Genomic DNA, 57,671 nt, shown 5'->3' with positions numbered 1-57,671 from the left:
TATGCAAGTGGCTTGGTTATTTGCCTCTAGGATTGGAATTAGTAGGGCAATATTTGGCACAAGATGAAGATTTATCTTTAGCAGAAATGTTGCGACGATTAAAGCAGAAACGTCTAAGACATCCAGCCTTGAAAAATCCAGAACCAACAATGACGGCTCAACTAGGAGTTGCCGATGCTTTTGAGTTGAGTTGGGAACGCCTAAATGATGCTGAGCAGAGGTTAGGCTGTCTTCTGAGTTTGTTTGCTCCAGCGCCCATTCCTTGGAAACCCAATGAATTACAGCTTGCAATGAGTGAAGAAGATGCAAAAGCCATAAAAGAAGCATTAGAATCTCAGGGAATTACTCAGGAAATACTGGAAGAATTGGAAAACTCCCTAGAAGCGACAGAAGAAGCTAAAAATAAGCTTGTTAGATTGAATTTACTTCAGCCTTGCGGTGAGGGAATTTATCGGTTTCATCAACTTATTAGAGAGTTTTTTGGGCAAAAACTGGAAACACTACCAGAGGTAGAATATCTGAAAATTGGGTTTGTAACATTTATAAGCACGCTGGTACAACAGATGCCAAGTTCGCCGAATTACGACGAAATTAAGCAAATTTCACCTCTGATTCCTCATATAGAAGAAGTTGCCCAACAGATGATCGGCTATCTAAGTAATGAAGAGTTTGGCGATCCTTTCAATATCTTAGTCTCTTTTTATAGCAATCAGGGATTGTACGCATTAGCTGAGGATTGGTGTGAGACTTTTATAGAAAACGTAAAAATTCGTTTTTCTGGCAATCATCTTTTTGTGGCTGTTTTCCAGAAACGATTAGCAACTATTCTCAGATTACAAGGACGCTATGGTGAAGCAGAAACACTCTATAAAAAAGTATTAGAGGTTTTTCTAACTCGTTATGATAGGCAGCATTCAGTAATAATATCTGTTCAACACGAACTTGCGGTAATTTACCGTCTTCAATATCGGCTTAACGAAGCAGAGAGCCTATTAAAGAAGTGCTTACAGGATCTGTCACAAATCGACGATAATTCTTCTTTAAATAGTTTTGATGAAAACAGTATATATAAAAAAGAAGATATTTTTAGCAAGACTGAAAATTTGGTTTACAAGGCTCTATCATTTATAGAGAATTCCGGCCCTCAAGAACCTGATGTATTAATTACTGTTTTAAATGCTCTGGGAAATTTGTATAAAGATCAGGGTCGCTATAGAGAAGCTGAGGTTTTACTTGAGAAGACTGTAGAGCGTGCTGAAACTTTATTAGATAATTACCCTGCAATAATTGCTGTGTATAAAGGCGACTTGGGATTGCTGTACCAGCTTCAGGGTAAATATAAAGAAGCTGAATCTCTATTACTAGAATCTTTAGATAGCCTTAAAAGCTATTGGGGAGAAAATTGCCGCCATATAGCCCCTGTCCTCCAAAGTCTAGGAAATCTCTACAGCTTAAAAGGAGAGGAAATCAAAGCTAAAACATACTTAAAACAAGCTTTAGAAATTACGAAAAAATTTTTCGGTGAAAATAATCTTTATTATGCCGATAATCTCAACGAATTAGGACTACTTTACACGGAGCTAGGTTGTGATAAAGATGCGGAGCCTCTATTGATACAGTCCTTATATGTAAGGGAAAAGTTAATAGGTAAAAATAATTTAGATTATGCTAATACTTTAAATAACTTAGGTCTACTATACTGGTATCGTAACCAATATAAACAAGCAGAAGCTAGGTTTATAGAGTCTTTACAGATAAGAAGAGAAATTCTCGGAGGACATCATCCAGATGTTGCCTCATCTTTCCATAATTTAGCAGACTTGTACTGCCTACAAGGGAAATTTGACGAAGCAGAGGAGTTGTGGAAGAAAGCTTTCAAAATTGCTTTGAAGACTTTAGGACAGGAACACGAAGATACTAATATGTATCAAGAAAAACTGCAATGTATGCCGTCAATTCGCACACTTACTGCTGAACTTAGGCAAAGGATAATGAAGCCCTGTCCGCCGGCAAGATTTGCATTAGCAGATATAGAATCAAAACTTAAAAAATCATCAAGAAAGAACCGTAAAGCTCAAAAATTTAGAAACGAGAGGCAACCTCGTGCTTCAATCATTGAGGGTATTAGTAGTAAGGAAATCTTTCAAACTCCTGAGTTGTTTTACAATTTAGTTCCAGTAGCTCAAAAAATATTATCACAATTGAGTGAGGATATTAAACAGCAAGCTGTTAAGGGTTATCAGCAATTGGGGAAAGGAATTGTCTTAATTGAAGTACAAAAATCGTATGACAAACTGAATAGGACCTATGTAACACAAAATAATTGTATAAAGGCGTCCCAAAATGCTCCAAGTGAAATGTGGAATTCAATTCTGATGTTGTTGGAAATGTATAATCAAAAAGATTACTTTATTGTGCTGATTGTAGATCCATTAGAAAATCCTGGCTCGAACACTTGTCATCACTATATGATGCCCCTATAAACTAAAGTTTCAGTTTTTCAACTGAAAATGATTAAGATTGAAGGTTGAGATGTACATCTGCGTTATCTGGTTCGGTGGTAAGAGTGCGATCGCACTCACTCCTCCAAATCCAACTCGATCGAAACATTTGTTCATTTTTCTCTGAATTAAGAGAATCGTCCGCTAAAACAGAGTAGGAGAATTTCCGCTACGATCGAGAGTAGATAGGCTAGCACCAGATAAAATAAAGTAAAAATTCCATCCGCACTACCCGTTGAGATGGCTGCGAGCTCTCGGTTCAAAAGTGGAGATTTTGCTACCTTGGCATTTGCGGGGGGAAATGGCTACAGAAATTCAAAATACTTGGAATTTATACAAATAGAAAGACAGAAATCGACGACAGCCGATCGATCTATTGTGGAAAACTTGCCGATTTCTGTGGAAAACCCCCCTTTTCCTGTGGAAAACAGCAATTAAATTAAGTGCGATCGCTCTAACCCGATTGATAGGATTTAAAAAATTGGAGGAATTGCGGTAAGTAAAAATACTTTCCCGATTCTTCAATTAATCCGTATATCCGTGTCAAAATCACTGGTTGTGCCTTCATTTTTCAGAATCGTAGCTAATTTGGTCGGACTCGTAAGCCGGGGGCTCAACATGAATTAAGATGCGTACAGGGCTGAAACGTTCTTCCAAACGGGCTTCTACTTCTTCTGTAATCCGGTGAGCTGTTTCTACATCGACAGCATCCACAATCATGTGCATATCAATAAATACTTGACGCCCTACCACACCACGGGAGGCGATCGAGTGACAGTTAACAACCCCCGGTACATCGATCGCGATCGCGTGAATAACTTCCGGTGCGATCGCCATTTCATCCACCAACCAAGGCAGATTTTCTGTTAAAACCTTCCAACCGCTGCTAAATACCAAAACAGCCACAGGAAAAGACAAAAACACGTCCAGGAATTGCAGTTGAGGTATGTTTAAAACCTGGCCTTGCCAAACACCGATCAACCCGCCGATGACCATAATTGTCACCCAAACATCGCTCATCGTGTGCTGAGCGTCAGCCACTAAAATCGCGCTACCGAGACGTTTGCCAACTCTGCGCTCGTAAAAAGTGACAAAAATATTAATCCCCAGTACAATGAGCAAAATCCACAGTTCATTTGGGGATATTTTGACAACTTTACCCCCGTTAATCAGCCTTTCGACAGCGCCGCTGAGAATTTCAAAACAGGCAATTCCCAGAAAAGCAGCAATTCCCAGAGCTCCGAGAGCATCAAATTTTTGGTGTCCGTAGGGATGATCGCGATCGGGCTGCGGATTAGCATAATGATTAGTTACCAATCCTAAAATATTATTAGCGCTGTCCGTGACACTGTGCAAAGCATCTGCCAGCAAACTCAGGGAACCAGTCAGCCATCCCACGCCTGCTTTAATTGCCATCACCAGCAAATTTAGCAATAAGGTAATTATTAAAACCTTGCGGACTTCGGAACGGTTATCGGCAACCATAAACTCTCCTCGATCGGCCGTCAAGTTTTCTGGTTTCTAGTTTAAAGCTTATCAAGTCATAACAGGTTAAAACTCTTGCTGAATCTAGCTTGCGACTAGATTTATATTCATTAATTTAGCCTAGCTTCTTGAGACAATTTTTAATTAATAGCAGTTTTGCCGCCCAATTTAGCTGGCAGGTACTTCTTTTAGGTTATTGTATATTTTATCATTAACAATAGTATGTTAAATTTCATTGCCCATGTCTCTTTCTCCGCTGACACTGAATTTAGTCGAAGGTTCTGTCTCCTTTAGCTTTTCCCCGCAAGCCGCGCGGGATTTGCAAAGCGAAATTGCAGCTTTGATGGAAAGCTTGAAAGCTGTAGCAGCCAAAACCGCTGGTGCTAAAGCTTCTCCCCAAAAACCGATGGAATATCGGTATGCAGGAGATGTATTTTTAGAAGTTTTCTGCAACCCGAATATCTGGCCAACTCCTTTTGCTGCGAAAGTGCTGATTACGGTTCGGGACGATCGCGTGCGCGTCACCACCGAAGCCGAACTCAGCCGCCTGCGCGACGATCTCGCTCAGTATATCGAACAAGTCGGTTGAGATTCTCAACCTCGATCGTTTGTAGTTAATAGGTTGAATCTGAGTTCAGATACCATTCTCAAGAACAGGCTTTCCAGCCTGTTCCACAAACATTGAATTTTCTTGTGGGGTGGGTTTCTAGGCCGCCCGTGAAAGGATTACTGACAAAGGATACCTATCTGCCGACGAAGCCGACCATTCCCACATTGAACCTGCATAATTCTTAGCATTAAATCCCACATTTGTCAAGACACAAGTCAACCATGCAGAGCGAATTCCCCCTGAGCAATAACTCACAATTTGAGTTGACTGCGAAACTCCTTTTTGCTGCAAAATAGCGACAATTTCCCCACGACTCAGCAGTTTTCCCTGTTTGTCCATTAACTGTTTGTAATAGAGGTGAACCGCACCGGGAATGTGGCCGCCCCGCTTTTCTCCGTAAGGCGTTTTACCTGCATATTCTCGCGGCTCTCTGGCGTCAATAATGACTAAATTCTCATCTCCTAAAATAGCTTTCAAATCATCCCGCTGAATTTCCCAACTCGATCGGCGAGATATTACAAAATCTCCTGTTTTCGGTGGAGTGTTTGCAGCTTTTACTCGATTAATTCCAGCTTTGATTAAAGCCCGATATCCTCCATCGACAAAAACTGCTTTTTCGTGTCCCAAAGTCCGCAACATCCAAACAATTCGCCCGTCTTCGCCCCACCCTTTAACTGGATCGGCAACAACTATGACAGGTTTGTTTTGACAAATGCCAATTGCTTGCAGTTTTTGAGTTAAAACTGTGTTATTTTCGAGAATTTTTCCCCTGTGGGGAAAGTCGGAACGCGAAAATTCCTGCCAAGTTACGGGAATAGCTGGTGGGAGACGGCAAAACCACTTTAAAATGGGTGCGCGAGCATCTAGTAAAGTAGCTTCTTGTTCCAGCAATTGCTTAGCTAAATCTGCATTTAGTATCCAGTTATTTGCTAAATTACCCAGTAAATTCGACATAATTTATTGAGCAACTTTTGCTGTATTAGCACCGCAGGCTAAAACCCCTTTGGTATTAGTTGGATTAGCTGGTTTAGTCTTGCCAGGAGCCGCATTTATACACAAGATTGTTTGGGTCTTGTTTCCCACCAAAAAGACTCCCCCCACAAAACTTTTGAGATTAGCTTGCTTCGATACTCCGTAGTTAAATACAGCACCTTTTTTCACCATGCCGATCGAGTAGCTGTAATTGGCTGAGTTAGGTTTAACTTGGAGACCGAGATAAACCAAGAGATTGGAAACAGAACTTGTAAAGCCTGCTTTTTCTGCATAGTAAACTTGCTGAGCTTTATTCATCGAACCCACAAAGTTTTTCGCTTGTGATTCCTTAGCTTTAAGCGTTTGTGAAACTTGAGCTTCCGAGACAGGACTGAAAACAACTGGCAGAGTTAGAGCTGCGATCGCAACTTTGAGCTGCCAGTTGCGGCTGCTAGAAATCATGCTTAATTTCACAGATAACAGGTGGAATGAGCGGTTGATCAACATACAATTAAACTAATTGTTTTGCCTGAAACTGTTGCAACGCCCCAGGAGCAACCGTGCCGTGTTCTGTGATTATTCCCGATATTAATTCCGCCGGAGTAACGTCAAAAGCGGGATTGTAAAATTCGACTCCCACAGGACAAATTCGCGTAGTTCCAACTTGATACATTTCAACTGGATCGCGTTCTTCAATGGGGATTTTGCTGCCGTCTGAAAGTTCAAAATCAATTGTTGACAGAGGCGCGGCAACAAAGAAGGGGACGTTGTGAGCTTTGGCAACAATTGCTAAACTGTAAGTGCCAATTTTATTGGCAGCATCGCCATTAGCAGCGATTCTGTCCGCACCGACAACTACTGCGTGAATCATGCCGAGTTTCATGCAGTGAGCGGCCATATTGTCTGCTATTAATGTGACAGGAATTCCTTCTTGCACGCATTCCCAAGTGGTGAGTTTTGCACCTTGGAGACGGGGCCGAGTTTCGTCTGCAAAAACTCTTCCGAGTCTTCCTTCACGCCAAGCAGAACGAAATACACCTAAAGCAGTACCGTAGCCTGCTGTTGCTAATGCACCGGCATTGCAGTGAGTTAGTAAGTTCAATTTTTCGGGTGTAGCTGGCAGAACTTCTAAACCTTTGTCGCCGATATCTTTACAAGTTTGCAAGTCTTCTGCTTGAATGGTTTTAGCCATTTCTAACAAAGTTTTTTGCACTTGTTCGACAGAACCGCTAGTTCTCTCGGCAGTTTTGAGCATTCGCGATATTGCCCAAAACAAATTAACCGCCGTGGGACGAGTCGATCGCAATAACTCGCCAACTTGTTCTAATTTAGCGAGAAATTCGGTACGATCGCCCGTTTCGATTTCTCGCGCCCCCAAATACATCCCGTAGGCTGCTGCTACCCCGATCGCCGGAGCACCTCGGACTATCATAGTTTTAATCGCCTCAGCCATATCTTCGTAGCGACTAATTTCGACTACCCCGTATTCTTTCGGCAGCCGGTTTTGGTCAATTAGCAGAACTCGGTCTTCCATCCAGGTGACGGGGGAAACAGGGGAGCTTTGAGCGGTCATCTATTTCAATTATGTGAGGGACAAGTTTCTATGATGCCATGAAGGCGACTATTCCCGCCACTTCGATCGACAAAACCCGCCTAATTAAGCGGGTTTTGTAGTTTTCCTAAATAGTTTCACTCTTTGGCCATGATTAAACAATCACTCTCAACTTTAGACAGCATATCGGGAAAAGCTGATGTGTAGTTGCCATCTTTGTCTACAATCCTGCGGAGTATATATCCGCTCTCAGCAGGTCTGCCGAAAAACGAGTTTGTGCGATGCCAGATATCTCCATTCGGAGTGTTCGGATCTCGATCGATCAAAAAATCTACAAGCCACTGTGGCACACACCATCCAAACACTATCGGCGTGATGTGCCCGTGCTGCAAAGTTGCATCAGAGAATCGGAACCAGTAAGTGATCCGAGAAAATTTGACTAAATAAAGTAACATCCGTCCCGCCATTGATGAATGAAATGTCCAGATAACAGGGTCAAAAACGCGCAGCAATAACGTTTTTTCGTCAGCATTCCAGTCTGAACTGTACATGGTCAGACAATGGTCTGGTAAAACATTCCCGTCCATAAAAAAGATACCTTGCAGGACTTCAGGTAACTCCGCTGGATGTTCTACTTTCATCCAATTCGCGATGTCTTTTAGTTGCTTTTGTTCGATTAACATGGTATTATTTATCCTCAAAATAGTTGTGTTTTGCTCTCCTATTAGATACCCCCTGGATTTCTTAGTCGATCAATCGATCGATAGTTTGTGTGGCGTGCGATTTCAACTCACATCTTGCATCATTGCCAATAAGTTATTCAAGGGCGGGGGGGACACCCCACAATAAACTTAATGTCTTGTGGAACAGGCAAGATGCCTGTTCTTGAGAATTGTGTAATATCTCAGTTTCAACCGCTTTCTGATGCGAGCTTTTGGATTGATTACCGCCCCAAGTTAGGCTCAGAGCCTCGCCGCACTTTGCCTACCGTACTCACAACATCCACCAGCATCTTGAGTGCGATGTCTTTACCGGGGCAAATCCGTCCCGCACTCCGATCGCCCACGGAATGAAATCCCATATGAAAAGGGCACAGATTCTCCCGCTTAGCGTTGAATTCGTATACCGTAGAGCCCCAGAAACCCTCGTCTAGCAGCCCCAAACTGAGCGGTATCAGTACCTTGGTTCCGGCAGGGAAGGTGCGCTCTTTGCCCGCTACCGTTGCGGTGAAGGGCTCTGTCGCGACTCGGTGCGTGGCGCTAACGGGGGCCCAGAGGCGGGCGCATTCCAGCAGGAAGAGCTCGATCGACTGGCGATCGTCCAAATCGAGCTGATCCCAAAAATCAGTCGGATTAATTTGGGCCGTCTGCTGTCCTTTATAGGCGGGGAGAGGCTGGTATCCCATTGCCGTGTGGCCTAGGTGCAGGGGGCCTTGCAGTCCCGCTATGCCCATAATCGATGTCATCAGCTTTGCCAATTCCCGCTTAGTCATGCCATTGTTTTCCGAGCTCTCCTCGAAGTCGGCTAAAGCTGGGGAATTTTCATAGATAGTCGCTGCACGCTCGATTAGAGCGGACAAATCCCCGTGTCCAAAGAGGTTCAGGCTTTGCAGCAGGTTCCCGATGACTGCGAAGTAGTGCAGCGGGCTTTGGCGGGTGTAATGCAATTCGGTGAGGAGTTCGATCGACTCTGAATCGTCTGGATTAATCCCAAAGATGACGTAGTGCAGGTATCGGACTAAAAATCCCATCCAACCGCGCTTGACATCGGTAAAAAACGCTCCTCCCGCACCGTGCGACATCTCGGCATAATCTGCGGCTAGCCGATCGAGCAACCGTCGGGCGATTTCGTCTCCCTGGCGATCCGTTGTGGCACTGTTGAAGAGATACTTCTGCATACAGCTTCGGAATGCTGCGTGGTTGCTGCTAGCATCAGTGGCGCGATCGGACAAAGACAGCAGGAAAAGGTTTCTGCCGCCGACATCTTGGTTGGGCGCGCGATCGGGATCGAGTACAGAAGTACCAAGCCGCCATCCGCGCGCCTGGGGCGATGTGAGTGCTTTTTCCAGCGTGTCAAACTCTCCCATCACGACTTGCCCCGCGCAGCAAAAGTTGGCTCCAAAAGCCAGCCGTTTTATTTGCAAATACGTGGGTTCGTTGGCAATCAAACCCTCAATCAGGGCGATCGGCGGTAGCATCGTTTTGCTGAGACTTTCTTCCGGGTTTTGCAAAGCCCAAACCTGAAACTCATTCAGGGCCGGGTTCATCAGCGATGAGAAAATAGTATCTAAATTTAGGTTCATCATAATTCCTCCAAGAATCTCTCGCCATAACCCGCTTTGCATTTAGCAGCAAGAGGGTATTGAGCGGCAATTGAGCGGGTATTGAATCCCACTTAAATGCCAAAATCAGTAACTATAACTATAGCCATCTTTATTTGTGAACAAAGTGGCAATATAGATATAGTTTTACTGAATATGTATGCGCCCAAGTCTAGCCTTGTCCCGGAGATTGAGTGGAATTTTTAACGATTGCTGGTAAGTAGATATACTTTCTGCATCTAAAGTATTAGCCCCAATCTTTGAGAGCCGCATATAAACCGTAGTTATGTGCGACTACTTGCTATTAAATTTAGCCAAAATCGGCGAGATTAATTAGAGTGGAGGATACCCCATTTAAAGAGGTAAAAATTTCTCCGTTGGCTGACAAACGGAAGAAAGTTGCACTGTTTTCTTGAGTAATTGACAGTTAGGAGAAAGTAAGATTGTTGCCTAGAGAAAGCAAATCTTTAGTGTCTTCTTTTTTGCGATCGCGCCCCGTCGCACTTTGAAGATTCCGCAAATAAGCGAACAAACCAGGGCTTTTTGTCCCATCCCGCAGCGTCACCTCATCATTGTTAATGAATTTCAGCAAGTCATCGCCGCTCATCCCTTCATCATCAGCAGCCCAATCACGCCAACGGTAAGGCGATTCAATAAGTTGCTTGTACTTATCAAGTGTTCCCTCTAAAAAAGCTTCTTCTTCTCTGACTTTCTCGGCATCATCTAATAGTTTAAGAAAAAGAATCCAAGTAAATTGGGGCAAACGGTCTAACTCCCCATTCATTCCCTTATCTTTCCGCATGATATCTCGTGCAGACTTAATCACGCTGCCGAGGCGCTGGGCAGTGGTGACGGTTTTATCGTTTTTGGACGTAGTACGTTTTTGCATTAGTTTTTATATTTATTTATATACAGAATTTGTTTCAGCTAAAGTCACACTTTTTTTTTCATCAAGCAATAAATCAACTATTTCTTCTAGAGTTGATTCATCAACTCCCCGAGAACCTATTAATCCTTTTTTTATTAAATCAATAAATAATTCATTATGAAATCCATGTGGTATGTCTTTTGTTCTTATATGTCCTTTTTGTTGTAGGCAATACTCTAAATACTCTGCTGGCACATAAATCCCACTAACTAACTGATTATCATACCTTAGTTGGGTAGGCTGGCATAGTTTAAAATAAAAAGGGAGTGGGTCTAGTCGATAATCTTTTACACTGTTTAAATGGGTAGGGTTTTTAAACCTATCCTTCAAAGCATTCATTCGCTCTATATCTTTTTGATATTGTGGATTTCGTCTATAGATATAGCCTTGTCTATCTTGTTCCCATACCTTGTATTGAACCATCATAAATAAATTAAAAGTGTGATTATAGAACAAAAAATCGACTCCTAAAACCGTTTCATATTCATCTCTATTTACGTTCGTAATTGTTAATCGGTGTTCTCCTTGAACAAAAGTTCGAGTATTAGGCTTTTTTTTCTTTTTGTCTTCAAACCAATTACGAAATTTTAATTCCATTGAGCATAAATCATGGACAATTAAATTGTCTTCCTTCTGTCGCTTGTCTTCCTTCTGTCGTTTGTCTTCCTTCTGTGGTTTGTCTTCCTTCTGTCGTTTATCTTTTACGAGTGCAAAGTAATTTTCTGGTCTTTCAATTATTTTTATATTAGTTTTTCACTCTACATCTGTATTTATTCCAGCCAAGCTTAACGAAAGCTGAAGTGTATCTTTCTGGTGAGACATAATCCTGTATTCTTCTCGCTCAATACTCTTTTCGTTGGTTTCTAATATCATTTTTTCAATGTCTTTGCGTAAATTATGATTGGCTTCTTTAACTAATCCTATTAGTTGTGACCAAATGCTAGCTTCTATTTCATATTTATTGTAACTCTCTTGATATCCACCTAAAGGCAAACCAAGCAAGGATAAAGAAGGGTCACAGCCTTGAGCCACAAGCTTTGATTGTAGGGAGTGAATAGGAAAATCTTCGAGTTTCAAAAAATTGTAAAAGCTCAATTGAGATTTTATGACCGAATCTTTTTTGTTTCTCTTGCCTTGAGAAACTAAGACCGCATAGTTAATATTTTTTTCATCAATCGAGAGAAAATAAAACTTAACTGTACTAACTGTAGGCGCAATCCTAAAAGGTACAGTTTCGGTATACTTCCCATCATTTTCTATGATTTCTTGCACTAGGCTTTTATTATCTTCTAGGATAGAAAATATGCAGTTATTGATTATCGATTCCATATTATTATTAAGCTAAATACAACAAACTCTGCAACTTCTCGACTGCCTGCTTCAATTTATCTCTCCCCCCAAATTTAGCGGCAATTTCCCGCACGTTGCCATACTTCTCAACCGCTTTCACCTTCAGAGCTGCTGGCATTATCAACTGCTGCGGCCTACCTTGAGCATAAATCCCAAATCCCAAATCTAAAATCTAAAATCTAAAATCAAATGACGCCCGCTCAAGTTTCCCACCAGTACAAAAGCACTTTACAGGAAACCCGCAGGCGTCAAAATCAAGCAAACTTAAATCTTAGAAAAGACCCAGTGTGAAAGATTTGTCGATCGGGAAAATAGCACCAATACCCAACCACAGAGTGAACACAGTTCCCAAGAGGAAAACAGTAGTAGCAACAGGGCGGCGGAACGGATTTTGAAACTTGTTAACGCTTTCGATGAACGGAATCAAAATCAAGCCAACGGGAACACCAGCCATGCAAGCAATACCCAACAATTTGTTAGGCAAAACGCGCAGCAGTTGGAACACAGGCCACAAATACCATTCCGGCAGAATTTCCAGCGGAGTAGCAAAAGGATTAGCCGGTTCTCCAACCAAAGCCGGGTCTAGTACAGCCAAACCCACGCACAGAGAAATCGTTCCCATGATGACTATAGGGAAAACGTAGAGCAAGTCATTAGGCCAAGCTGGTTCGCCGTAATAGTTGTGACCCATGCCCTTAGCGAGCTTAGCGCGGAGCGCGGGATCGCTCAAATCTGGTTTTTTGATAATAGACATAGTGAGAGTGTTCTCCTTTTAGTTTTACCCGGGCCTGCCATTCCGCTGTATTCGTTAGTCTCAATCAGCGGGGCGATCGCAGGAAGTATTGACCGTAAATAAATATCATGAGCGATGAATTCTGAATTTTCAACTCACAATTCAGCGGGGGGGCAAAAAAAATACCGCCCCCAAAACTCAAAACTTACAACGGGCCAGAGATACCTTGCTTGCGAATCATCAAGAAGTGAGCCAGCATGAATACTACAATCAGCCAAGGCAACACAAATGTGTGCAAGCTGTAGTAGCGAGTCAAAGTGCCTTGACCAACGCTGACACCGCCACGCAGCAGTTCAACCATCAAAGAACCGACAAACGGGATGGCTTCGGGGACGCCCGAAACGATTTTAACTGCCCAGTAACCGATTTGATCCCAAGGCAGCGAATAGCCGGTCACGCCGAAAGAAACAGTGATGACTGCCAAGATTACTCCTGTCACCCAGGTTAATTCGCGGGGCTTTTTGAAGCCGCCGGTCAGGTAAACCCGGAAGGTGTGCAAAATCATCATCAGTACCATCATGCTGGCAGACCAGCGGTGGATGGAGCGGATCAGCCAGCCGAAGTTGACTTCATTCATCAGGTATTGCACTGAAGAAAAAGCTTCTGCTACCGTGGGACGGTAATAGAAAGTCATGGCGAAGCCGGTGGCAAACTGGATCAGAAAGCAAACTAAAGTAATTCCGCCCAAGCAGTAGAAAATATTGACGTGCGGGGGTACATACTTTGTAGTGATGTCGTCGGCGAGCGCCTGAATTTCCAGGCGTTCCTCAAACCACTGGTAGGTTTTTGAGTCGGTGATTTGTTTAGAAAACATGGAGCCAGAATTCCTAAAAGAATATTGCTGTGGTTGAGGTTCAGGGCAGCAGCCACAAGGTTTTTTGTCGCCCCGCGCCGAGCAGCTTGCTTTTACTAGCAAATGCCTGAGGCTATTTTTTAAATTTGGAGCTGACGAAAGGAACTCTATTGTGCGATCGCCTGCAAGCCCTGGGAAACTAAGCGGTGGCTTGTCCCTACTCGCTGGCGTTGCCCGATCGAATTCCAGACTGTGATAAAAAATGTAACATAATTGCCGTGCAATTTTCACGCACGCGATCGCTTTTTGGACACTTAAAAGGCTTTTTTCGGAATCTCAACATCCGCCCAAGCTACTATGGGGGGAGGACTGGGCTACAGAAAGCAGTCCGAGCCGGAAACAGGTTTGCCGGGAGAGGCCAAATTTCATCTCGATCGTAAAACTTTACTTTTTGGGCCCAAACGCCCTCATTGTCGATCGAGTAACCCGAACCGGTTCGATCGTACAATCGAATCTTGTTTTGTAGTCAGGACTGCAGTCTTTACTAACAAAATCTGCTGGCTGCAACCTGCCTACTTCGGTAAAAAAAGCCGGTAATTGCCCCCATCCGTAAAAGTCCTATCACAATTGAAAAGAAGGCAAACTTTCCACAAAAACTGGCAGCAGTGGCGAGAAAGGAGAGGGAAGCGGCGGTATCGGGAAGGGAATTTCAGGAAGAGACGGGAAGGATGGAAAGTCTCGCGATGGCGGTTTGACATTCTCACGCCCGCTAAAGCCACGGTGATTCTAAACATCACTGTTTAGACTTCCTCTTTCTACGACCCGACTTATTTGAAGGAGTTTCCTCACTCAAACAGAGGTCGATGTCTCCAGAGGCGTTTGAGGTTCCCGTGTGCCCCACGGTACGCAAGCCTAGTTCTAATATGTTGCGAGCGGCGTTCCAATCTCGATCTAAGACAAATCCACAATGTGGACAAATATGTGTTCTTTGACTTAACGATTTCTTCGCGACTTTCCCGCAATTAGAACAATTTTGACTTGTATAGTGTGGCGGCACTGCAACAGTCGCCACCCCAAATACTTTGCCAAAATATTCCACCCAATTCCTAAAAGCTGTCCAAGCTGCATCTGATATGGACTTAGACAACTTTCTGTTTTTAACCATGTTACGCACCGACAAGTCTTCGTAGGCTACCAAGTCGTTGGACTGGATTACGCACCTTGCTAATTTCACAGCAAAGTCTTTACGTCGCCTACTTACCTTGAGGTGTTTTCTACTTAAACGATTCCGAGCCTTAACTCTATTTTTAGAGCCTTTCTGAGTTTTAGAGAGTCTCCGATTAAGCTTTTTAAGTGACCTTTGGGACTTTCTCAGATGGCGTGGATTCTTTACGGTATTTCCGTCAGAGTCTGTATAGAAGTGCGTTAGCCCTACGTCTAAACCAATGGTTCGTCCAGTAGGTTCGCGCTTCTCATTTCGTTCAGCATCAATACAGAATTGCACGTAGTATCCATCAGCTCGGCGAACTACGCGCACCCGCTTGATTTGATTTAACTGATAGAAGTGTAGGTCACGAGTTCCCCATAATTTAAAACTTCCTGCTTTAAATCCATCGGTGAAGGTTATATTTCGCCTGTCTTCAGAAAGTTTCCATCCACAAGTTTTGTATTCAACAGAACCATGTGTTTCATGCTTTTTAAATCGCGGGAAACCTTTTTTACCGGGTCTTGCTTTCTTGCAGTTGTCGAAAAACCGCGCAATCGCTGACCAAGCTCTTTCGGCAGAAGCTTGCCTTGCCATTGAGTTGAGCTTGGCTGCCCAAGGAAACTCCTTCGCTAAGACTACGCAATAAGCGCTTAAGTCGTAGCGACCTACATCTTTTGTGTCCATCCAGTACCTGATGCAGCTATTCCGAATAAAACGAGCAGTACGAATGGCTTCGTCTAGCCGTTCGTACTGCTCGTTTTTTCCTTCTAGCTTGGCTTCAAATACTAACATTTACGTCGTTGTGATGGATATAAAGACTAATTCACAGTTTTGGCTAAATTAAAGCCGTCCTATAAGGACGGGGCTTTAGACCCAGTTTTGCGGTAAACCCAGTCGAAACGATCGCGCAATCTGATAGACTCACATCCGTAACATTTTTAACGTCGGCGATTAAATCCGATCCGACAAATATCCGAGTTCCCCGTGTGATACCGTCATCATAAGATTCAAATCGGTAAGAGAAGAAGTTAGAACCATTACGATCTTGTACGAAACCAACGACTTGGATTTTGTCGCCTTCGACCCGGTTAAAATCCTCAATAACGGCATGGCCACCTTCACCGCCATAGAAGAGGTAAGGGCGGGCATTTGACGAACCGAGAACAAATATGTCAGCTTCACTTTGCCCGATTAAATAATCGATTTGTTCTCCTGTTGATGAAAAGCTGTAACCCGATATGATGTCCTTACCCGGCCCGCCAATCAGGGTGTCGCTGCCTTCATTTCCCTCAAGCAAATCGTCTCCTGCATTGCCGTTAATGTAGTCATTATCTAAGTCACCTCTTAAAGTGTCGTTGCCACCTTCTCCCAACAGGCGATCGTTACCTTTGCCACCCATTAACAAGTCGTTGTTGAAGCCACCAAACAAGAGATCGTCTCCATCTTCTCCGATCGCCGTATCATTGCCTTGACCGCCGTAAAGACAGTCATTGCCAGCCCCTCCCAAGATACTGTCGTTATTGTTTTCTCCTCTGATTAAATCCGCGCCTTCGCCACCCTCAAGAATATCATTCCCGGCACCTCCTTCAAGTTTGTCATCGCCTTCGCCACCGCTGAGACTGTCGTTACCAAAGTAGCCCAAAAGGCGATCGCTACCGACTCCACCTGCGAGACTATCATTTCCTTCTCCGCCATCTAAAGTGTCATTACCAGCCAAACCATATAGAGTATCATTGCCTCCAAGCCCGCACAGGGAATCATCGCCAATTTCACCGGCTAGCAAATTATCGAGATTGTCACCGCATATAACTACCATAAATTTGTCCTCCTGAAAACTATTTCACAACAGTCACTCAATTTTAGATTTGGGATTTTAGATTTTGGATTGTTCCCGTCCACTCAATTTTGGGTTTTGAATTTTAGATTTTGTAAGGACTTTAGTCCTGATATCAAATCTGTTAGCATCGAAATTATTCCTATCTCTCTTCTCGACATCGGCGTGAATCAGCGTCAATCCCTTGTCCGGGGCGGTTCAGAAATTCTCTTTTTTTTACCGCAGATGAGGGCAGATAAACACAGATAAACGCAGATAAATGCAGATGAATTAGCTCAATTGCCGTTGCACCATCCGTGATTGTTGAACGAATTTCAGGGACACAGGATTTGCCTGTGTCCCTAATTTTTTAAATGAAAGTGGCGATGCTAATTTGGTTGGCGGTCACGCCATTGATAGCAGCTAAAATTTCACCTGTTGCTGTCAAGGTGATTAAAGTTGCACTGTTGCTAGGGACAATAGAAAGTTGCGAGAAGGTTAAATTGTCGGCAAGTGCGAGGAAGTCGAGGCCTGCTTCAAAATCAACAATGATATCGCTGCCAGAATTGGCTGAAATTAAGAAGCGATCGCTCCCATTTCCTCCTATCAAACTGTCATCGCCGTTTTCACCGCTGAGAAAATCAGATCCGTTACCGCCGAGGAGAATATCGCTAGCTTGACCGCCGTAAAGACTGTCATTGCCTTCACCTCCACTCAAGCTATCTTGACCGCGATTTCCAAATAGGATATCTTCCCCATTATTGCCGAACAAATTATCGCTTTCTTTGCCGCCGTAAACAGTGTCATTGCCGTCGCTACCGTCGAGGGAATCATTGCCTTGATTGCCGTGTATCCAGTCGTTGCCGCCCAAACCGCTGAGAGTATCATTGCCGCGTTGGCCGGCCATTGTATCGCTGCCGCTGTCGCCGGAGAGGCTGTCGTCGCCGTCAGTGCCGATTAGATTGGAGTTAGCTGCGATCGCATCTATTTCTCCTTCAATCACCGCAACAGCAGGTGTATCGGGCAATGTCGTTTGTTGAATTTTGGTATCTAAGGCAGTACCAGTATTTTCGGCAATAACTTGGGCGATCGATTTCGTACCTGTACCGACTGCTTTTAAGTCTGCAGAGGTTGCGCCTAGGGCTACTTTTTGCACGCGGGCAACTTCTCGGTTAATTGAAGCTGTTGCAGTGTTGGATACAACTTGGTCAATGCGCTGATTTGCTTCGGCCATTACCTTAGCTGCATCCGGGGCAATTTGCAACAATTGCTGAGTGTTTAAATCCGAGTCAAATTGTTGCGCTGCTGTGGTGGCGCGATCGACAATGGTTGCTAACTGGTTGGCATCGCTGAGATTGAGAGTTGTCCCCGATTGAATTTGTTGAACGATCGCACTTACAACTGCTTTTACGGCGTCGGTATTTTCCAGAATCGACGCACCGTCTATTAAAGCAGCAGCTTGGGTAATGACGTTTTGTACCTTGACCATTGCAGTCAAAGTTTCTACTCCACCCGCGATCGCGTTTTCGGTAGCTGCGATCGGATCTAAGTCAGTGATGTCAACATTAGCGGGAATTGAAAGAGCAGATTTGACGAGAGATTCGGCGCGATCGCTCTCAATTCCCTTGTCAATTAAATCTGCTACTAAACTGGTTAACAAGGTGACAACAGTAGCGTAAGGCGGGGCAGTGACAGGCGTTTCCAAAGGCAAACCCGTAGCAGTATCAATGCCACCAAAAGCCACAATATTGCCTTCTTCCGGATCGAGTTCGCCGTTGCGATTTTTGTCAAAAATTTCCAAGGAAATATCGAGTTCGTATTCACCTTTTGGGCCAGTTGTTGCAGAGGGTTCGCTAGCATCAAGTTCGCCATTTTTGTTAGCGTCTAAGAAAACTGTAGCCCCAGCGATGTAGCCGTCAATAACAGAACCTCGACCTCGATTATAAAGATCGAAAAATGCTCTATCCGATGCACCAGCAGCATCCCTTGCTGTTACTCGAATCCAGTAGTTGCGATTGCGCTGCAAGCTATCATCAACCCTGAAAGTACGGCTAGCCGGATCGAAACTCATGCCAGTTGGTAAGGGGCTAATGCGACTCCAACTTGTCGGAATTGGCGATCGTCCTCCGCTGACATTTCGCCACTCAAAGTTGGTGACATTTTCATACCAATCTGCTGTATAAGTTAAGGTATCGCCCGGATCTAGATCGATGAAAGTGTCGTTTTGAAAAGTAAACTGCAATTGAGGACTCGAACCCGGTTGCAAACTCAAACCTTGTTCCCGGAACGGAATATTTAAGACTGGCGGACGGTTGACAGGATTGAGAACATTGCGAAGATTTAAACGTCCTCCGCTAACAGTTCTGCCTGCGAGAGAAGGCAACGGGTCAACTGTTGAGAGAATAGAGTTTCTTAGTTGGGCGACAGTCAAGGTTGGATCTTGGGCTAACAGCAACGCCGCCGCACCTGCTACGTGGGGTGCTGCCATTGAAGTTCCGTCAGAGAAACCGTAGTTATTACCGGGAACTGTACTCAAAATGCTTCTTCCGGGTGCACCTAAGTCTACGGTACTGGCTCCAAAATTGGAGAAAAATGCTAGTTGGTCATTGCGATCTGTTGCTGCAACTGAAATAACATTGGGAAGGTCATAGTTAGCTGGGTAAGAAGGTGTGATGTCATTATTAGAGCTGCTATTACCTGCTGCTGCGACAAAGAGAACTCCTGCACTGTTAGCTTCACTGATAGCGTCAAATAAAGCTCTAGAGTTAGGTACTCTCCAACTAGCATTAATGACATCTGCACCCTTAGTGGTAGCGTAACGAATCCCTCTGGTGATAGAGACTAAATCTGGTCCTATGCGACTGCCAATCTTCAAAGGTATCAAACTAACATTATGGTTAATTCCAGTAACGCCAATGCGGTTATTACCAATTGCACCAATGGTTCCAGCAATGTGGGTTCCGTGACCGAGATCGTCACTTGGATCGTTGTCGTTGTTATAAAGGTCATAGCCGCGAACATCGTCTGTGTAGCCGTTACCGTCGTTGTCAATACCATCGCCAGGAATTTCTCCCGAGTTAGTCCAAATATTGGCTATTAAATCTTCATGGTTGTAGTCTACGCCACTGTCCGTAACTGCAACAATTATCCTTCTGTCACCTGTTTGACTATCCCAAGCTTCCGAGGCATCGATATCAGCATCTGATGTGCCTCCCTCTAATCCAGTATTATTTAAACCCCACAGTTCGCTAAATCTGGTATCGTTTGGTATGAAATCATAGGAACCTTGGTAATTCAGTTCTACTGCCTCTACGTTGGGATCTCGAGCTAAGTTTTCTTGAATTTGCAGCACATCTAATTCTGAAGAAAATTTGACAATTCGCCACCGATCTAATGGAGTGGGTGTGAAGTCAAATTGGGAGCTTGATGGTACTAGGTTTTCTAGCGCTATCTCTCCATTAGCTTGAAAATTGCCTAGAAAATCATTGCTTGCACCGGGTCTCAGTTTCACTAAAAGTTCGCCTGGTTTGTATTGTGAACCAGTGACAGGATCGATTGGTGGCAATTGACCGCCGTTATCATTCGAGCGATCGTTATCAATAGAGACCGCGATCGCATCTGCTGCATTTAAACCGGAATAATTGCGATCGTTGCTGACAGCAGGTTTGGTAACAATCCTGTAAGTTTTATCACCGTCAACAACCTTGTCATCAACACCAGTTACCGTCACCGTTTGCGTTTGATTCCAATTAGCAAAGTTGAAGTTCAGCGATGGTGGAGAAATTATGCCCTCTACTGGATTGGAACTTTCTAAATCAATTCTGACATCAGCAGTTGGCGGAGTATTTAGTTTGACTGTAAATGTTGCTTTACCTCCCGCTTCTGTGGTGACTAATCCTGATGTCGGATCGACAGTAATGCCAGCAGGTATCGTCGGCGGCATGATTACTGGCGGTAGTGGAGTTGGCGTTGGTGGAGTTGGCGTTGGTGGAGTTGGAGTTGGTGTTGGTGGAGTTGGTGTTGGTGTTGGCGGTGTTGGTGGAGTTGGTGTTGGTGTTGGTGGAGTTGGTGTTGGTGTGGGTGTTGGTGGAGTTGGTGTTGGTGTGGGTGTTGGTGGAGTTGGTGTCGGTGGAGTTGGTGTTGGAGTTGGTGTTGGCGGTGTTGGTGTCGGTGGAGTTGGTGTTGGAGTTGGTGTTGGCGGAGTTGGTGTCGGTGGTGTTGGCGGTGTTGGTGTTGGCGGTGTTGGTGTTGGCGGTGTTGGTGTTGGCGTAGTTTCGTTATCAGTAATGGCGACAGTAACAGGCCCGATCGCAATTCCGCTATATTTCGCGTCAGTAGTTGTTACCGCGTGATTGATTGTGCCTGTGTGAGTACCTTCTACAACTGTGTCATCCGTCGCAATCACAGTTACAGTTTGGGCAATATTCCAATTAGTGCTGTCGAAGCTAATGGGGGCGATCGCACTTATTTGATTCCCCCCCTCCAAGCTGACTGTTACCGGCGCTGTTGGCTGCGAATTTAGCTGAAGTGTATAAATTCCCGTTGCACCGCCTTCTGCTGCTGTGGTACTGGCGGGATTAACGGTAATGCCGGGAGTTTCGTTGTCGCTATTCGTAACGCTGACATCGGCAGCACTTAAATTGCTGTAATTGCTGTCTGTACTAACAGCCGCAGCGGTGACAATATTGTAAGTTTGATTGCCGTCAGCAATATTGTCTTCAACGCCAGTAATAGTTACTGTTTGCGGCGCACTCCAATTGGCGGGAGTGAATGTCAGCGAGGGTGTAGAAACTGTTCCCTCGGCAACATTGGAACTGCTTAAGCCAACAGTCACGTTAGCAGTTGGTTGAGAGTTGAGTTGGACAGTAAATGTCGCTGTTCCTCCTGCTTCTGTTGTAATTAATCCACTATCGGGATTGACGGCAATTCCAGCAGTGTCGTCATTAGTAATAGTAGTTGTCGCACTAGCAGAACCAATTGTTGAGATGCCGCTGGGAAGACCACCATTAGGCAATGTCACGGGATTTGAGAGAGTGACAGTAATAGTTTCGTCTGGTTCAACGCTAGCATCACCTAATACATCTATGGTGACAGTTTTTGATGTTTCTCCCGATGCAAAATTAATAGTAGCATTGGTACTTGTTGCGCCCGAAGTAGCGCCGATATTGTAATCACTGCCGTTGGTTGCAGTTCCCCCTATTCCATAATCGACAGTCCCTGCTGAATCAGTACCGCCACTGCGACTAACAGTAAATATCAGCGGATTTGTGCCGGAGTTGCCTTCAGGAACAGTACCAGCGCTAGCAGCAACTGTGTAAATAATCGGATCGTTGGCTGGAATTGTGAGGGTAGTTTGAGGGATTGTACCTGCAAACCCTCCCGGACTCGTACCAAAACTCAAGACAACTGCTTCATCCATTTCTGCAAGGTTGTCTGGTTTGATAGTGACAGCTATATTTTGAGTCGAACTGCCACTACCTGCGGCAAAAGTGAGAGTATTAGTAGAAAGAGTATAATCCGAACCTTGAGTCGCTCGTGAGGTAGCAGGAGGAACGGGCAAGACAGTTGCGATCGGTACAATCAAGTCTGTAAATCGCAAACCGTCTTCGAGTGTCACAGGAATATTAACAGTCGCATCTGCGTCTCCTTCAAGACTGCTGTAGGCCGAATTACCAAAACTTGCTTTCAATAGCACATTCAACAGAATTGAAACTCTGTTACTGTTGGTATTTGCGACAGCAATATCTGGTCTGGTATCAGAGTTAAAATCTCCAACCGCGATCGCGCTCGGAGTGGTTCCCCCACTATTATAATTAAACGGCCCGTTAAACGTTCCTTGACCGGTTCCAGTTAAAATTGAAACATTATTAGAACCGGCGTTCACTACAGCTAAATCGGGTTGACCGTCAGCGTTGAAATCACCAACGGCAATATCATTAGGATCTGCCCCAACATTAAAGTTAGCAGGATTGCTAAAAGTGCCTTGACCTGTCCCTGATAAAATTGATACGTTCTGATTGCCTGCATTGGCTACAGCTAGATCGGATCTGCCGTCAGCGTTAAAATCTCCGACTGCGATCGCACTCGGACTTTGACCGACATTAATATTAGTCGGATTGCCAAAACTACCTTGACCATTTGCCGATAATATGGTAACACTATTAGAATTTCGGTTGGCCACGGCGAGATCGAGGAAATTGTCGCCGTTAAAATTTCCCGCAGCGATCGCGCTGGGACTTTGCCCAACATTCACAGTAACAGGAGTGGAAAAACCGCCTTGTCCCGTTCCCAAATAAATGCCAACATTGCCTTCAGGTACAAAACCATTGCCACTGGATTGAGTAATGGCAATATCGAGTAAATCATCAGCATTAAAATTGCCGACAGCGATCGCGCTAGGATTTTCTAGGGCAGTCAAAAATCCCGGACTGTTAAAGTTGCCATTACCAGATCCTAAAAAGATATAAATGCTGCTAAATTCCGAACCTTGTGCGGAAGTTATCGCTAAGTCGGAAAAGTTATCGCCGTTAAAATTGCCAACTGCGATCGCGGTCGGACCAAATACCGAAGTCAAATCAGTTCCAGAGTTAAATCCTCCTTGACCGTTTCCCAGTAAAATAGAAACCCTATTCGTGGTGGGGTTAGCAACAGCTAAATCTAAGAGGCCATCGGTATTGAAATCGCCAGCCGCAACAAAGGATGGACTGGTTCCCGCATTAAAATTATTAGGAGAACTAAACGTATTGAGAACGTGGCCGTAAGCTGCGATCGCCTCGGGCACAAATACAATTCCAGCTTTAATTGTCCCCGCTGTCACTGTTAATTTCCAATCGCCGCCTTTTGCCGCACAACCTATTAAATTATCAGAAGCGGCAACATTGGCTCCTGTTATTTGACTCAGGTTTTTTACAAATTCTTTACCTATATTTCCTTTGGCAACATTGCACCCGTAGAGCAAAATTTCGGCATTTTGTGTCAGCCCGCCCGCCCATATCTTAACTGTTTTGACAAAATTGTCGGCGCGATTTATCAAATTCTGCCAACTCAATTCAACGTTCCCCAGTTGCAAACAACCGGGCTTTCCGTGGGCAATAATGTGAATTACTGAAAATTTCCTTCCCTGCAAAGCTTCGGCAATTTGTTCGATGCCGTTGCGGTTAGTTTCTAATTTAATTACTTCGGTTTCAGGGATAATGCCGTCGATTAATATTTGACAGTCGGGGACGGCAGCATCGATAAATGCGATCGCTTTTGAGGAAAGCTGAGTCATTGACTTTAGGGAAACAGCCGTTGGGGCGATCCCTAAGTCTGGGATGTTTAAGTCTGGGATGTTATCGTTATTACAGTTTTCGGCACTGAGGGATTGGGGACTTGTGCCGGCAGGAAACTTGGTACCAATACTGAAAGTAGACATGATTAATTTACCTAGCTGATACTTCGGGTTTATGTGATGCGAGCAAGTCTACAAAAGCACCAGCTCTGCTGTATTGTAAATTCTTGCGGAAAAATTGCTAAAAATATAATTTTCTTGCGGAATTTATCCCTATTTGATGAAGAATTGTAACAGCGCCGGCGGGCAGGGGTTTTTTACGACAGAACTTACGCCTCAATAAGCTGTCGCGCATTTAAACTGTATATTCAGGGCGGGCGGGACGCCCAACCCCTACTCCCCACAAGACTTTAAATTTTTTTGACATACAATTTAAAGGCAGAACAGCTTACCAAAGAAACCGGGTTTTGTACCAAAATACACAGGTTTCCCGATCGGGCAAAAAACCCGGTTTCTGAATCCCCGCAAGCCCTAGGCGAAAATACTTTGCAACTACAAACTGCTTTTAATGTGACAGGGGCTTGAGTTTTGTTAAAGCCGATCGCGATATTGCTTAGGAGTCAAACCGACAATTTTGCAGAATGTCTTACTAAAGTGACTTTGGTCGTGAAATCCCACTTGCTGGGAGATATATTTTATTGATAACTTCGGTTTTTTCAACAACTGTTTTGCTTTTTCAATTCGGCACTGGGTCACGTACTGATGGGGCGTGACTCCAGTCGATTGTTTAAACATACGGCTGAAATGATAAGAACTAATGTTCACTAAATTAGCAAGTTCACTTAAGTGCAAATCTCGGTTTATGAATTCATTAATGTAGTGAATAACTAGCTGCAATTGACCGGGGTCAAGACCGCCTCCCACATCTCGCCGATTAGGTTTTTTCGCGCCATAGCGGTGCAGTATGTGCAGTGAAAGCGCGTTTTTCAGTGCATCGACATAAAGAGTACCGTTTAATCCGCCTGATTCCAGTTCGGTTTTGAGAGCCCAGGCAATTCCGTGAACCAACGGATCGCGGGTTTGCCATTGCGGTATAATTTCAATGGAATTTGAATTGATCGATTCGCCAACTGTATTGTCGAAGTCGGTAGGTTCAAGAGCGATCGCCATAAATTCATAGTCTGCGGCTGCAACTGACTGGAAATAAGTACCAGCAGCAGCGATGAACATCTGCCCACTTTGCCACGATTCGCTACCGCAGTTTTTCCCGTTCACTGTTCCTTTTAGTGTGGCTGAATTGAGCATCAAGCCAACCGTGTGCTGTTCGAGACAGTGTTCGGGACATTCGTTTGGCGGCTGAGAGTGATATTCGACATGAATTCCTTGCCACTTTGTGCCGTGACTCGACAGGATTGCGGGGCGCGGGAGAATCACTTTCATCCCGTCTGTCTTGGCAAAATCAAGAATTAAAGGTTTCTGTGGGGACATAACTGGCACCGACTGGACGAGTTGCTATTTTGTAGTTGACAACTCCTCGCCGTTCTACGGCGAGGATTCTTCTAAACATCCGAGTGCCTTCGGGACTGACCGTCGGGAAACAAATCTGAGTTAAATCTGCAACAGGGTTCCGAGCGTACAAACCTAAAATACATAAAATGTAATACTTACTGGTATTTTACAGAAAAATCATGCACAGACGAGTTTTCCAGATTGCTATTGTACTTTGCCTCCAAGTCGTCCTAGTTCTAGGTGGGTGGGCGCAGCCTGCGGCGGCGCTGACTCCTGAACAGCAGCTATTGAGCGAAGCTTGGCGAATTGTCAATCGCTCTTATGTGGACGACAGCTTCAACTCTCAAAACTGGTGGTCGATTCGCCAAAAAGCTGTCAAGCAACCGCTTAACGACAGACAGCAGACTTACACGGCGATTCAGGGGATGCTGGCGAATCTCGACGACCCCTTCACTCGACTGCTGAAACCCGAACAGTACCGCAGTTTGCAGGTCAACACTTCGGGAGAATTGACGGGTGTGGGGCTGCAAATTGCGATCGACCCCCAGACAAATACCCTGACAGTGGTGGCTCCTTTGGCCGGCTCACCGGCGGATAAAGCTGGCATCCAACCCCTCGATCGCATTCTGAAAATTGACGGCACTCCTACCTCAGAATTGAGCCTAGACGAAGCAGCCACTCGAATGCGCGGCCGCATCGGCACTCCCGTTACCTTGACCTTGGGGCGCGAGGGAAGGGACGTTGCTGAGGACATTGAGCTAGTGCGCGATCGCATTGCTCTGAATCCGGTTTACGCCGAATTGCAGTCGGGGTCAGAGAATTTGCCGGTCGGCTACATTCGCTTGAGTCAATTCAGCGCTAACGCCACTGAAGAAGTCGCTCACGCGATCGACCGCTTGGAAAAACAAGGAGCCGCCGCCTACATTCTCGACCTGCGGAACAACCCGGGCGGACTGTTGCAAGCAGGGATTGAAATTGCCCGCCTGTGGCTCGATTCCGGGACGATCGTCTACACGGTGAACAGACAAGGCATTCTCGGCAGTTTTGAAGCCTCTGGACAAGCCCTAACTAACGATCCGCTGATTGTTTTGGTGAACAAGGGAACTGCCAGTGCTAGCGAAATTTTGGCGGGTGCGCTGCAAGATAACGGCAGAGCTCAACTGGTAGGAGAAAAGACTTTTGGCAAAGGACTGATTCAGTCCCTGTTTGATTTGTCTGACGGTTCCGGGTTAGCCGTGACTGTTGCTAAGTACGAGACACCGAACCATAAAGATATTAACAAGCTGGGGATTGCGCCCGATCGCGTAGTGCCTTTGGAACCCATCGCGCGCGATCAAATCGGCACCGCAGCAGACTTGCAATATCAAGCTGCACTGCAACTACTGAAAGAAAAAACCGTGCTGGCAAAGTCAGTATAAGCCTGAGTTTAAAGTTTTGAGATTGCAATAGGTGACAATACGCAGGTCTGTCTGTCTCTGCGTTTGCTTCGCCACGACAGACAAGAATCATGAAAAAAACTCTTTTATTTAAAAGTGATATCACGTCCGACAGATTCATCTGTCATTCTTCGTTGTGCGAAGCCATGACATACAAGAATGATGCACATCGGACGTGATATCAAAACCCAAAACAGCCCTTCCCTTAAGGTTGGGGGGTTGATTCCTCGGCGTCGGGCACCTCGGCTTCTTGCAAAATCACCGGACGCTGCTGCGGGTCAGCTTGGTTGCTTTGCTCTTGCATCACAGTTTTAGCAAGACTAGGGTCAAAGTAGCGGTTAAAGTCCGATCGCGACTGATTTACTCGCCCTTGGGTAAGATTGACTTCAGCTTGGATTTCGTGCAATTTTTCTTGCACCGCCCGGTAGTGAGGCCAAAGCTGAACCAAAGCAGAAGTGGCACAGACTGAAAGTACAATGTTGACTGCGAATTTGACTCCTGTTTCGGCCGCGAGGGTTTGGTGAGGGTAGGAACGCTGGCGGCTGCTGCTGCGACGAGGAGTAACCCGAGGGGAGTTTTTTACAGGACGCAGTGGGGTAACGGTGGGTTGAATCGCTTGCATAATTTTTTTTCAAATACCTGAGACTGACGTTTTAGAGTTCACAAGAGCAAATTCTGAGCTTAACGCACACTCGCCGCTGTTTGTCAGGGTGCTGACAGCCAAAATTGTTGAGACAAAGGTGACGCCTTAAGACGGAATTTTCCCATAAAAATGCCTGCCCTTGCAGTCTCGTCTTGCGGAACACAAACAATCTACTGCACTGGGGCAGCAATTGTCTGTATCTGTAATGCGAGAGATTTAACTGGTCAGGCAGGCGTTTTGCGGTTCGCAACTGGTGTCTGGAAACTATTTGTACAGTTCAGTTGACAACCGGAAAGCCAAGATTCCGGGAATCAAAGCAATTACGAGCGCTACGTAGACTTGGGTATCTGTTAAAGACATATTCGCAAAACTCCTTTTCGCGGGGACGAGCTTTCACCAATTTGAGACAAATTGGCGCTTTTGGGAATCATTTGTTACAACTTGCAACACAAATGCTGCCTCCGGGGAGGAGTGGCCTAGTGGCGCAGTGGCGCAGTGGCGGTGTTTTTGAGTGTCGGAGGGGGAGAATTTTTCCTTGTTTCCTGGGACTGCTTGCTTCGGAGGTTGTTGGGACGATCGCCTCGCACAGAACTACCGCGTTAGGTTAAGATTTAACTAATGCGAATGGGAAGTCTTGCGCTCTACCGAAGGTGAGCGTCGGGATGAAAACGCAGCCCGAAAATAAATTGAGCGAGAGCGAATCAATATCCTTTTTGTGCGCTATGATAATTTTATCGGTATTCTGCAACCTTGATAAATGTATAAAGCTTACAAGTACAGAATTTATCCCACAGATGAGCAAGATGTCTTGCTTGCAAAGTCTTTTGGCTGTGCGAGATGGTTCTGGAACTATGCTTTGAATCTATGTCAAGAAACTTACAAGAATACTGGCAAAGGACTATCTAGGGCATACATACAAGGCTTGCTCCCTGCACTCAAAAAAGAATACGAATGGTTAAAAGAACCTTATTCTCAATGCTTGCAGGTGGTTGCATTGAATTTATCTACTGCCTACAAAAACTTCTTTGACAAGATGGCGATGCTGCCCAAGTTCAAAGCCAAGCATGGCAGGCAGTCGATCAGCTACCCTCAAAATGTCAAATTCGACGGTGACTATATCAACCTACCTAAGATTGGTTTAGTTTTCTGTCGGCGACATCGTGATTTTGAGGGCGATATCAAGACCGTTACCGTATCTCGCAACCCGGACGGTAAACATTTTGTTTCTGTTTTGATTGACGATGGGAAAGAACAGCCTGAGTTAGTCCCAGCAGATAAAGCTATTGGCATTGACGTAGGGTTAACTCATTTTGCGATTACCAGTGATGGTTCTAAGTTCGGCAATCCCAAGTATTTCGTCAAACGTCAACGAAACTTAAAACGTAAACAACAAAAGCTCGATCGCAAAAAGAAAGGCAGTCAAAACAGGAAAAAGGCAAGACGGGCGGTGGCAAAAGTTCACTCCAAGATTGCCCGATGCCGGGAAGATTTTCTACAAAAGCTATCCCGCAAGATAGTTAACGAAAACCAAGTTATTGCAGTAGAAAATCTCAATATCAAAGGCATGGTAAAGAATCATAATTTAGCCAAAGCCATTAGTGATGTTGGCTGGGGTATGTTCTGCACAATGCTTAAGTACAAGGCCCAAAGTGAAGGTAAACAATACATTGAGATTGATCGATGGTTTCCTAGCTCAAAAACTTGTCATGCCTGCCTAAATCAAGTTGAGCATCTCACTCTTGATGTTAGGGCATGGACTTGTAAACATTGTGGTACTCATCATGACCGTGATGTAAATGCAGCCCTCAACATTAGAAATGAAGCCTTGCGGATTTTGGCGTTAGGAACTAGCGCTTCTGCCTGTGGAGGGGATGTAAGTCGATCTGGCAAAACTTCGGTTTTGTTGGACGCTATTCCCGTTGAATCAGGAAGCCAGCGCTGTACCAATGAAGTGGTCAGCGTCTGGTAGTTCACGTGAAGGTGACACTAATGTTAGACAGAGCGGGTAATTTGCGCTGCGCTCGACCCTTGCCAATTTTAGGTGCACAAAATAGTTAATGCTAGATCAATTTCTCGACGCTTCACCCAATTTTGGAGTTGACGGCTTTTTATTATTGTTGGTTTTGGTGGCTTTGGAGGCTGTACTTTCGGCTGACAACGCGATCGCCCTGGCGTCTATTTCTAAAGGTTTGGAAGATGCCAAGGATCAGCAAAGAGCTCTCAACTTGGGTTTGATAATTGCTTTTGTACTGCGGATCGCCCTAATTTTAACGGCTACTTGGGTGATCCAATACTGGCAGTTTGAGCTGCTTGGTGCTCTCTACCTGCTGTGGCTTGTTTTCCAACATTTTACTTCAGAGACAGACTCCGAAGGAGAACATCACGGGCCCAGATTTGCGTCTGTGTGGCAAGCAATTCCCATGATTGCTTTTACGGATTTAGCGTTTTCATTGGATAGCGTTACTACTGCGATCGCTGTGTCTGACAACACTTTTATCGTCGTAACAGGCGCTACTATTGGAATTATTGCCCTGCGATTCATGGCCGGATTGTTCATCCGCTGGCTGGATGAGTTCGTTCACCTAGAAAGTGCTGGTTACATCACAGTTGGGTTCGTGGGAATGCGGTTGTTGGTGAAAGTAATTAATCCCGATTTAGTTCCTCCGCAATGGCTGCTAGTTTCCAGTATCGTCTTGATGTTTGTCTGGGGATTTTCTAAGCGTACTCCTGAGTCAGTCGAGATTGCAAAATCTCTAGAAATGGCTCTCACTCAGCCGGATTCAGAAGTTGCACTGCCGGAATCGCAAGGACAAAAGTCCGAAAATTAACATACTTTCATTTGAATAAAATTAGCTTAAATCTGTCAAACCAACAAGATTGAAGGCTGGTCAAAACGTGCAAAAGCCTTTCATCCCGGTGACTTTAGTCCGGGAATGAAAGGCTTTTATTTTGTAATATTGTTTCCTTCACTAGCCGATCGAACTCATGGGAGTACAATTTGGCCTATGGTTCGGCAGTTATCAAAATCAGACTCAGCAATGGTTGCGCTGGTGGGATAGCTAGGGGAATTTTTTGCTGAGGGGATTGGCGGCATATTGGCGATCGATCCGGATCTGATTTGATCCTTGGTGGTGGCTGTATTTTTTTAGGATAGGAAAAGAGGGCGATCTGTGGGAAGGAGTTGCAGGCGATCGCATTTCACCTGTCGGGAAAAAATGTAACCTTCCTGTTGAGGGGCTGCAAATAACCTTTTCTACATAGGGCAACGGTTTTAGATTCTTTTCCCAATTAGCAATTAGCAATTAGCCATTAGCTATGGCTTAGGCTTACCGACAAAGAAAGCTAAGGGAGAATTATCACCACAAGATAACCGAACTTTAGAACCAATGGGAAAAACATTCTCTGTGGTTGTGAGTGCATATAACTTTTCGCCCGAAGGTGTTTTTAAACAATAACGATTTTCTCTGCCTAAAAATTGGCGATCGCAAACCACAACAGGCGAATCTTCATCTAAGTATAAACTCAAGTCTTCCTGCCGGATCATCAATTCTCCTTCAGTAGCAACATCACAGGGAACTTGTGAAGATGAATCTCGTTTAACAGCAAAACAACCTACTTCTGTTTCCCAAAAATCCTGCTTCAGCGATGCAGACACAAAATTAGCTTGCGTCACAAACTCAGCCACAAATCTAGATGCTGGTTCTTGATAAACTTCCTCTGGAGTGCCAAACTGTTCTAATTGGCCTTGACGCATCACCGCTACCCAATCTGAAATCGAAAGTGCTTCTTCGCGATCGTGGGTGACAAATACACCAGAGGTTCCCGTTGCTTTGAGAATCTCGCGGACTTCCTGACGCAATCTTAACCGTACTTGTACATCTAAATTACTCAATGGTTCATCTAGTAAAATAATCGCAGGTCTAGGGGCTAACGCACGGGCCAGGGCTACTCGCTGTTGCTGACCCCCCGATAATTCATGGGGATAACGGTTTTCTAATCCTTCTAATCCCACCAATGCTAATGCTTCTGTGACACCTTTCTGAATATTATGCTTTGACTCTTTTCCTTGATGCGTTAAGCCAAAAGCTACATTTTTCGCGACCGTCAAATGGGGGAAGAGTGCATAGTCTTGAAACACCATACCAATGTCTCGCTGTTCCGGCGGCACTGACATATTAACACTGGCTACAGTTTTTCCTGCTAGAGCGATCGTCCCTGCTTGTAGCTGTTCAAAACCCGCAATTAACCGCAGCAACGTTGTTTTCCCACAACCGGATGGCCCCAACAACCCCAGTATATCTCCTTGATGTAATGTCAGGGTGACAGATGCCACCGCAGGTGATGCTGCTTGGGCATACTGTTTTGTTACACCATCCAAATGCAGAATTATAGGTCGAACCATTATTGCTATAAATAATCAACAACTTACTATTCTACAATAAACCAGTTTAGTGATATAAATTGTCAGAAAGACTTGACAAATGTTTACACCTACTGATAAACTAGCAAGCTAGACAATTTACTAGCGATGAAAAATTCCCAACAATCACTACAAAAAACAGCAATTAGGACAATCCAATGGCGATCGACCTTACGCGGCTTATCCGCTAGTGGGTGGACACTTGCGGTTATTGCTTTAGCATTGCCGATCGCCATACCAGTGATCAGTGTCTTATCCAGTATCTTTGTGGAAGCTAAAGATACATGGCAACATCTAACCGATACAGTTTTAACTCGTTATATCATCAACTCTTTTTGGTTAATGATCGGTGTAGGCTTTGGTGTTGTCGTGATTGGCGTAGGATGTGCGTGGCTAGTAACAATGTGTCGCTTTCGGGCCAGTCGCGTATTTGAATGGGCATTACTGTTACCCTTAGCGGCCCCAGCTTATGTACTAGCTTATACTTATACAGACTTTTTAGAATTTTCCGGCCCCGTTCAAACTGCTTTGCGTTCTATTTTTGGCTGGAGTTATGGAGACTATTGGTTTCCTAACGTGCGATCGCTCCCTGGAGCAATCTTAATGCTAATCTTAGTTTTATATCCCTACGTCTACCTATTAACAAGAGTTGCCTTTTTAGAGCAATCAACTTGTACCCTAGAAGCTAGTAGAATACTGGGCTGTAGTCCTTGGCGCAGTTTTATTACAGTTGCCTTACCAATGGCTAGACCCGCAATTGTTGCAGGTTTAGCACTGGCTTTGATGGAAACTCTCAACGATTATGGCACTGTTCAGTATTTTGGAGTGGATACATTCACCACAGGTATTTATCGGACTTGGTTTGGCATGGGAGAACGAATTGCTGCCAATCAATTAGCTGCCATGCTATTATTATTTGTTCTGGGTTTAATTTTACTAGAACGCTGGTCGCGCAGTCGGACTAAATATTATCAAGCTAGCAGCCGCTATCGCCAACTACCAACTTATCAACTTAAAGGAATTAGGGAGATTTTAGCGGTAATTGCTTGTTTCCTGCCGCTGTTTTTTGGTTTTTTATTGCCAGCAGGTCTTTTAGGCAAGTTGACTTTAGCTAATTGGCAAGTCACTTTAGATGAACGTTTTTGGATCTTTGCCCGTCATAGTTTAATTTTGGCAACACTGACAGCAATTTTAGCCGTAGTTATTGCCTTGATTATGGCTTATGGCTTACGGTTATATCCTAATTTAGGAGTGCAGTTAGGAACGAGAGTTGCGGCAATGGGCTATGCTGTACCTGGTTCTGTGATTGCAGTGGGGATTATGGTTCCCATTGGAAAATTTGACAATCTATTTGATAGTTGGATGCGGGAAAACTGGGGAATTTCTACAGGCTTGTTGTTAAGTGGTACGATCGCAGCTTTGGTATTTGCCTATATAGTTCGCTTCCTAGCTGTTTCTTTAAATGCGGTAGAGTCAAGTTTGAGCAAAATTAAGCCTAATTTAGATGATGCGGCGAGAAGTTTGGGTTATAGCCCGATGCAAACTTTAGTTACAGTTCATACACCAATGATGACGGGAGGTTTACTAACTGCCATGATGTTAGTATTCGTTGATGTAATGAAAGAGTTACCTGCTACTATAATTATTAGACCTTTTAACTTTGATACCTTGGCTGTGCGAACTTATCAACTTGCCTCAGATGAGCGATTGGCGGAAGCTTCTGGCCCAGCCTTGGCAATTGTTTTAGTGGGGATGTTACCGGTTATTTTATTAAGTTGGAAAATTGCGCGATCGCGCAAGTCTTCAACACTATAACCGCCAAATCTCTTCCCTGCTTGCACAGGTGATTGATTCTTTTAAAGCTATAGTCCGACAGGGGTTGAAACCCCTGTCTCATAGCGAAAGTCGTCTGAAGACGACTATACAGCTAGGATTTCAGTCGGTTTCAACTCACATCTTGCACCACTCTCAATTACTTGTTTAGGAACAGGCTTTTCGGCCTGTTCCACAAGAAAATCTACTGTTTGTGGAACGGGCATCTTGCCCGTTCTTGACAATGGTGCAAGATGTCGGTTTCAACCGACTTTAGCTATTAGACAGGGAATTTATTCCCTGGCGGGTTTCAGGAGAATGTATCAACCGTTCTTCCCTCTTCTTTTTACCTTCATAAATCAAGATGATTAATAAAAACTTAGCAATGTTTAACCGCACTACTGGCACAATTTCCTTGTTACTTCTTACTATTTTTGTCACCTTGGGATGTCAAAAACAGGCGGCTGGCCCCCTCGAAACCTTACAAAAAACTAAGCAATGTCCAGGATGTGACCTGACTGATACCAAGTTAAGTGACATTGATTTAACAAGCGCTAATCTCAATGGTGCTAAGTTGGAAGGTGCTATGCTAGAAAATGTCAAACTTAATGAAGCCTTACTCGATAGCGTCAATCTCAAAGGTGCAAATTTAAAAGGTGCTTCTCTGGAAAAAGCAGGTTTATTTTCTGCCGATCTCACAAATGCTGATTTGAGTAATGCAAATCTCAAGGGGGCTTTTTTGCGAGGGGCAAAACTGAATAATGCCAATCTTAGTAATGCCGATTTAAGTGAAACTGACTTAAATAGTGCTGATTTGACTGGGGCAAACCTGAAAGGGGCAAACCTGAAAGGCGCTATAATGCCGGATGGTAAAATTAAAAATTAAAGCTGAGGGGATTCGGCGGTTGAAACCGCCGAATCACAAAGAGTAGCTTCTTGTTCAAAAAGCCTCTATTTCCATCCTGCCCGATCGGCAACCTTTAAAGCTTCGGGGTTATTTTTCCCATACACATCAGGGTTAAGAGGGTCAGATTTGAATGTACCAAAACTTGCCACTACAGGATCGATCGCCACACCTGAAATCACAGGGTATTCGTTATTACTCCTAGCAAAAATTTGTTGCGCTTCGCGACTGGCTAGGTGTTCCAAGAATTTGGTCGCGCCAGCTTTGTTACGGGAGGTTTTGACTACACCGCCACCACTAATGTTGACGTGGGTACCGCGATCGCGCTGGTTCGGGAAAAATACACCTACTTTCGCCGCGATCGCTTTTTCTGCAGGATCTTTCGATTTCATTAAGCGAGCTACATAATAGGTATTAACAATGGCAATATCGCCTACCCCATCAGCAACAGCTTTGATTTGCGCCGTATCATTTCCCTCTGGAGGACGCGCAAAATTAGCCACCAATCCTCGTGCCCAAGCTTCTGTTTTTTGAGCTCCATGAACCGCTAACATAGCCCCAACCAGAGACTGATTATAGATATTAGTGGACGATCGCACTAAAACTTTGCCTTTCCACCGAGGTTCTGTCAGCGCCTCATAGGTTGACAATTGGGTCGGGTTCACCTTGCTTTTGTTATAAACAATCACCCGTGCCCGACGCGATAGGCCAAACCAGAAACCTTGAGGATCTCGCAAACTTGCTGGAATTGCCGATGTCAGGACTGTTGAAGAAACAGGTTGCAGAATACCTGCTTGTTTTGCCCGCCACAAACGCCCACCATCCACCGTGATGAAAACATCAGCGGGGCTATTTGCACCTTCACTTCTGATCCGTTCAATTAGTTGGTCAGCATCCGCTTCAACGAGGTTAACCTTAATCCCAGTTTTTTTGGTGAAGCTTTGGTACAACTCATTATCAGTGTCGTAGTGACGTGCTGAATAAAGGTTGAGAGTGCCCGTCTGGGCTTGGACTGGGGCTTTTTTGCTGAGTTCCCCCAGTGCCACGACAGCCATTGCTGTACCGCTGGCAAGAAAAATACGCCGAGAAATGCTCATTGTTCTATAATGATAGATTTTTTCATCTGGTAATTGACACGATGGTCTCTCTACAGCCATCTATAGTCATTGCTTTACTATATTAATGCAAGTAATTCTTATTTGATGAGCGAGAGCGTAACTATTTTAGGGCTGACGCACTGCTGGTCACAAATCCGGTCTCGACTTCGCTCAACCGGCAATTTTTTTTACGCAAAGACTTTTTTATAAGCTGTCGGGCATCTTGCGTTGTATTTTTCGGGCGCGCGGGACGCCTAACCCCTACTCCCCACAACAATTTCATCTGAGATGTTGCACCATTCTCAATAAGCCTTTTATTAACAGGCTTTCCGGCCTGTGAAGCGAGAAAACTCATTCTTTGTGGAACGGGCCCCAGAGCCCGTTCTTGACAATGGTGCAGCATCTGAGATCCTACGGATTATTTGTGTCGAATTAGCTCGTAAATTTCCACATAGTCTTTAGCTGGATAGTTCCACGAATTGTCACAATTCATGCCTTGAAGCATGAGTTTTTCAAATTCATCATGATAGTCATACCACAATCCGATCGCCCGATCGAGCGCCGACTCTAAAGCGCCGTAGTCGCTTTGGTAAAACACGTAACCGTTGCGTTCTTCCGGGAGGTGGCGGGTGTCGTAATCTCGATCGAACACAGTATTCACCAAACCGCCAACTCCCCGCACCACAGGAACAGTACCGTACCTCAACCCGATCATCTGAGTCAGGCCACAGGGTTCGTAATTACTGGGAACCACAATCATATCCCCACCCGCGTAAATTAAGTGCGACAGTTCCTCATTAAAACCTAGTTCTAAATGGCAGTCTGGATTATCATTTAAAAACTGTCTTTCGTGCTGGAAATGCGCGTTAATTCCGGCTTCCGTCGCGGAGCCCAAAAGCACGAATTGCGCTCCCTTACTCAGAGAGTAATAAATTGCATGGTGGACGAGATGGACACCTTTTTGGTCGTCCAAACGACCGATAAAGGTAATAATAGGCTTGTCAGCATCGCGCAGTAACAGCCGATCGCGCAAAGCTTTTTTAGTTTTGGCTTTTCCTGCCAAATCCTCCTGATTGTAGTGGTGCGGAATATAGCTATCGCCATCGGGATTCCAGATATCATAATCAATGCCGTTGAGCACGCCGCGAAACTTCTCTTGATATAAATGCAATGTGTGGCCCAAACCGTAGCCACACTCGCCGAGGTGAGCTTCCCAAGCATGGTGCGGCGAAACCGTGGTGACAAAGTTCGAGTAAACAATGCCGCCTTTCATAAAGTTGATAGCAAAAGGGTTAAAGTTATCTCGGAGGCGATCGTAATCAAAATAATAATCCGGTCTGTGCAAACCCGTTGCTTCCAAAATATCGCTACCTCCCATTCCTTGATGTTTGAAATTGTGAATGGTATAGCAGACTCGCTGATATTCCATCCAATTGTATTTGTAAATTTCAAACAGCAAGACTGGCACCAAACCAGTTTGCCAATCATGACAGTGAATCACATCGGGACGTTTGTTGCTTCTGAGCAAAAATTCCAAAGCGGCTTTGCTGAAAAATGCAAACCGCATATTGTCGTCATTGCACCCGTAATAACAGCCGCGATTAAAAAAGTTATCTTGAGAGCGAGGTTCGATGAAAAAACACAACTGCCCGTGCACCCAGCCGCACAACACATCGCAGAGGATTTCGCCGCCGTACCAGGGCACAGCCAAATCCCGGTAGGCTTCGTGAAGTCCCCAAATGTGGTCGTACCTCATGCAGTCGTACTTCGGTAGAATAATCTCGACGCAGTGGCCGGAATTCTGCAACTCCCGACTCAAGCCGTAAACTACGTCGCCCAAACCCCCTGCTTTGATGACTGGGGCGCACTCCGAGGCAATTTGTACAATGTACATTTTTTTTTCTCGCTCCTGGATGAATCAAAAAGATATTTTCTTAACATGACAAAGTATATGGTTTCTCGCCAAATAAGCAAGTAGGCCATTGGGAATACAGGGCGATCGGGCTCCCAGAAGCCGAATTTGCGGCGGTTGCGATCGGCGATATCGTTTCGGCATGGCTGCAACTCGATCGCAAATTCCGCAAAACATAACTCATCTTCTCGCCTTTGTCAACTCAATCTTTTGAGTCAAATCGCCATTTGTCTCGTCTTGTTCCGAATAGCGATCGAATAACTCACTCAAAGCTTCTTCTCCAACAATTTCTCCATTACTGACAAACTTCTCTACCTCCACCGAACCATCACTCAAAAATTCAATTTCCCACCGTTCCCCAGGTACAGCTACAATTACCATCAGAGCTTCATCGCGATGATGCGCTAAACTGTAATCGATAGCCTGTTTTTGCAATTTTTGCAAAAATAATATTACTTGGTCAAATCCATTATTTTTCATCTATCAAATCTCCGATCGCTCAACAATTTGCGAACCATCTTAAAGCCGGGGATATTTTCTTCAGCACCTCTTTCTATTTGCTCCCATATCATTTCGCTAAATTCTTCCCAACTTGGCGAATTTGCCGGAAGCTGTGCTTGTTTTCTACTACCTTTTTTACCTTTGAGAATCTCAGACACTTTCATGCCTGCAAATTTGTGTGCGATCTTTCTTCCTCCTTATCTTACATAAATCCCACTCATCATTCTCATACCGCTCGACAAAAATGCAACAACTTATCCCAAACCCATAGCATCATTTTCACATATTAATAATTTCCCTTTCCCCTGATAATACCAAACATAACCCTCTCCACCGCCTTTGCCAAAATGACCTAATTTTCGATAATCTTCTTCAATCCCCTTGGTAAATCCTTTTACTAAATCGCAATCAGCTATCAAAGTTTCACCTTGTTTGAGTTCGACAACCTTAGCCGGTGAATTTGTAGCAGCTACAACTATAGCTTTTTGCTCGCGCAAAGCTGTAACAGCAATTCTCCACCTACCGTCATTAGAAGCAGCCACTTGTCGGACTTTCAGTTTTTTAGCACCGATAACTACATTGTCCGAACAAAACTGAAATACACCATCATCAAATTCCCACTGCTCCCCATCCGACAGAACGATCGGCGTATAATGCAGGAAATGCCCTTTTTGTCTCGGTTCCAGTTTCACCGTACCCGTTCCTTGATATACAGGAGCGTTGTAGTCCATTTCCGTTGTCAAAGATACCCACATATCTTTTAAACGGTTATCCGTTTTATAAACACCAGAAGTCAATTTCCCCATGCACCAATGCAGCGCACCTTTTTGAATAATCACTCCCGAATTGTTCAAGTTAATTTCCGCTTGCTGAACCAACGGAATATTTTTAGTGGGATGGTAAAACTTGTTGGTTTCTTTATTGATGTTATTTTGAACGTACCACAAATCCGTCGGTTCCAAAAGCTTGATTTCGTATTTCATAATTTACCTCGCCTATTTACGTGAAATGTGTTAAACATTTTACCCAAGATTAGGAGCTGCCGCGCTCCCGGACTTATCTTGTGAAATTTATCTTTGGCAGACATCCTCTGCTACTGTTAAAGTATCTAGCTATCTTAGCAATAGCAGACAGCGCCCCTCCACAATTGTTGAGAAAAATTTATGCCTGCGATCGCACAATCTCCCAATTTACCCATTTTACAAGAAATCAACTCAGGATTACCCCATATTTGCGGCTCCGAAGCAGAAATTAATGCCGCAGCCAATAGCAACGAACCAATCTTTCTACCTACCACAAATCTGCGCCTGGAAAATATTCAAGCCGGATTCGCCTGCGCCCTGCATATGCACCAACCCACCATTCCTGCGGGTGCAAACGGCGAACTGATCTGCAATCTCCAGCATATGTTTGAACATCCCAACCAAGGAGACAACCACAACGCCGGAGTGTTTGCTTGGTGCTATTCTCGGATGGGAGAATTTATCCCCCAACTGATTGCCGAAGGCTGCAACCCGCGCATTATGCTCGACTATTCGGGCAACTTATTGTGGGGATTGCGCCAAATGGGACGCGACGATATCTTTGATAATCTCAAGCGGATTACCTGCGATCCTCAATATCAACCTCACGTAGAATGGCTTGGGACAATGTGGAGTCACGCCGTCATTCCCTCAACTCCCATTCCCGACATCAAACTCCAAATTCAAGCATGGCAACATCATTTTGCCGCCATTTTTGGCATTGATGCCCTGAAGCGCGTCAAAGGTTTTTCGCCCCCAGAAATGCACTTTCCCAATCACCCAGATACACTTTACGAATACATCAAAGCTTTGAAAGAATGCGGCTATCGCTGGCTGATGGTGCAAGAACATTCTGTAGAAAATCCCGACGGTTCGGGATTGTCGCAAGACCAAAAATATATTCCCAACCGTTTAGTTGCCCGCAATTCTCGCGGCGAAACAATCAGTATTACTGCTTTGATTAAAACCCAAGGTTCAGATACGAAATTGGTCGGTCAAATGCAGCCTTATTACGAAGCAAAAGGACGCAATAAACAGCAAATTGGCAATGTCACAGTTCCTTCTTTAGTCACTCAGATTGCTGACGGCGAAAATGGCGGCGTGATGATGAATGAATTTCCCAGCGCTTTTGTCAAAGCTTGGCACGAAAACCGCGAACAAGGCGGGGGGAAATCCGGTGTTGTTGGTTTAAACGGCACTGAATATTTGGAGATAATTGAAGCGGCGGGTGTTAATCCTGATGATTATCCGATTTGTCAAGGGGTTAACCAGCACAAAATCTGGCACCTAGTCGATGCTGATAGTGCTACACCGGAAAAAGTGGAAAGTGCGATCGCCCTACTCAAGCAAACCGACCATAATTTTCACATGGATGGTGCTTCTTGGACTAACGATTTGAGTTGGGTGAAAGGCTACGAAAATGTCTTGGAACCGATGAATCTACTCAGCGCAGCATTTCACAAAAAATACGACCCGCTGGTGCAGCAAGATGCCGCCGTTACTAAGCAGTTTGAATACCAGCAAGCTTTGCTTTACAATTTGTTGCTGCAAACAAGCTGTTTCCGCTATTGGGGACAGGGAACTTGGACTGATTACGCCCGCGAACTTTACAACTGCGGCGCTGCTTTAATGAAGTAGGAGAATTTATCGTAGGGTGCCCCGCAAACAAACTGTTGGATCAGCGTCAAATATCGGCGCTGACGCACCCTACATCTAGAAAACTTCATTGATAAAGAGAGGACTAAAGTCCTCACTACAAACACGGATTTACCAATTACTGCCTACATTTCTTGCATCAACCGCAAATAATTCTGCCGCATTTGCGTCATATTTTCCATCATTCTATTAGCCATATCTTTCTCAACATCGCTCATTTGTTGCCAAAATAAAGCCGATCGCCTCGCCATAATTGCTTCTTCCCAAAGCATCTCCAAAAGTTGCGCCGCCATTGGGTTTTCAGCATCGATAATCCCACACAATTGCTCGAAGGCCCGGTTGGCTTCGGTGTGAGTGCTAACATCCTGAACCAGGCTTAGGCATTTTTTGAGTTGTACGATCGGATTTTCAGAAGAGTAAGCCATAATTCCACTAAGATAAGCGACAAAATTTACACTGATACCTTTGACATTACTAGAGTTTTGACACTCCCCGGCAGACCAGCGCGGGGATTCTTAAGACAGCAATTTGAGTCTTAAAGGCGATGCCAAAGCACCTCTACCGATTCCACTTAGATCTAGTCCAAGCATTATCGCTACTTTTCTAGCAATATTTGCACAACCATTACAATCTGCATTGATTAGCCAACCTTGAGCCGTTCTGTACAAACCGCGCTTAATTCGTTTGCCACTAGGAAGCCACCCTTCGGGTTTTTCGCCAAATTTAGGTAGCAAGTCATTATCGACAAACGAAGCTTTGGAAGAATATGATTCTTCAGCTTCAACAAACCTTAAACCGTATTGCTCGCACAGTTGAGCTATTCTATCTTTCAGTCTGCCCGTAGGGATTTGCACAAACTTTTGATTAGTTTTGCTTCCCATATTGACAGACTCTTTTTGTCCTTTGTTCCAGCCAAAAATAACTGTACCGATTTGGTTGTCTAAGCAGTGCTGAATTACTTTTCTTGCTGCTTTGTTGACGGCATCTCGCATTTGGCGATTACGTTTTTCAGTTAAGCCTGCCAATCTTTTAGACCAGTAGCCGTTGGCTTTCCCTTTCATGAGAAAAGCAACCCGTTTGTTATATCCTTGATTGAGGGACTTGAGATGTTTGCCGTCAACGATAAAACTTGTGCCGATATTGCTCAAGCAGGTTAGCCAGTTGTCTATTCCGTGGTCAATTGCTAAGCATTTGGCAGGGTCTACATTCGCTTGGACATCCTCTGTTTTGTAAATCAATTCCAAGTAGAAACAGCAATTCCGGGGAAGAATGCGATACTCTCGAATTGTTTTAAAATCTAGATTAGATGGCATTGGTAGGAAAAACGCATCTAACCCGAACCACGCTTTAACCTTGCTTCCCAGAGGAAATCGCAGCATCCCATTCTTAAGTTTTACGGATCTTCCTGTAAACGTTACAAGTGCCATTCCACCTTTACGGTATCCCGGCAATTTAGGGTGTTGCGTAACCGTCCCATTTTTGATTCCTCTGAGTAAGCCCATAAAAGACTTAAAAGACTCTGCTACCCCTGTCAGAATTTGCTGAGCTGTATCTGAATAGAACGCTTGATAGTGCAGGTTTCTATCTTCAGTTCCCAAGACTTTATGTAGCTTAGCCCGGTTCGGAATCTTGCCAGTTTTAAAGTATATTTGGCGAGAATAATAGATACCGCAATTAGTAAGCTTTGCCGACTCGGAACACAGATATTCAAGAATCGCTTGAATGCTTGAATCAGCTCGAATTAGATTTTGTTGACAACCAAACATTGCTGAATCCTCCTATAATTTATAGTACAGCAAAAAGCAGGACAATCTATTAATAAATATTTAGATTTTATATTAAAAAGGCGAAGAAAAAACCGGCCACTGAAGAAGGGGCTTCAGACCCAATAATTTGGTGACACAGCCGTAGAGTTCCCTACATACCAGCGCCAAGGCAAATCCATTCCTTGAGAAATCCCGATCCGCGTAGTTTGCACAAAATTTATTGTACCCTCCTCCACAGCTTGCTGAAATTCCTCGCTCCGGTGTTCCAACCGCAGCGGTTGGTCTGCACCCAAGGGAAAACCGCTTAAAGTTCGATCGATATCCAGTACCTTACACAGTTTCCCAGGCCCGGCGGCGAGGCGCGATCGCTTCTTCTCAGGAATTGCAGCGAATTCTTTGGGAACCACATCTACCTGCAAAGCTCGAATCAGCACAGCACTAGCAACTCCCTCTGCATCCGTCACGACATTAAAACAGTGATACATCCCGTAGATTAAGTAAACGTAGCTCAGACCCGCAGGCCCGAACATCACCTCATTGCGAGAAGTGCGCTTTCGGTAAGCGTGACAAGCGGGATCTCCCGGGCCGTAAGCTTCGGTTTCGACAATAATTCCCCGAATCGTCTCGCCGTCAGGAAACTGCCGCACCAGAGTACAGCCCAGCAAATCTGGCGCTACGCTGGTAGATGGCCGCGCCAGCCAAAAAGATTCTACAATCTGAGTATTTGCACTCACTCAACAACAGCAGGTAAATTATGGACGTTAAGTTAGTTTTAGCAGTCTTGACAGCAGTTTTCACCGTTTGCTGTCTGTTCTTTGGTACAAAAAACGGATTCTACGATACTGACAAGTATCACGGTAACGGTTCTGCTCACTAATTTTAGGCGATTGTTAGTTGCTTAAAAAAACCGCCGCCTGTCAGTCAGGCGGCGTTTTTTTTTATGAACCACAGAGGCCACAGAGGACACAGAGAAAGAGAAAGAGAGAGCGGAAAGAATCAAAAGAAGTTGACAAATGATGACACAGCAGATTGCTGTATTTGCTGCAATTAAGGATGAATTTTGCCATCGGGCATTTTAGTTTATTGCAAGCTAGCATTTGAGAAGTCAGCGCATCCCATGAGGTTGAAACGCATTGTGGCTCCTCGATCCGTTGCTTTCATATTGAAACCAACTACTGCATTTTCTGGGTTATTCTGTTCTGGAACAGCGGTGACATTAAAATCCATATTTGCTTCTTTTTCATTAGCCTCAAGGTTGAAAGTGATGCCAGCACAGCCCAAATCAGCTCCCGTCAGGTTGGCTCTATTTAAGTTGGCATTTTTGAGGTTGGCATTGGTCAACTTGGCTCCTGATAAGTTAGCACCTTCTAGGTTAGCTCCCTGCAAGTTGACTCCTTGCAAGTCTAATCCTTGTAAGTTGGCATTGCTGAAATTGCATTCCGGACACTGTTTTGTTTGCAGCAATTCCTTGACTTGGTTTTGTTGCTGGGAAAATGTTAGATATTTTACCGCAGTAAATACAACTGCGATCGACAATCCAGCAGTAACTAAATTCTTTGATTTCATTAATATCCGACAAGCTTGGGCGGCTTTCTCTCGCTGTTAAGAGATTTCTCCAAGAGTGCGATCGACCTTTCCACAATTCCCCCAAAAAAATGCAGGCATCTCCCAGAAGCAGTTCACCCCCAGGGGGAACGCATCTTATTGAACACTGTTCATCAGTGGTGAGTATATTTGGAGATAAATTCACCATTTTTAGAAGCTACAGAGACGCTTTATAATGACTTTTTAGATAAAATAGGAACGGATTAATGGTGGTTTTGACTTAATGCTATTTTTGAGGAAATAAAAATATTACAATCACTGTTTACAAGTTGTATAATAGTTAGTCAGGAGTGATTTCTCAGAATTTAGTTAACTGCAACAGCGAGAACCTTAGTCAAATATTCATCATCCCACCCGGCTCAAAGTCGGTTATTTCTTGCTCCGGTTTTTGAGGGTTTTTGTTGATTCAAGAGATTAAGCTAAATGTGTCTAATTATAGTAAAGTTTTTCGGAGCCTTATCTTTTCTAATCCGACAAGTCTCCTCACAAAAACTCACATCTAATACCCAATCTAAAGAATTTTCAATTCCCCAATGGCTGCGGAATAATTCACCAAACTTTTGAGCATTATTTGGTAAAATACTAATATAATAACGAGGTAGAATAGTGTTTTTTTTATTCACTATTTCACGAATTGTATCAGACCTCTAGTATGAATTTTTTCCATTAACTGGATGTCAATCTGCTCTTTAATGTCACTTAAAATTAAGGAAATGCGAATTTCTTAGCGACCGTAATTGCTCTCTTTACTTGTCGAATAAGCTCTATGAAAAAATCTAAAAAATCCTTCTCTAATTGCTTGTTCAAACAACTCTTCTACTCTGGTCTACAGGGATGCTTGGTTCTTTTTTAAGGTGATTACACAATCTACTTATTGTTCTATAATTGACTTCACAATTGACCTCTGACCGCCCAGGGCATCAATGGTGAAAATGCTTTCATTTAATTCTAATAGTTTGAAAAAAGCCGGAATAGCTGTGATTTTATTAGAGCTTTTATCCACCTTAACTTGTCCTAAAACTAATCTTTGAATCGTCGCCCAAGCACTGACCATATGAATTGCTTTTTTATCTCCTCCCCGATTGTAAGAATGGCGAATAGTTCTGCCATCAATTGCGATTACTTCTCCTGGATGGAAGCAACTAATAGATTGAATCCAACTCAAAAAACATTTCTGAAATTGCTCCGGGTTGAGCCGAAAAAATACTCGTGCAATTGTGTCAGGTGAAGGTATGCCATTCGGCAATTCTAAAATTTTATTTAACCCTTCGTATTTAGCTCGCCCGTAACTTTCGATATCCACCCATGTATCAGCACCGCAAATGACGGCACAAATTGAGATGGTGATAAGGTCAATTAATTGATGATGTTTCGTCCGCTCAATTATGGGAGGTTGTCAGTCGGCAAAATGGTCGGCAATCGTGATTTTAGGTTTGAGTTTCATACAGGTAAACCCTAATTAAATGTTTTGTAGTTACTCAATAATTCTTCTCCAATATACCACATTCTGTTAACATGAAATTTAGATGCGTTCGCCCTGCCCTCTCAACAGAAATGGCAGCCACTGGCACATCTAGTTCGTCAAGGTGGACAATCGTGGTCTGCCGAAGTCGTGTGTTTTAAAACTAATCCTCTGTCTTGTACACTCAAGGCTCGTTGGGATATAGACTACAAAGACCCGTGGTTGATTCTGACAGACTTCAAACCGGAAGAAGCAAACATTCTTTGGTATGGACTACGTTCTTGTACCGAATGTGTTTACCGCGAGCTCAAATCAGATGGCCGGCAATGGCATCATACCCGTTTACTCTTACCACAACGAGCCGAACGAATGTGGTTAGTGCTGGCTGTTGCCACGAAAGTGGATGGTGATCCTGGGTGGCACTCACGAAAATCAATCACTGGGAGCATCTCAATGAAAGCAGCAAAGCTCGAAATTGGAATTAGGAGTCAGGAGTCAGGAGCCAGGAGAAAAGAGTCAGAAGGAAGAAGAAAGAAGTGTTTTTGCAAATATGAGATGCTCCCCAATCACTTGCCTCAAATTTTCAACAACTTCCCCCTGGACATATTGCTTTAAATCAGCCTCGGAGCCTCAAAAAACAGCGTCATTTGTCTTGTTTTCTTCTCGGCTTTGTGACTCTGATGGCTAATCTACTCAACAATCGAACGATACATCTTGAGCGTTGGATATCCTTCCCTCAAACTCCTGTGGATGCCTTTTATGCTTGTAACTCCTCCTCGTTGTAAAAAACCTACACCTGTCAGGAAGGGGAGAGGGGGAGAGGATTTGACGATTTTTGATCGGGACTCGAAATATACAATTTAAATGCACAACAGCTTAGGGGCACAACTGCGAGATAATATTCCCGGTATTGCCAGTCAAGGAATGCTTTCTACTTTTGCTAGTGGCGTGGACATTGGAGAAAGTCAACAGCAGTGGAGGAAGAAACTTGCCTCACAACCAATGATTACAAAAGGGAGTTTATCACAACTTTTACTCACCAAAAGACTCAAAATTATAGGAAAGTATTACAAAAAACCACCTTTTTCTGGCAAGACTTAGCGATTGTGATAAAATAGAAATCAAAGAAGGTGTGGGTTTGGTAGTTTTGAGAAAAGATGTAGATTTTGAAAAAGTCAACCCAGGGGAAGGTACTCAAATGGCTTGGAAATTGTTGCAGGAATATTTAAAATAAAAACTCCCACACTACCTTTTCCCCGCGATGAGACTGAAACTTTAATAGAGAGCTTCTTTACGATGTTGTCAAATACGAATTTCGATTACGACTCATTACTACAACGGGCGATCGCGATCGCAGCCAAAGCTCATGAGGGGCAGGTTGATAAGGCAGGCAATCCCTATCTCGATCATCCGCTCGCTGTGATGGAAAATGTAAATTCTCTAGAGCAGAAAATCGTTGCGGTTCTACACGATGCCGTCGAAGATTCGGAACTTACACTTGAGCAACTTAGAAGCGAAGGTTTTCCTGAAGTTATCGTCTCGGCGATCGCGGCGATTACCAAAATAGAAGGAGAAGCTTATGCAGCTTATTTAGAGCGTGTGATTGCCAACCCGATCGCCTTGCGAGTCAAAATCGCTGATGTTACTCATAATCTCGATCTGCGTCGCATCGCCCATCCGACAGAGGCAGATTTTCAACGCATTGCCAAATACAAAAAAGTCCTCAGTCAGTTGCGTGCCGCCCTAAAGTAATTATTAACCGCAGATATCCGCCTTCATCGTGGCACAGGCATCTTGCCTGTGCAATATCTAGGCATCTTGCCTGTGCAATATCTAGGCATCTTGCCTGTGCGATATCTAGGCATCTTACCTGGGCGATATCTGCGGTTAAAAAATCACCAAATCCTAAGCCATCACCATTCCCCCATCCACATTAAAAACCTGCCCCGTTATATAAGCCGCCGCCGCATCCGCCGCCAAAAACTTCACCATCCCGGCAACTTCCTCAACTTCCCCGTATCTACCCAGCGGAATATACTTCAAAATCTCATCAGACTTGACATCCTTAGTCATATCTGTAGTGATAAAACCCGGTGCAACTGCATTCACAGTAATCCCGCGACTGGCCAACTCTTTCGCCACAGTTTTAGTAAATCCAATTACCCCAGCCTTCGCCGCACTGTAATTAGCTTGTCCGGGATTGCCCATTTGCCCAGCAACCGAAGCAATATTAATAATTCGGCCGCTTCGCTGTTTCAGCATGATTTTACTGGCAGCTTTCGCACACAAAAACACGCCAGTTAAATTCAAATCAATTACCGCTTGCCAATCTTCCAACTTCATCCGCAGCAGCAAAGTATCGCGAGTAATGCCTGCATTGTTCACCAAAATGTCAATTCGTCCCCATTTTTCCATGACATTACTGGTGAGTAAATCTACTTGGTCAGTTTTCGAGACATCTGCTGCAAGTGCCACAGCTTCTCCTCCAGCAGCGACTATTTCTGCTACCACCTCATCAGCAGCCGCACTCGAACTCGCATAGTTGACGGCGACTTTAGCGCCCTCTGCCGCTAGGGTTAAAGCAACGGCGCGGCCGATTCCCCGCGACGCACCGGTCACGACAGCAACTTGACCCCGCAATCTCTGAAAAGTCTCTGGTAATAATTCCATAATTGTATCCTCGCAATCTACCAGAGAATTTTGCACTAAAATCGAGCCAGAACCCAAAAAATTATTTTGTCTTATGGCAGTTCAAAAACAGTTCAGCAGTTTTGAGGAGTTACTATCGGGCTCTGACTTGCCCGTGTTGGTGGATTTTTACGCTACTTGGTGCGGGCCTTGTCAGATGATGGCACCGATTTTGGAGCAAGTGAGTGGTCAGATGAAAGACAAGCTGATGGTTGTCAAAATTGACACCGATAAGTACGAACAGTTGGCGTCGCAGTATCACATTTATGCTTTGCCGACTTTGGTGTTGTTCAAAAATGGCGCTGAGGTCGATCGCATTGAGGGAGTTATGCAACCGGCGCAGTTGATCGATCGAGTGCAACCTTTCTTGTAACCGGAGCCCATTATCTCACACGTAGGGTGCGTCAGCCAATAGACATCTCCCAAAAAGATATTCAAGAACAGGCAGGATGCCTGTTCCACAACAATTATGGGAGATGTCTAATATCTGATTCATTATGAATAAGATAATCCTAGTTGACGCACCCTACTGATGAAGACTCCCAGCCACGCTATTATCAATCTGGCAATTCTTGGCAAACCGCAACTGCCGCAAGCTAATCTCATTATTGCGATCGGCGGAATCTTGCCCGATATCCCAATATTTTTATTTTACTTTTGGGCGAAATACATTGCTCGCTTGCCCGAAGCTACAATTTGGTCAAAAGCATATTATGAGCCTTTTGTGCAAAATTTTGTGGCTCTGTTTCATTCAATTCCCCTTGCGGTTATTGGCTGGCTAATTGCTTATTACTTTGGCTGGCAAAGTGTGCAAATTCTGTTTATCAGCATGATACTACACTCTCTGGGAGATTTGCCTGTCCACAATGACGACGCTCACCGACACTTTTTTCCGTTCAGCAATTACCGTTTTATCAGTCCGTTTTCTTATTGGGATAGAAAGCACTACGGTTCAATTGTTTCTGTGGTGGAAATGTTGTTAGTGCTGCTGTCAACTTACCGCGCTTTTGGTTTTGTTAATTCTTATGTTGGAAAAACGTTGTTGATTTTGGTGAATGCTTTTTACTTAATTGGATCGGTGTCTTTTTACGTCCGTTCTTTAGTTTCTCGTTCTTAATTATTCTGCTGCAATTGCTCTTTCACCTGATTGTCGAGATTGTTTTGGCGGAATTGTGCGATCGTCCTTAAGGCATTATCATCGAAGCTGAGCCACCCTGCGACTACTTCTTCAAATTTAAAATTCACCCTCCCTAATCTCACCACGCCAGTGTGAAATAGCACTGGTTGGACCCTGGATAAATTCTCCATCTGTCCAAGTAGTCTGGTAAAAGAATACATCTCCTTGGAGACCACCAGAAAGACAATTTTTAGCTCCCGAAAAGTTGCTTCCTATGAATTGAGAATAACTCATGTCAACTCCTGATAAATTAGCCTCTCTCAAATCGCAATTAAAAAACCAGACACCCAACCAATCTTCATCCCGACTAAATCGAGCATTTCTGAAATCAGAAAATATAGCTACTCCCAAGCCAACATTTTCCAAACAAGCACAACTAAAGTTGACATAGCTTAAGCGAGAACGACTCAGGTCAATATCACGCAAGTCAGCACCGCTCAAATCTACACGATGCAATATTTTATCCTGAAAATTTCGCTCGCCCTCGCCATAGCGCCGGAGCAATTCTTCAGCAGACAACGTTCTGTTTAAATCGTTTTGAATCCTGCCGTCAGGCAGAGTCACTTGATGAAAAATAGTCTGCTCTGTGGTTTTAATATCAGTCAAATTGGCATCAGTCAAATTAGTGTCAATCAGCACAGCACCCGTCAAGTCTGCACCCGTCAAGTCTGCACCTGTTAAGTCTGCACCCGTCAAGTCAACATTAACCAATTTAGCATTCCTGAGATTGGCATTGCTCAAGTTAGCTTTAATCAGTAAGGATTGATCCAGCCATACTCTTTCTAAGTTAGCATGACTCAAGTTAGAATTAATTAAATTAGCCCCCCCCAAACTAGCGTCTTCCAGATTAGCACCGCTCAAGTTGATATCAACCAGGAAAAAATCGGATAGATCAAAATTTTTCTGAGCGAGACCAGGAAAATTTCTCTCTCCAGCTATATACCGTGTCTGTACTTCTTGCAGGTCGTAGATTCTCGTTGACTCTTTTTCGTCCACCACTGTTTTTTTTCAGAGGAAATATTAGTTAATTTTAGCAGAACTATTATGAAATAAGTTCGGACATATCTAAATATTCAACACATTACAGTTCCTTTAACAGTAAGGTGCGTCAGTCAATATCTGATTGCTTGTGGATGGAATTCGGGTAGCTGACGCACCCTACCAATTACCAATTACCTATTCCCAATTACCTATTCCCAATTACCATATTGTTAACTACGCCGAATATTAAAACAACACCAATCTTGGCGCTTCCACAGAGTAGCGACAATCCAGCCATGCTGTTCGAGAGTGTCAGCAATTGGCTTAGCTTGTTCGAGCAAAATGCCGCTGAGCACGCCCCAAGTAGTGGGTTTGCTAATTGCAGTGAAGTGCGGGATTAAATCAATGATTACTTCTGCTAAAATGTTGCAGATCAAACCGTCGATCGGCTCATCTACCATTTCTTTCAAACGATCGATACTTCCGAGCTCTGCAACCAACTGCTGAGAATTAACGCGGTTGAGTAGTCTGTTGCTAATGGTCGATCGCACTGCCAAAGGATCAGTATCCAAAGCATAAACTTTTGTAGCGCCCAACAACACCGCGCCGATCGACAAAATACCCGATCCGCAGCCGATATCAGCAACGATGCACTCTTTGTCATCAAAACCGAGACGCATTTCCAGCGACTCCAGACAAAGTTGAGTAGTAGCGTGAGCACCAGTACCGAAAGCCACACCCGGATCTAAACGCAAAATGACGCGATCGGTATCAGTCGGTGGGGGCAGCCAAGCCGGATTAATTAAAAAGCGATCGCCCACTTCTTGAGGCTGCCAGTGCTCCTTCCAAGTGCTGCCCCAGTCTTCATCTTCAATCAAATCCCACTGCATCGCAGGTAGGGGCAAACCTGCACACAGAGCATCTTGGCGCAGCCACAGAGACAGAGCGGCCAAATCCAGCAATCCTGCCTGTTCTTCGGGCAAATAAGCCGACATCAGACAGGAATTGCTTTTGAGCTCCGTAGCAGTTCCCCGACAGTTAAATCGTTCCAGACGCCAAAAGATGATATCTTCCAGCGCCGGATCGCAAAGAATTCTAATTTCCCACCAGCTATGTGCCATAACGATTTTAGATTTTAGATTTTAGATTTTAGATTGGCCCAGGGGAACTGGAGACTGGGAACTGGGGAGTGAGGAAGGAGGATTGGCTAATAGAAAAATTCCCGCTTTCAGGCCAATGACCAATAACCAATTACCCATTACCAATTATCAGCCCTGGCATCCAAAATCTAAACTCCTAAATCCGTCAAAGATTTACCGTGTAAGCATCCCGAATTCCCGGAACTTTTAGGATCTCAGCCAGTATCCCTTCTGGTAGAGGGTCATCGAGGCTCAAAACCATCACCGCATCGCCTCGCACGATTTTACGACCTACCTGCATACTGGCAATATTGACATTAAAACTGCCCAATTGGGAACCAATTTTGCCAATAATCCCCGGCATATCGCGGTGCAGGGTAAACAGCATATGGTGAGTGGGGGAAACGTTGACCGGGAAATCGTCAACGCTGGTAATCCGAATTTCGCTTTCGCCGAGCACTGCACCCGTGACGGTGTGTTCGCCGAGAGTTCCCTTGGCCGAGAGGTGCAGGGAGCCGGTGTAGTCGCGAATTGAGGCGTCTCTGGTTTCGACGACGCGAATTCCGCGTTCTTTGGCTTCAATGCTGGCGTTGACGTAGTTAACGCGCTCTCGCAGGGCTTGGGAGAGCAGGCCTTTGAGGGCGGCCACGACTACGGGCTGGCTTTGGTTGCTGGCCAATTCGCCTTGCAGTTGAACGTTGAGATAATCGACTCGGCCTCCGGCTAGCTGGCTGACGAGGTTGCCTAGGGTTTCGGCGAGTTGCAGGTAGGGTTTGAGTTTTTCGATCGAGTCTGGGTAAATTCCTGGTATGTTAACAGCCGATCGCGCGGGCAGCCCCAACAGCACGTCGCGAATTTGTTCAGCAACATCGATCGCCACATTTACCTGAGCTTCCGCTGTCGATGCTCCCAAGTGGGGCGTCAGCACGATGTTCTGGCCCACACTCCGCAGCGGGGAATCAGCTTCCAGCGGTTCGTGTTCGTAAACGTCCAAAGCTGCGCCGGCGATCTTGCCTTCTTTGATGGCTTCTGCGAGGGCTGCTTCGTCGATGATGCCGCCTCTGGCGCAGTTTATGATGCGGGCCGTGGGCTTCATTTTCGACAGCACTTCAGCGTTAATTAAGTGCAGGGTTTCCGGCGTTTTGGGGATGTGCAGGGTGATGTAGTCAGATTCGCGCATTAGCAGTTCGAGTTCTACCAAGCGGCAGCCCAACTGATCGGCTCTTTCGGTCGAAATGAAGGGATCGTAGGCCAGCAGTTTCATGCCCATTGCTTTGGCTGCGGCGGCGAGGTGGGAGCCGATTTTGCCCAAACCGACGATGCCGAGGGTTTTTTTGTAAACTTCTACGCCGAGAAAGCGGTTGCGTTCCCATTTACCCGCTTTGACGGATTCGTTAGCTTCCGGGATGTGGCGGGACATCGATAGCATCATGGCGAGGGCGTGTTCGGCGGCGGCGATCGTGTTGCCTTCGGGGGAATTGACGACTACAATTCCTTTGCGGGTAGCGGCGGGTACATCGACATTATCTACGCCGACGCCGGCTCGGCCGATAATTTTAAGTGAATTCCCGGCTTCTATGATTTCTTTGGTAACTTGGGTGCCAGAACGGATCATTAAAGCGTCGTAATCTGGAATAATTCGTACCAGTTCTTCGGCTGAGAGTCCTGTGTTTACGTCAACTTGCGCGACTTGGGAGAGGATGTCAATTCCGGCTTGGTCGATCGGATCGGATACTAGAACTTTAGGCATAGCAAGCAATTGAGTGGAATTAGTAAAAATAGGCAAGCGCGTTGGCGAGCACAAAGTTGAGGCTTAAACCAGGGGCAGTATCTAACAGCTCAGCTCAAGCTTGCGTTTGTGCAGTTTGAATTGTATCTGCATTCGGTCTTGACCGACCGTTTTTGCTTGAAATATTTTAGGTTTCGGGGCGATCGGACTCTCGGACGGTCTGGCAATCCCCCAAGTGCTTAGCTAGTATGTCTTTTCGGTCTATAATAGACTTTGGCTATTTCAGCCTAACTATCAGGAATTATTCTCAATGAATTATCTTATCGCCGTACTGCCCGATCGAATGCAAGCCGAAGCTGCCTACTGTGCTCTGGAAAAAGAAGGCTTGCCTATGAAGCAAGTGAGTATTTTGGGCCGCGGCTACAAAACTGCTGATGAATTTGGCTTAATCGACCCGAACCAGCAAGCGAAGAAACAAGCTAAACTCATGGCTATTTGGCTGATTCCCTTTGGCTTTATTGCTGGGGTTACTTTCAGCTTGATTACTCAGTTGAAGACTTTTGCCTGGGCGGGGGAAATTGGCGATCACGCGATCGGTGGTGTACTCGGTGCGATCGCCGCTGCGATGGGCAGTGTTTTTGTTGGAGGCGCGGGCGGCATGGCTTTTGGCAGCGGCGATGCTTTGCCCTACCGCAACCGTTTGAATGCGGGTAAATTTTTGATTGCGGTTAAGGGTACTGATGATTTGACTGGGAAAGCTGCGAAGATTTTGCAGCAGTTTGAACCGGAAAATATCCAAGGTTATACAGAGACTTAGTTATTTGTTTGTTAACAGATACATTTAACCCGGCAATTCCCGGAAGTCCGGGATTGCTGAGTATGGTAGGACTTGGAAATCAGCAAGAATTCCAGTCAAAGAGGTATCTCTCAAAGCTTTTAACAAAATATTAAAAGCGCCATTGGCGTCCCGATCTAGTTTGTGACCGCAGGAGGGGCAAGCAAAATGCTTGCTACCTCCTAATTTTGTATGAATGTGACCGCATTTTGAACAGGTCTTAGATGTGTACTCTTCTGTTACGTCTACTACAACACAGCCGTGTTTAGCTGCTTGATGCTTCAACGTTTTTTTGAACTTGTAATGCGAGAGTGTAACCATCGCTCTCGCTGTTTTGGTGGCAAGGCGACGCTTACCTTTCTTTACCATTTGCTGTGTCTCGAAAGTGGGAAGAAAGATTGCCTGATACTTGTCGCACAAGTATTTTGCCGTTTTTTTGTGGAGTTCAGAAACTAAATTTTTGATTTTGATTCTGATCTTAGATGCAGCTTTTCTCAATCGATACCGAAGTCGCTTAAAACTCCTACCCTTATTTTGACCGATTCGACTCATCAATTTATCTAAATGGCTGGCAAGGCGGTAAATGCGGCCAATATCGTATTTGCCTATTTCTAAAACTTCTTGTCCGTCAAACCCAGTCATGAAAGTTCTCACTCCAGGGTCAAGCGCTACAGCTAACTTTGAGTCGGTAGCGACAGGCTTAGTTTCATCAACCGCATAACTGATGAACCACTGACCGTTAATGAGACTGAGGCTCGGTTCATGCTGCATAACTTCCAGTATTGGTTCTGCCGACTTAAAACTTAAACTTTTGGTTGCTTGGGGATAGAATATACAGGATTTCCAGTTATCGACTTGGAACCTAATCGTTTGAGAAGTATCGCGACACGTTCTAAATTTGGCTAAGCCTCCCGACTTCTTTGCGGCTTTATAAGCTTCAAACGCTTGAAAAATTGCTAACTGCCTGGGATTGTAAGGTTGTTGTTTTACCCAGTCCGGTGCGCCATCCATAATCTGCTTTCGCAGATCGTATTTACCGATTCTTTGGGTTTTTAGAATAGCAATCGCTTGGTTGTAGCACCACCGACTAGCAGCTATCCAAGTTCTCCAAGTTGCTGCTAATTTCGTTTCCGGGTAAACTCGGATCTTCTTTGATAGTAGATTTGTATTTTCCGAGTCCGTAGAGCCGACAACTGAATACGTGGATGATGGCAAGGATATCTTCAACCATTTCTCTTTCTGGAGATAACTCTGTTCGACCGAGAACCACGAGTTTGCAATCGTTTTGCTCGCATACCCATCTGATGAGGTCACAACCAAACCTTGCGAGTCGGTCTTGGTGGCAGACCACAATTTGGCTGACAGTTCCTGACATGACTTGTCCCAAAAGGGCAAGAAGACTTTTTCTTTTAAAATTGAGTCCTCCGCCGATATCTTTGAAGACTTGGCCTTGCGGGTAGATTCCTTGGAGGTAGCTAATTTGTCGGTTGAGGTCTTCTTTTTGTTTGGCGCTGCTAACTCGACAGTAGAGGGCGGTAATTCTTGGTTCGAGTCCGTCACTGAACACTGAGTCAATGTCGTAACGCCGCTGGTTAGTAGGAGTTCTAATTGTCTTGATTTTTCCCGCTTCGTCCCAGTTTCTAAGGGTTTTTTCGGAAACCGAGAGGAGTTTGCAGGCTTCTCTGGGGGTGACTCAAGCGAGTCATGCTGTTTGTTTTTTGCTTGCATCTCCTATGTTATCCTGTTTTACAAGGTTATTCCGGGAATTTACTAGAAATAATTTACTTTGTCGCAGCAGTTGACTGTTGACTGTTGACATTCAACTCGTGTAATATTTGGAGGCAGTTATGGAATCACAAACTATCCCCCTACATTCTCCCCTAGAATTAACGCTGGAATTAACCGACGAGCAGTTTTTTCAGTTGTGTATTGACAACCGGGATTTGAGATTTGAGCGGACTGCTAGTGGAGGATTGATTATTAGAGACTGTTGGCGAATGAATAAAGGGCTTCACCCCTCACCCCTAAAAATATAGCAATCCTAAATGATTATACTCGTTACCAGGCTCTTCCTGGTAACGCATATCCGGAGGCTCTGCCTCCATAGTCTGGGCCGAGGCAGAGCCTCGCTTACATCGGTTCCCAGGCAAAGCTTGGAAGTTAACCAGTTATTGAAACTGATGCGAGGATTGCTATAGTGGTTCTAGACTAAATGTCTAATTGACCATATAGCCATTAACTACCAATAGTGAACGGAAATACTGCCTCCCAGAGGTGATGGCTAACACCCCCAGCGAATTCGCCCACAGTCTCTTTCAACCGCCGTCTTATCTTTTCCCGCTAATTGATGGTATAACCTATGAAAATCCTCCACGGGACTTGGATTCCTCAAACAGAAGAGAGTTTTGTTCAAGGTGGAACTTTTTGTCTTTGGGTTGAAACCACTCAAAAGAAAAAACAGCCTGCTAAGGTTCATCCCCGACAATTGGAGACGGCACAGTTAAGAGAGTTTCTAACGAAAGAAGCCGGGATTCAACTGTCAGCAGTCAGCAATACAAGTGCGATGGGGCGAGAATACGCGATCGTCCCTCGGTATTTTTTACTGCCCACTGCTGACAACCAGCCGTTGCCCTCTTTAGAGTTAGCGCGATATTTAGAGAGTAGCACCAATCCGTAGTATTTCGGAGTAATCCGAGGTATTACAGCTACTCCAGACCACTCAATCATAGTAATCGTTATCTCTAAGCGTTTAAGTTCACACCTTGGGATTCGCTAGTTCCAAGCTCTGTAAGCAGATTGTTAAACATCCGAGATTGGCTAGAGGAAGTGCAATCTGCATAGTACCGAGAAGATAACAGGGTTGAAGCAAACTTTACTTTTAGGAAGCAACGCCAAAATGTTGAAACCCAATTTCGTTTTTGTAATTGATGCCAACAAGAAACCGCTGACACCATGTAAGCCTTCTATGGCGAGACGTTTATTATCGATGGGTAGAGCGTCTGTTTTTAGAAGATATCCGTTCAGCATCATTCTCAAAAAAGAGGTTGCAGATATTCCTGAACCCGTCACGATCAAACTAGACCCCGGTTCTAAAACCACAGGGATTGCTCTTGTTCAAAACGGCAAAGTAATCTTTGGCGCTGAGTTAACTCATCGCGGTCAAGCCATCAAAGCATCTTTAGAATCCCGTCGTTCTCTACGTCGGGGGAGGCGTTCTCGTCACACTCGCTATCGGCAAGCACGGTTTCTCAATCGCACCCGCCCTTCAGGTTGGTTGCCTCCAAGTTGGCGGCATCGCGTAGAAACTACTTTGACATGGGTGAATAAATTAATCAAATTTGCACCCATCAGTGAGATCGTTCAGGAGCTTGTCAGATTTGATTTGCAACAACTTGAAAACCCAGAAATCTCAGGCATTGAGTATCAGCAAGGCATTTTATGTGGCTACGAGATCCGCGAATATTTACTGAATAAGTGGGATAGAAAGTGCGCTTACTGTGACGTGACTGACACACCATTGCAAGTCGAACACATCCAGCCCAAAGCAAAAGGTGGCACAAATCGGATCTCTAATCTGTGCCTTGCTTGCGAGAAATGCAATCTCAAAAAAGGGACTCAGGAGACCCGCGTTTTCTTAGCCAAAAAGCCAGATGTTCTGCGATCGGTTCTAGCTCAAGCAAAACGCCCATTAAAAGACGCGGCGGCTGTCAACTCAACCCGATGGGCATTGTTCAACCGACTCAAAGAAGCGGGTATTCCTGTCTCCACAGGTTCGGGTGGTCT

52 protein-coding genes and 4 pseudogenes (1 of these 56 running past the window's edge) are annotated in these 57,671 nt (G+C 44.7%); 20 read left to right on the top strand and 36 right to left on the bottom strand.

Going from position 1 to position 57,671, the window contains the following annotated elements; genetic code table 11:
* Together QUB04_RS01600 and QUB04_RS01595 are read left to right on the top strand one after the other, a co-directional pair.
* On the top strand, nt 1-2,483 hold the 3' portion of the coding sequence (locus QUB04_RS01600) for a tetratricopeptide repeat protein (protein ID WP_333280272.1). It extends 946 nt beyond the left edge of the window; only the last 2,483 of its 3,429 coding nucleotides appear in the window; its start codon lies beyond the left edge, outside the window; it ends in the stop codon at nt 2,481-2,483.
* 258 nt (nt 2,484-2,741) lie between these two features.
* On the top strand, nt 2,742-2,939 hold the full coding sequence (locus tag QUB04_RS01595; protein WP_333220235.1) for a hypothetical protein: 198 nt from the start codon (nt 2,742-2,744) through the stop codon (nt 2,937-2,939).
* Nucleotides 2,940-3,065: 126 nt separating this feature from the next.
* Here the strand turns inward: QUB04_RS01595 and QUB04_RS01590 are convergent, their stop codons facing one another.
* Complete coding sequence (locus QUB04_RS01590; protein ID WP_333280270.1) at nt 3,066-3,986, bottom strand: cation diffusion facilitator family transporter; 921 nt, start codon at nt 3,984-3,986, stop codon at nt 3,066-3,068.
* 241 nt (nt 3,987-4,227) lie between these two features.
* Here QUB04_RS01590 and QUB04_RS01585 point away from each other — a divergent pair, with 241 nt between their 5' ends.
* Nucleotides 4,228-4,575 carry a hypothetical protein gene (locus tag QUB04_RS01585; protein WP_015174783.1) on the top strand — a complete coding sequence of 116 codons (348 nt, stop codon included), beginning with the start codon at nt 4,228-4,230 and terminating at the stop codon, nt 4,573-4,575.
* 117 nt (nt 4,576-4,692) lie between these two features.
* Here the strand turns inward: QUB04_RS01585 and QUB04_RS01580 are convergent, their stop codons facing one another.
* The 15 genes from QUB04_RS01580 to QUB04_RS01510 all read right to left on the bottom strand — a co-directional run bounded on the left by QUB04_RS01580 (nt 4,693) and on the right by QUB04_RS01510 (nt 25,082).
* Nucleotides 4,693-5,550 carry a rhodanese-like domain-containing protein gene (locus tag QUB04_RS01580; protein WP_333280268.1) on the bottom strand — a complete coding sequence of 286 codons (858 nt, stop codon included), beginning with the start codon at nt 5,548-5,550 and terminating at the stop codon, nt 4,693-4,695.
* A gap of 3 nt (nt 5,551-5,553) precedes the next feature.
* Complete coding sequence (locus QUB04_RS01575; RefSeq protein WP_333280266.1) at nt 5,554-6,030, bottom strand: type IV pilin-like G/H family protein; 477 nt, start codon at nt 6,028-6,030, stop codon at nt 5,554-5,556.
* Between the two features lie 49 nt (nt 6,031-6,079).
* Nucleotides 6,080-7,141 (bottom strand): S-methyl-5-thioribose-1-phosphate isomerase, encoded by a 1,062-nt coding sequence (mtnA, locus tag QUB04_RS01570; protein WP_333280264.1) that lies wholly within the window; start codon nt 7,139-7,141, stop codon nt 6,080-6,082.
* A 116-nt stretch (nt 7,142-7,257) separates the two neighbouring features.
* Entirely contained in the window at nt 7,258-7,803 is a 546-nt protein-coding gene (locus tag QUB04_RS01565; RefSeq protein ID WP_333280262.1) for a hypothetical protein, read from the bottom strand.
* A gap of 260 nt (nt 7,804-8,063) precedes the next feature.
* A complete protein-coding gene (locus QUB04_RS01560) occupies nt 8,064-9,425 on the bottom strand; it encodes a cytochrome 450 (RefSeq protein WP_333280260.1) in 1,362 nt (453 codons plus the stop codon).
* 442 nt (nt 9,426-9,867) lie between these two features.
* Nucleotides 9,868-10,329 carry a type I restriction-modification system subunit M N-terminal domain-containing protein gene (locus tag QUB04_RS01555; RefSeq protein WP_333280258.1) on the bottom strand — a complete coding sequence of 154 codons (462 nt, stop codon included), beginning with the start codon at nt 10,327-10,329 and terminating at the stop codon, nt 9,868-9,870.
* A gap of 12 nt (nt 10,330-10,341) precedes the next feature.
* Entirely contained in the window at nt 10,342-10,965 is a 624-nt protein-coding gene (locus QUB04_RS01550) for a hypothetical protein (protein WP_333280256.1), read from the bottom strand.
* Nucleotides 10,966-11,121: 156 nt separating this feature from the next.
* Nucleotides 11,122-11,640: a hypothetical protein gene (locus QUB04_RS01545; protein WP_333280255.1), complete on the bottom strand. Its 519-nt coding sequence runs from the start codon at nt 11,638-11,640 to the stop codon at nt 11,122-11,124.
* A gap of 64 nt (nt 11,641-11,704) precedes the next feature.
* Nucleotides 11,705-11,836 (bottom strand): hypothetical protein, encoded by a 132-nt coding sequence (locus QUB04_RS01540; RefSeq protein ID WP_333280253.1) that lies wholly within the window; start codon nt 11,834-11,836, stop codon nt 11,705-11,707.
* Between the two features lie 153 nt (nt 11,837-11,989).
* Entirely contained in the window at nt 11,990-12,472 is a 483-nt protein-coding gene (gene petD / locus QUB04_RS01535) for a cytochrome b6-f complex subunit IV (RefSeq protein WP_333101767.1), read from the bottom strand.
* 184 nt (nt 12,473-12,656) lie between these two features.
* Entirely contained in the window at nt 12,657-13,325 is a 669-nt protein-coding gene (gene petB, locus QUB04_RS01530) for a cytochrome b6 (protein WP_172190423.1), read from the bottom strand.
* 772 nt (nt 13,326-14,097) lie between these two features.
* The gene (locus QUB04_RS01525) at nt 14,098-15,303 is read right to left on the bottom strand and encodes a transposase (protein ID WP_333280251.1); all 1,206 of its coding nucleotides are present in this window, start codon (nt 15,301-15,303) and stop codon (nt 14,098-14,100) included.
* 43 nt (nt 15,304-15,346) lie between these two features.
* Complete coding sequence (locus QUB04_RS01520) at nt 15,347-16,327, bottom strand: calcium-binding protein (RefSeq protein WP_333280249.1); 981 nt, start codon at nt 16,325-16,327, stop codon at nt 15,347-15,349.
* Between the two features lie 367 nt (nt 16,328-16,694).
* Nucleotides 16,695-23,738 (bottom strand): S8 family serine peptidase, encoded by a 7,044-nt coding sequence (locus QUB04_RS01515; RefSeq protein WP_333280246.1) that lies wholly within the window; start codon nt 23,736-23,738, stop codon nt 16,695-16,697.
* A gap of 447 nt (nt 23,739-24,185) precedes the next feature.
* Entirely contained in the window at nt 24,186-25,082 is an 897-nt protein-coding gene (locus QUB04_RS01510; RefSeq protein WP_333142627.1) for an AraC family transcriptional regulator, read from the bottom strand.
* 200 nt (nt 25,083-25,282) lie between these two features.
* Here QUB04_RS01510 and ctpA point away from each other — a divergent pair, with 200 nt between their 5' ends.
* Nucleotides 25,283-26,521, top strand: coding sequence for a carboxyl-terminal processing protease CtpA (ctpA, locus tag QUB04_RS01505; protein WP_333280244.1), 1,239 nt, complete (start codon nt 25,283-25,285; stop codon nt 26,519-26,521).
* 223 nt (nt 26,522-26,744) lie between these two features.
* Here the strand turns inward: ctpA and QUB04_RS01500 are convergent, their stop codons facing one another.
* The gene (locus QUB04_RS01500) at nt 26,745-27,161 is read right to left on the bottom strand and encodes a slr1601 family putative cell division protein (RefSeq protein WP_333280242.1); all 417 of its coding nucleotides are present in this window, start codon (nt 27,159-27,161) and stop codon (nt 26,745-26,747) included.
* Between the two features lie 285 nt (nt 27,162-27,446).
* Nucleotides 27,447-27,542: a photosystem I reaction center subunit XII gene (gene psaM / locus QUB04_RS01495; RefSeq protein ID WP_015174804.1), complete on the bottom strand. Its 96-nt coding sequence runs from the start codon at nt 27,540-27,542 to the stop codon at nt 27,447-27,449.
* A 397-nt stretch (nt 27,543-27,939) separates the two neighbouring features.
* On the opposite strand from psaM, the gene QUB04_RS01490 reads away from it, so the two are divergent.
* The 3 genes and pseudogenes from QUB04_RS01490 to QUB04_RS01480 form a co-directional block, all read left to right on the top strand.
* On the top strand, nt 27,940-29,151 hold the full coding sequence (locus tag QUB04_RS01490; protein WP_333280240.1) for an RNA-guided endonuclease TnpB family protein: 1,212 nt from the start codon (nt 27,940-27,942) through the stop codon (nt 29,149-29,151).
* 88 nt (nt 29,152-29,239) lie between these two features.
* Nucleotides 29,240-30,010, top strand: a complete 771-nt coding sequence (locus QUB04_RS01485; RefSeq protein WP_333280238.1) for a TerC family protein — start codon at nt 29,240-29,242, stop codon at nt 30,008-30,010.
* A 145-nt stretch (nt 30,011-30,155) separates the two neighbouring features.
* Nucleotides 30,156-30,242, top strand: a pseudogene (locus QUB04_RS01480) (Uma2 family endonuclease); the annotation flags it as partial.
* Nucleotides 30,243-30,495: 253 nt separating this feature from the next.
* Here QUB04_RS01480 and QUB04_RS01475 read toward each other — a convergent pair.
* Nucleotides 30,496-31,584, bottom strand: coding sequence for an ABC transporter ATP-binding protein (locus QUB04_RS01475; protein ID WP_333280236.1), 1,089 nt, complete (start codon nt 31,582-31,584; stop codon nt 30,496-30,498).
* Nucleotides 31,585-31,710: 126 nt separating this feature from the next.
* Here QUB04_RS01475 and QUB04_RS01470 point away from each other — a divergent pair, with 126 nt between their 5' ends.
* Nucleotides 31,711-33,417 (top strand): iron ABC transporter permease, encoded by a 1,707-nt coding sequence (locus QUB04_RS01470; protein ID WP_333280234.1) that lies wholly within the window; start codon nt 31,711-31,713, stop codon nt 33,415-33,417.
* Nucleotides 33,418-33,778: 361 nt separating this feature from the next.
* Nucleotides 33,779-34,300: a pentapeptide repeat-containing protein gene (locus tag QUB04_RS01465; protein ID WP_333280232.1), complete on the top strand. Its 522-nt coding sequence runs from the start codon at nt 33,779-33,781 to the stop codon at nt 34,298-34,300.
* A gap of 65 nt (nt 34,301-34,365) precedes the next feature.
* Here QUB04_RS01465 and QUB04_RS01460 read toward each other — a convergent pair whose 3' ends face one another.
* The 5 genes from QUB04_RS01460 to QUB04_RS01440 form a co-directional block, all read right to left on the bottom strand.
* A complete protein-coding gene (locus tag QUB04_RS01460) occupies nt 34,366-35,415 on the bottom strand; it encodes a Fe(3+) ABC transporter substrate-binding protein (protein WP_333280230.1) in 1,050 nt (349 codons plus the stop codon).
* 418 nt (nt 35,416-35,833) lie between these two features.
* Entirely contained in the window at nt 35,834-37,309 is a 1,476-nt protein-coding gene (glgA, locus tag QUB04_RS01455; RefSeq protein WP_333280228.1) for a glycogen synthase GlgA, read from the bottom strand.
* A 198-nt stretch (nt 37,310-37,507) separates the two neighbouring features.
* Nucleotides 37,508-37,807, bottom strand: a complete 300-nt coding sequence (locus QUB04_RS01450) for a hypothetical protein (protein ID WP_333280226.1) — start codon at nt 37,805-37,807, stop codon at nt 37,508-37,510.
* On the bottom strand, nt 37,804-37,992 hold the full coding sequence (locus tag QUB04_RS01445; RefSeq protein WP_333280224.1) for a hypothetical protein: 189 nt from the start codon (nt 37,990-37,992) through the stop codon (nt 37,804-37,806). The genes QUB04_RS01450 and QUB04_RS01445 overlap by 4 nt, the downstream gene beginning before the upstream one ends.
* 90 nt (nt 37,993-38,082) lie before the next feature.
* Nucleotides 38,083-38,811 (bottom strand): AIM24 family protein, encoded by a 729-nt coding sequence (locus tag QUB04_RS01440; RefSeq protein ID WP_333280222.1) that lies wholly within the window; start codon nt 38,809-38,811, stop codon nt 38,083-38,085.
* A 180-nt stretch (nt 38,812-38,991) separates the two neighbouring features.
* Between QUB04_RS01440 and QUB04_RS01435 the strand changes: the two genes are divergently transcribed.
* Nucleotides 38,992-40,488 (top strand): glycosyl hydrolase family 57, encoded by a 1,497-nt coding sequence (locus QUB04_RS01435; protein ID WP_333280221.1) that lies wholly within the window; start codon nt 38,992-38,994, stop codon nt 40,486-40,488.
* Nucleotides 40,489-40,631: 143 nt separating this feature from the next.
* On the opposite strand, the gene QUB04_RS01430 is transcribed toward QUB04_RS01435, so the two are convergent.
* The 3 genes from QUB04_RS01430 to QUB04_RS01420 all read right to left on the bottom strand — a co-directional run bounded on the left by QUB04_RS01430 (nt 40,632) and on the right by QUB04_RS01420 (nt 43,006).
* Nucleotides 40,632-40,931: a hypothetical protein gene (locus tag QUB04_RS01430; protein WP_006633230.1), complete on the bottom strand. Its 300-nt coding sequence runs from the start codon at nt 40,929-40,931 to the stop codon at nt 40,632-40,634.
* Nucleotides 40,932-41,021: 90 nt separating this feature from the next.
* Nucleotides 41,022-42,272 carry a transposase gene (locus QUB04_RS01425; RefSeq protein WP_333280219.1) on the bottom strand — a complete coding sequence of 417 codons (1,251 nt, stop codon included), beginning with the start codon at nt 42,270-42,272 and terminating at the stop codon, nt 41,022-41,024.
* Between the two features lie 113 nt (nt 42,273-42,385).
* Nucleotides 42,386-43,006 (bottom strand): DNA-3-methyladenine glycosylase, encoded by a 621-nt coding sequence (locus QUB04_RS01420; protein WP_333280217.1) that lies wholly within the window; start codon nt 43,004-43,006, stop codon nt 42,386-42,388.
* 20 nt (nt 43,007-43,026) lie between these two features.
* On the opposite strand from QUB04_RS01420, the gene QUB04_RS01415 reads away from it, so the two are divergent.
* Nucleotides 43,027-43,149 (top strand): hypothetical protein, encoded by a 123-nt coding sequence (locus QUB04_RS01415; protein WP_006633228.1) that lies wholly within the window; start codon nt 43,027-43,029, stop codon nt 43,147-43,149.
* Between the two features lie 203 nt (nt 43,150-43,352).
* On the opposite strand, the gene QUB04_RS01410 is transcribed toward QUB04_RS01415, so the two are convergent.
* Together QUB04_RS01410 and QUB04_RS01405 are read right to left on the bottom strand one after the other, a co-directional pair.
* A complete protein-coding gene (locus QUB04_RS01410) occupies nt 43,353-43,838 on the bottom strand; it encodes a pentapeptide repeat-containing protein (RefSeq protein WP_333280215.1) in 486 nt (161 codons plus the stop codon).
* Nucleotides 43,839-44,236: 398 nt separating this feature from the next.
* Nucleotides 44,237-45,264: pseudogene (locus QUB04_RS01405) on the bottom strand (ISAs1 family transposase).
* A 528-nt stretch (nt 45,265-45,792) separates the two neighbouring features.
* On the opposite strand from QUB04_RS01405, the gene QUB04_RS01400 reads away from it, so the two are divergent.
* The 3 genes from QUB04_RS01400 (at nt 45,793) to QUB04_RS01390 (ending at nt 47,091) form a co-directional block, all read left to right on the top strand.
* Entirely contained in the window at nt 45,793-45,954 is a 162-nt protein-coding gene (locus QUB04_RS01400; RefSeq protein WP_333280213.1) for a hypothetical protein, read from the top strand.
* A gap of 249 nt (nt 45,955-46,203) precedes the next feature.
* Nucleotides 46,204-46,440, top strand: coding sequence for a hypothetical protein (locus QUB04_RS01395; RefSeq protein WP_333280211.1), 237 nt, complete (start codon nt 46,204-46,206; stop codon nt 46,438-46,440).
* Between the two features lie 102 nt (nt 46,441-46,542).
* The gene (locus tag QUB04_RS01390; protein WP_333280209.1) at nt 46,543-47,091 is read left to right on the top strand and encodes an HD domain-containing protein; all 549 of its coding nucleotides are present in this window, start codon (nt 46,543-46,545) and stop codon (nt 47,089-47,091) included.
* 153 nt (nt 47,092-47,244) lie between these two features.
* Here the strand turns inward: QUB04_RS01390 and fabG are convergent, their stop codons facing one another.
* Nucleotides 47,245-48,009, bottom strand: a complete 765-nt coding sequence (gene fabG / locus QUB04_RS01385; RefSeq protein ID WP_006634175.1) for a 3-oxoacyl-[acyl-carrier-protein] reductase — start codon at nt 48,007-48,009, stop codon at nt 47,245-47,247.
* A gap of 73 nt (nt 48,010-48,082) precedes the next feature.
* Here fabG and trxA point away from each other — a divergent pair, with 73 nt between their 5' ends.
* Both trxA and QUB04_RS01375 read left to right on the top strand, forming a co-directional pair.
* Entirely contained in the window at nt 48,083-48,400 is a 318-nt protein-coding gene (gene trxA, locus QUB04_RS01380) for a thioredoxin (protein ID WP_333105192.1), read from the top strand.
* A gap of 159 nt (nt 48,401-48,559) precedes the next feature.
* Nucleotides 48,560-49,144: a hypothetical protein gene (locus tag QUB04_RS01375; protein ID WP_333280207.1), complete on the top strand. Its 585-nt coding sequence runs from the start codon at nt 48,560-48,562 to the stop codon at nt 49,142-49,144.
* Here QUB04_RS01375 and QUB04_RS01370 read toward each other — a convergent pair.
* From QUB04_RS01370 to serA, 4 genes are all read right to left on the bottom strand, one after another.
* Nucleotides 49,141-49,272: a hypothetical protein gene (locus QUB04_RS01370; protein ID WP_333280205.1), complete on the bottom strand. Its 132-nt coding sequence runs from the start codon at nt 49,270-49,272 to the stop codon at nt 49,141-49,143. The genes QUB04_RS01375 and QUB04_RS01370 overlap by 4 nt on opposite strands.
* Nucleotides 49,262-50,203 (bottom strand): pentapeptide repeat-containing protein, encoded by a 942-nt coding sequence (locus tag QUB04_RS01365; RefSeq protein WP_333280203.1) that lies wholly within the window; start codon nt 50,201-50,203, stop codon nt 49,262-49,264. The genes QUB04_RS01370 and QUB04_RS01365 overlap by 11 nt, the downstream gene beginning before the upstream one ends.
* Before the next feature lie 212 nt (nt 50,204-50,415).
* On the bottom strand, nt 50,416-51,306 hold the full coding sequence (gene prmA / locus QUB04_RS01360) for a 50S ribosomal protein L11 methyltransferase (RefSeq protein WP_333280201.1): 891 nt from the start codon (nt 51,304-51,306) through the stop codon (nt 50,416-50,418).
* A 184-nt stretch (nt 51,307-51,490) separates the two neighbouring features.
* Nucleotides 51,491-53,074, bottom strand: a complete 1,584-nt coding sequence (gene serA / locus QUB04_RS01355; protein WP_333280199.1) for a phosphoglycerate dehydrogenase — start codon at nt 53,072-53,074, stop codon at nt 51,491-51,493.
* Nucleotides 53,075-53,363: 289 nt separating this feature from the next.
* Between serA and QUB04_RS01350 the strand changes: the two genes are divergently transcribed.
* On the top strand, nt 53,364-53,870 hold the full coding sequence (locus tag QUB04_RS01350) for a hypothetical protein (RefSeq protein WP_333243511.1): 507 nt from the start codon (nt 53,364-53,366) through the stop codon (nt 53,868-53,870).
* A gap of 24 nt (nt 53,871-53,894) precedes the next feature.
* On the opposite strand, the gene QUB04_RS01345 is transcribed toward QUB04_RS01350, so the two are convergent.
* Nucleotides 53,895-55,034, bottom strand: coding sequence for a transposase (locus tag QUB04_RS01345; protein ID WP_333243522.1), 1,140 nt, complete (start codon nt 55,032-55,034; stop codon nt 53,895-53,897).
* Nucleotides 54,976-55,581, bottom strand: a pseudogene (locus tag QUB04_RS01340) (IS607 family transposase); the annotation flags it as partial. The gene QUB04_RS01345 and the pseudogene QUB04_RS01340, both read right to left, overlap by 59 nt.
* 154 nt (nt 55,582-55,735) lie before the next feature.
* On the opposite strand from QUB04_RS01340, the pseudogene QUB04_RS01335 reads away from it, so the two are divergent.
* The 3 genes and pseudogenes from QUB04_RS01335 to iscB all read left to right on the top strand — a co-directional run.
* A pseudogene (locus QUB04_RS01335) lies at nt 55,736-55,870 on the top strand (Uma2 family endonuclease); the annotation flags it as partial.
* Nucleotides 55,871-56,247: 377 nt separating this feature from the next.
* Nucleotides 56,248-56,565 (top strand): hypothetical protein, encoded by a 318-nt coding sequence (locus tag QUB04_RS01330; protein WP_333280197.1) that lies wholly within the window; start codon nt 56,248-56,250, stop codon nt 56,563-56,565.
* Nucleotides 56,566-56,784: 219 nt separating this feature from the next.
* Nucleotides 56,785-57,671: RNA-guided endonuclease IscB (gene iscB, locus QUB04_RS01325; protein ID WP_333280516.1), on the top strand; the 887-nt coding region annotated here is incomplete at its 3' end.

The sequence above is a fragment of the Microcoleus sp. D2_18a_B4 genome, assembly GCF_036702475.1.
Taxonomy (GTDB): domain Bacteria; phylum Cyanobacteriota; class Cyanobacteriia; order Cyanobacteriales; family Microcoleaceae; genus Microcoleus.
This window is presented reverse-complemented; position numbering and strand designations above follow the sequence as displayed.

Excerpts from the sequence above, each read along its gene's own strand:
- QUB04_RS01595 (WP_333220235.1), top strand. The coding sequence starts at position 2,742 with ATGGCTGCGAGCTCTCGGTTCAAAAGTGGAGATTTTGCTACCTTGGCA.
- QUB04_RS01590 (WP_333280270.1), bottom strand. The coding sequence starts at position 3,986 with ATGGTTGCCGATAACCGTTCCGAAGTCCGCAAGGTTTTAATAATTACC.
- QUB04_RS01585 (WP_015174783.1), top strand. The coding sequence starts at position 4,228 with ATGTCTCTTTCTCCGCTGACACTGAATTTAGTCGAAGGTTCTGTCTCC.
- QUB04_RS01580 (WP_333280268.1), bottom strand. The coding sequence starts at position 5,550 with ATGTCGAATTTACTGGGTAATTTAGCAAATAACTGGATACTAAATGCA.
- QUB04_RS01575 (WP_333280266.1), bottom strand. The coding sequence starts at position 6,030 with ATGATTTCTAGCAGCCGCAACTGGCAGCTCAAAGTTGCGATCGCAGCT.
- mtnA (WP_333280264.1), bottom strand. The coding sequence starts at position 7,141 with ATGACCGCTCAAAGCTCCCCTGTTTCCCCCGTCACCTGGATGGAAGAC.
- QUB04_RS01565 (WP_333280262.1), bottom strand. The coding sequence starts at position 7,803 with ATGTTAATCGAACAAAAGCAACTAAAAGACATCGCGAATTGGATGAAA.
- QUB04_RS01560 (WP_333280260.1), bottom strand. The coding sequence starts at position 9,425 with ATGATGAACCTAAATTTAGATACTATTTTCTCATCGCTGATGAACCCG.
- QUB04_RS01555 (WP_333280258.1), bottom strand. The coding sequence starts at position 10,329 with ATGCAAAAACGTACTACGTCCAAAAACGATAAAACCGTCACCACTGCC.
- QUB04_RS01550 (WP_333280256.1), bottom strand. The coding sequence starts at position 10,965 with ATGGAATTAAAATTTCGTAATTGGTTTGAAGACAAAAAGAAAAAAAAG.
- QUB04_RS01540 (WP_333280253.1), bottom strand. The coding sequence starts at position 11,836 with ATGCCAGCAGCTCTGAAGGTGAAAGCGGTTGAGAAGTATGGCAACGTG.
- petD (WP_333101767.1), bottom strand. The coding sequence starts at position 12,472 with ATGTCTATTATCAAAAAACCAGATTTGAGCGATCCCGCGCTCCGCGCT.
- petB (WP_172190423.1), bottom strand. The coding sequence starts at position 13,325 with ATGTTTTCTAAACAAATCACCGACTCAAAAACCTACCAGTGGTTTGAG.
- QUB04_RS01525 (WP_333280251.1), bottom strand. The coding sequence starts at position 15,303 with ATGTTAGTATTTGAAGCCAAGCTAGAAGGAAAAAACGAGCAGTACGAA.
- QUB04_RS01520 (WP_333280249.1), bottom strand. The coding sequence starts at position 16,327 with ATGGTAGTTATATGCGGTGACAATCTCGATAATTTGCTAGCCGGTGAA.
- QUB04_RS01515 (WP_333280246.1), bottom strand. The coding sequence starts at position 23,738 with ATGTCTACTTTCAGTATTGGTACCAAGTTTCCTGCCGGCACAAGTCCC.
- QUB04_RS01510 (WP_333142627.1), bottom strand. The coding sequence starts at position 25,082 with ATGTCCCCACAGAAACCTTTAATTCTTGATTTTGCCAAGACAGACGGG.
- ctpA (WP_333280244.1), top strand. The coding sequence starts at position 25,283 with ATGCACAGACGAGTTTTCCAGATTGCTATTGTACTTTGCCTCCAAGTC.
- QUB04_RS01500 (WP_333280242.1), bottom strand. The coding sequence starts at position 27,161 with ATGCAAGCGATTCAACCCACCGTTACCCCACTGCGTCCTGTAAAAAAC.
- psaM (WP_015174804.1), bottom strand. The coding sequence starts at position 27,542 with ATGTCTTTAACAGATACCCAAGTCTACGTAGCGCTCGTAATTGCTTTG.
- QUB04_RS01490 (WP_333280240.1), top strand. The coding sequence starts at position 27,940 with ATGTATAAAGCTTACAAGTACAGAATTTATCCCACAGATGAGCAAGAT.
- QUB04_RS01485 (WP_333280238.1), top strand. The coding sequence starts at position 29,240 with ATGCTAGATCAATTTCTCGACGCTTCACCCAATTTTGGAGTTGACGGC.
- QUB04_RS01475 (WP_333280236.1), bottom strand. The coding sequence starts at position 31,584 with ATGGTTCGACCTATAATTCTGCATTTGGATGGTGTAACAAAACAGTAT.
- QUB04_RS01470 (WP_333280234.1), top strand. The coding sequence starts at position 31,711 with ATGAAAAATTCCCAACAATCACTACAAAAAACAGCAATTAGGACAATC.
- QUB04_RS01465 (WP_333280232.1), top strand. The coding sequence starts at position 33,779 with ATGATTAATAAAAACTTAGCAATGTTTAACCGCACTACTGGCACAATT.
- QUB04_RS01460 (WP_333280230.1), bottom strand. The coding sequence starts at position 35,415 with ATGAGCATTTCTCGGCGTATTTTTCTTGCCAGCGGTACAGCAATGGCT.
- glgA (WP_333280228.1), bottom strand. The coding sequence starts at position 37,309 with ATGTACATTGTACAAATTGCCTCGGAGTGCGCCCCAGTCATCAAAGCA.
- QUB04_RS01450 (WP_333280226.1), bottom strand. The coding sequence starts at position 37,807 with ATGAAAAATAATGGATTTGACCAAGTAATATTATTTTTGCAAAAATTG.
- QUB04_RS01445 (WP_333280224.1), bottom strand. The coding sequence starts at position 37,992 with ATGAAAGTGTCTGAGATTCTCAAAGGTAAAAAAGGTAGTAGAAAACAA.
- QUB04_RS01440 (WP_333280222.1), bottom strand. The coding sequence starts at position 38,811 with ATGAAATACGAAATCAAGCTTTTGGAACCGACGGATTTGTGGTACGTT.
- QUB04_RS01435 (WP_333280221.1), top strand. The coding sequence starts at position 38,992 with ATGCCTGCGATCGCACAATCTCCCAATTTACCCATTTTACAAGAAATC.
- QUB04_RS01430 (WP_006633230.1), bottom strand. The coding sequence starts at position 40,931 with ATGGCTTACTCTTCTGAAAATCCGATCGTACAACTCAAAAAATGCCTA.
- QUB04_RS01425 (WP_333280219.1), bottom strand. The coding sequence starts at position 42,272 with ATGTTTGGTTGTCAACAAAATCTAATTCGAGCTGATTCAAGCATTCAA.
- QUB04_RS01415 (WP_006633228.1), top strand. The coding sequence starts at position 43,027 with ATGGACGTTAAGTTAGTTTTAGCAGTCTTGACAGCAGTTTTCACCGTT.
- QUB04_RS01410 (WP_333280215.1), bottom strand. The coding sequence starts at position 43,838 with ATGAAATCAAAGAATTTAGTTACTGCTGGATTGTCGATCGCAGTTGTA.
- QUB04_RS01400 (WP_333280213.1), top strand. The coding sequence starts at position 45,793 with ATGAAAGCAGCAAAGCTCGAAATTGGAATTAGGAGTCAGGAGTCAGGA.
- QUB04_RS01395 (WP_333280211.1), top strand. The coding sequence starts at position 46,204 with ATGCACAACAGCTTAGGGGCACAACTGCGAGATAATATTCCCGGTATT.
- fabG (WP_006634175.1), bottom strand. The coding sequence starts at position 48,009 with ATGGAATTATTACCAGAGACTTTTCAGAGATTGCGGGGTCAAGTTGCT.
- trxA (WP_333105192.1), top strand. The coding sequence starts at position 48,083 with ATGGCAGTTCAAAAACAGTTCAGCAGTTTTGAGGAGTTACTATCGGGC.
- QUB04_RS01375 (WP_333280207.1), top strand. The coding sequence starts at position 48,560 with ATGAAGACTCCCAGCCACGCTATTATCAATCTGGCAATTCTTGGCAAA.
- prmA (WP_333280201.1), bottom strand. The coding sequence starts at position 51,306 with ATGGCACATAGCTGGTGGGAAATTAGAATTCTTTGCGATCCGGCGCTG.
- serA (WP_333280199.1), bottom strand. The coding sequence starts at position 53,074 with ATGCCTAAAGTTCTAGTATCCGATCCGATCGACCAAGCCGGAATTGAC.
- QUB04_RS01350 (WP_333243511.1), top strand. The coding sequence starts at position 53,364 with ATGAATTATCTTATCGCCGTACTGCCCGATCGAATGCAAGCCGAAGCT.
- QUB04_RS01330 (WP_333280197.1), top strand. The coding sequence starts at position 56,248 with ATGAAAATCCTCCACGGGACTTGGATTCCTCAAACAGAAGAGAGTTTT.